The sequence below is a fragment of the Neotabrizicola sp. VNH66 genome, assembly GCF_049445895.1.
In the GTDB taxonomy this organism is placed as follows: domain Bacteria; phylum Pseudomonadota; class Alphaproteobacteria; order Rhodobacterales; family Rhodobacteraceae; genus Pseudogemmobacter.
In genome coordinates this window covers 1-54130 of sequence record NZ_JBMSDW010000016.1, presented here as the reverse complement: position 1 = coordinate 54130, position 54130 = coordinate 1, and the positions used below count along the sequence as shown (strand labels likewise).

Genomic DNA, 54130 nt, shown 5'->3' with positions numbered 1-54130 from the left:
GAACCGCAATGGCAACACCTGCCAGCAGCGCCGCCTGACCAACAAAGGTCGGGTTGCGGCTGAAGCGATAGAGGCCGCCCGAGACCAGATCGCCGGTTTCGCCGTCCACCACGCCAACGCGCCAGGATGATCCCATCGACATCTGCGCGGCAAAAGCCACCATCGCGCCAAGCCCTGCGACAAACACTCCGATCAGGCCGAGGAATATGGCGCGCCCCTCAGTCCAAAGCGGATCGACCTTGTGTAGTGCGGGGACGGCAAGCCAGAGAAGCGGTCCGAAAAAGGCAAGCGCAAAGGCCGCCCGAAACCCCATCGCGGCCACCCGGTCGCGCCCCTTGGCGCGCGAAAACAGCCAGACGGATCGCCCCGCCGCTTGCGCCGCCAAGGCACTGCCCCAGAAGAACAGAGCCAAATAACCGAACAGAAGGGCCAGCGCGGCCCAGCCAAAACCCGAGATCATGGTGTCAGCTCTCACGCTCGGGATTGAACCGCAGGAGGCGCAGGGCGTTCAGGGTTACCAGCACCGTTGCCCCGGTATCGGCCAGGATCGCGATCCACAGGCCGGTCAGACCGAAAACCGAGGTCACCAGAAACACGGCTTTCAGCCCCAACGCGATGGTCACGTTCTGGCGGATGTTGGCCATTGCGGCTCGCGACAGACGGATTGTCGCCGGGATGTCGGTGACCCGGTCGCGCAGGATTGCCGCATCGGCGGTTTCCAGCGCCACATCTGTGCCCGAGCCCATCGCCACGCCAACGCTTGCCTGCTTCAGCGCCGGCGCGTCGTTGATGCCGTCGCCGATCATCATCACGCCGCCCTTGGAGCCGATCTCGCGGATATAGGCAAGCTTGTCTTCGGGCATCATGTCAGCCTCGAACTTCAGCCCGAGACTTCCGGCAATGGCGGAGGCCGTTCGCGGGTTGTCCCCGGTCAGGATCACCGAGGTCACCCCCATGGCCGTGAGCTGGCCCACAGCGTCCTTGGCGTCCGCCCGTGGCTCGTCTCGCATGGCAAGCAACCCAAGTGGGGTCTTTTCGCGGAACACCGCAACAGCGGTCTTGCCATCCTCCTCAAAGATCGTGGCCTGTCGCAAGCCAAGGCCTTCAAGCCCACCATGTTCCATCGCGTAACGCGGAGAGGCAACCCATGCGGGCTCACCATCCACTGTCGCGACAACACCCTTTCCCATCAGCGCCTTGGCATCCTGCGATGGCAGCGCAGTCACGCCTGCGTCCTTGGCCTTGTTCAGGATGGCGATGGCCAGCGGGTGGCTCGACCCTGTCTCGACTCCGGCCGCAACGGCCAGAAGCTCGGCTTCGGTGGTGGCCCGAAACGGCACCACATCCGTCACCTGCGGGCGGCCATGCGTCAGCGTCCCGGTCTTGTCGAAGGTCACGACATCGACCTTGGCCGCCGCTTCGATCACGGCGCCGCCCTTCATCAAGAGTCCGCGCCGCGCCCCGGTGGACATGGCCGAGGCGATGGAGGCGGGAACCGAGATGACCAGTGCGCAGGGGCAGCCGATCAGCAGAAGCGCAAGGCCCCGATAGACCCAGGTATCCCACGGCTGACCGAAGGCCAGGGGCGGCACCAGCACGACAAGGGCCGCGACGGCAACGATGGCAGGCATGTACCAGCGGCTGAAGCGGTCGATGAAGCGTTCCGTCGGCGCGCGCGCCTCCTCGGCCTCTTCGACCAGGCGGATGATCCGGGCGATGGTGTTGTCCTCCGGCCCCTTGGTGACCTTCACGCGCAGGGCGGCCTCGGTGTTGATCGCCCCGGCAAAGACCGCATCGCCCGGCCCGCGCGTCTTGGGCACGCTTTCACCCGTGACCGGGCTTTCGTCCACACCCGAGGTCCCGTCGGTAATTTCGCCATCGGCCGGAATGCGGTCGCCGGGGCGGACAAGGACGGTCTGACCAACGGACAGGCTTGCTGCTGGCACCTCGCGCGTGGTGTCACCTGTGACCAGTTGTGCCGTCTTGGGCACTAGATTGGCCAGCGCCCGGATGCCGTCCCGTGCCTTGCCTGCGGCCACGCCTTCCAGCACTTCGCCCACCGCGAACAGGAACACCACCAGCGCCGCCTCTTCGGCTGCGTCAATGAACAGTGCGCCGACGGCTGCAATCGTCATCAGGCTTTCGATGGTGAAGGGCTGACCCATCCGCAATGCCGCAAAGGCGCGCTGCGCTACCGGTGCCACCCCGATCAGACAAGCGGCGACGAAGGCCCAATTGCCGATCTCGGGTGCCAGATACTCAATGATCCAGGCAGCCCCCAGCAGAAGGGCAGTGAAGACCACCAGCCTACCCTTGGCAGTCTGAAACCACCGCTTGCCGCGATCCGCAGGGTCGTCATGGATATGGCCGGGGCTGCCGTGGCTGGACTCGTCCTGCTTAGTGCCGGATGATTTCGGGCCGTGATCGTGACCGGCGTGATCGTGGCCCTCATGATCGCGGTTGGCGTGATCGAGATCCGGATGCGCGTCGGTCATATCGGCCACAGCCTGTGCGCCGGGCAGCACGAATTCTTTCTTCGCCGATGCTGTGCGTGGCGCAATCTCGTAGCCAAGTGCGCGGACAGTCTTCTCGATCCTGTCCTTCGCGGTCTGCCCTTCATCCAGCGTCAGTCTCAGGCGCTCCGACATGATCCCGACCTCGACGCCGCTTACTCCCGGCAGACGCGCGACCGCATCCTTGATTTTGGTCGCGCAGGACCCGCAGTCCATGCCAGTCACTGTCCAGTCGCAGGACGTTTCGCGTGCAGCTTCCGACATCGTCATTCCTCCTGCCGCAGAGCGGGCAGTTGATTTCATCGAATCAGCAACCTAATGTCTCTAGCAACTATAGCTTCAAGGGGAATCTGATGCTGACCATCGGAAAATTGGGCGACGCGGCCGGGGTGAAGGTTCCAACGATCCGCTACTACGAACAGATTGGCCTGCTTCCCGAAGCCGAACGCAGCTCGGGAAACCAGCGGCTCTATGGTCGCAAGGCGATGGAACGGCTCGCCTTCATCCGTCATGCCCGCGATCTGGGATTCACGCTGGAAGCGATCAGAGATCTTCTGAGCTTGTCAGACAGGCCGGACCAGTCCTGCGCCGCCGCAGATGCCATCGCAAGGTCCCAACTGGTCGAAGTCGAAAGCCGCCTTGCGCGCCTGACGGCGCTGAAAGCCGAACTCGAACGCATGGTCATGCAATGCGCTGGCGGGAAGATCGCGGACTGTCGGGTCATCGAAGTGCTGGGCGACCATTCCCTTTGTGCGACCGATCATCGACACCCGGAGGCAGAGGCGACGGAATGACTGCACCCGCAACGCTCACCATCTACGCCGGCGCCGCTCTTGCCGAAATCGCCGGTTGCTTCGCGGTGTGGGCCTGGATGCGACAAGGGGCGAGCGCGCTCTGGCTGGTTCCCGGCATCCTCAGCCTTGCGGTCTTTGCCTGGCTCCTTACCCTCGCGCCATCGGATTTCGCGGGGCGCGCCTATGCCGCTTACGGTGGCGTCTACATCGCTGCATCGCTCGTCTGGCTCTGGGCCGTAGAGAAACAGCGCCCTGACACCTGGGACCTGAGCGGAGCGGTACTCTGTCTTCTCGGTGCAGCGCTCATCTTGGTCGCTCCCAGAGGGGCCTGATGTTTGTGCTCAGAATGCGCGGCCGGTCAAACAGTACGAACCGATGGCCGATATCTCGCTCAGGTTGCTCCCGATGGGCAGAGCGAAGCATTGCCCGATCTAACGACGCTAAAGCGCGCACCATTCCCTTTACCGCGGAATTTCCCCTGCCAGTACCGCCCGCCCATGTACCGCGAGGATTGCAGCGAACCTAGGACATCCGAACTGATAAACGATGGCGCGGACGCGGGCTTCGTAGGCAGGCTGACCGATCAGCCTACAGAGATCCGACGCATGAAACTGCCGATTGGAGCTCGGTGCGGCGCGGATATGATCGTGAAGCTCTTGCGCCTTCGGGTCAGCCGTGTGCTGCGGCACCGGAGCTGCTGAGGGCGACGGAGCTGTGATTGGCGAACTGGTTCGCCAGCGGCGCATGAAGCCAAGCAAGAAGCCAGCCGGAACGCGGGCATTTCCACGTACCCGGTTGAAAGCTAGGAACCGGTCCCAGATCACCTGCGTGTCGACGTTCCAGCAGGCGAGCGACGCCTTCGAGGCTTTGATCAGCTCCGCCCACGGCGTCCGGTAGACGTTGGTTCCGTCCGCAATCTCGATCCTTCCTGCAAAGATAGTTTTGTTCTTATTTTCTCTAGATAGTGATGTGTCGCCTGAGGCTGACACGACATATGGCGGTGTGTCGGCATTACTGTTGCCCCCAAACCGGAAGAGCCAAGGCGCGAACTTGCCGTTCGGCTTCCACCGGACCAGAGCTAGCCTGGACGACGCGATCTCGGCCAGGAGCGCCGTTAGATGCTGCCGCGAAACCCCCATCTTCTCAGCGAGATGCGCCAGCGTGAACGCGGCCGTTCCGCGCTCGAGCCCGTTGTAGCCATCCTTCCAGGCGATCCCGTCGAGGATGATCGTCGCGAGCTTGTGCGCCGCCGTGGAGAGTGGCGTTTCGGTGATGCGGCGCAGGATGGCACCGGTCGTGAGTTCCATGTCGTGTCGTTCCTTCAAGGGGCGACACCAAACCGCGAGGCGTGCAAAATTTCGTTCCGGCAAAGGTATTTGCCGGTTGAACGGGTCCAAAGCTCGCGCTAAATTCCCACTACCACGAGGAAATCAGTGCGGCGTCGGGCCTATGGTCTGGCGTCGTTTCTGTTTCTGGGTGTTTCAGTCTTTCGATCGTGTCGGAGAGGCTGGAAGGTCAGGTCATCAGTAGCGCACCTCCTCGAAGCCGTAGGTGCCCTCGTAGTCGGTCCAGTCGACGAAGACGCCGCGGAACCAATAGTCAGAACAGCTAGTCCCCGGGCGGAACGCTGAAGCGGACGGAACCCGGGCCGGCGTGGACCGCGCCCAGGCGAAGTCACCCTGTTCGCCGTAGGTCCCCACGCGGATTGTCGACCAGGTGTTGCAATCGCCGTCCCTGTTGCGGTGCCGCCGGTATTCAATCTGAAACACATGGATCGAGCGTACGAAGTCGTAATCCGGATCGGAAATGTCGACGTCCGCCCGGTCCTGAGCCAGGTAAAGCTCGGCAGGGCTCTCGCCCCGTGACCGTGGGAGCGGTTCGCCATCTTCACGCAGCGCGATCTCGAACAGCCGCTCCATCGGGGCAATTTCGCGGTTCAAAGACGCCCGCATCGGGCAGTTCCATATCTGCAGCGGCGGCTCGACCGGCCAAGGCGTGATCCGAGCGATGAAGACTGCACGGGCGTGGGCACATTCCGCTGAAGCCGGCCAGCCGCCTGCAAGGCAGAGAAGGATTGCACAATCGACGGGATAGGCGGCAACCGGCGCCGCAAGCGATAGGGAGACTGCGGTCGCTGCGACGGCGGCCGCGGCTCGTAGAGAGTTCATTACTGGTTTCCTTGTGAAAGAGCCTGAAGGGAAGGAGCAGGGAGGCTTGATTTGGCGAGGTCAACCGTCGGGCTCGGGGCCGAGCGCCTGATAGTCGCGGATCGCGCGGTTGATCTCTTCGGACACTTCTGCTCGCGCAGCATCCAGACAGCGCAGATAGGCCTGCGCCTCATCGAAGTAGGCTGTGAACTCCTGCCCTATCTCCGTGCGATACTCGGCACGCGTGGCGGCATCCGTGACCGGCGCGGGCGGGCTCGGCGGCAGGCAGTCCAGTGCCGTGGCACCTTGAGCGACCCCGCAAACAAGCTTTGTGAGCAGCGTGGCGACGACGAGGCGAGCGCTTCTGGAGAGGAGGGTGGACATGCACGATCCGGAGATTTCAAAACATGTTCATGAATTGCAAAACACCGCTATTGACGCAATAGGATTCTACCGCTAGGTGAGCGCCATGTTGTGCGACGACATGTTTCTCATCAGCGCAACATGCACTATGTTCTGCCGTGAGCGTGTTGCTTTCGGAAGGTGCCAACCCATGAGGAACTTGACCCCGGTGATCTTGCAGGCCGGACTGAAGGAGGCCCTGACCGAAGGCGGCATCGTCGAAGCCCTCTGTGTCGAGGACGCAAAGAAGGTTCTCAATGTCTGGCAAGGCACCTGGCGCATTCAGTTGCGCCTTGGCGACCAGACAGCCCTTCTGGTGATCTCGCGCGGGCTCGAACCCCGGGAATTCAAGACCGTCACCGGTCTGATCTCCTTCGCGGTCGAGTTGGGTCTGACCACGGTCCCCGTTCCTTTGAAGAAGGGCGAAAAGGCAACCTGGACCCATGACGCAGCGGTGGAGCCCATTCCCTGATCTGACCCTCTGTGGCGGGCTGGCGCTTTGGCTCATTGCCGCACAAGGTGCCGTAGCCGAGGTCATCGACCTCGGGGCAGGGGCTGAGGACCTGAGGGTTCGAGCCAGCGTCCTCGACTTTGGCAAAGAGCTTCCCAGACGCGGCGATTTGAACGGCGCCAAGTTCGAAGATGAAGCTGAGGCCGATGCAGATGACGAAGGTCTCGTTGTGCTCGCGTCCTACGGCACGCCCCCGAAGGGCAGGGGCCCGCGCGGCACGGCCGAGATCGAGGACCTCGTTCTCGATGTCGGCGACGACTATCTTCGCCACCCTGCGCTGAAGGCGGCCGGGCTTTCCGGGACGGAATGGCTGGCGCTCTTCCGGGCCAACATCGCCGTGGAATCCGCCTTCAATCCGGATGCGCGCTCCTCCGTCGGTGCCATCGGTCTTGGGCAGTTGATGCCAGGAACCGCTGATCTCCTCGGTGTCGATCCCCATGATCCGGAAGAGAACCTCCACGGCTCTGCCCGCTATCTTCTCGCCCAGCTTGAGGACTTCGGCGCTGCCGATCTTGCACTCGCCGCCTACAACGCCGGACCCGAAGCGGTCCGCGATTACGGCGGCATTCCTCCTTATGCCGAAACCGAGGGCCATGTGGCCAAGGTTCTGCGGCTGACCAACGCAACCCTCAGTTCGGAGTAATCCAGATGTTCCGCAATCTTTTCGGTGCGCGTTTGCCGCGCCTGGCTTTGCACACCCTTTTGCTGGCCATGCCCTTTGCGGCGATCCTCGCGGAGCCCGCTCTCGCGCAGAACCTCGATCCCCTCGAGAACATGCTTCAGACCGTGGTTGATGCACTGACCGGCCCGATTGGACGGCTGATCGCCATCCTTGCGGTCGTGGCGGCGGGCTACATGATGTTCACCGGCCGCCTGAACTGGCCCCTCTTCCTTGCCATCTTCTTCGGCGTGGTCCTCGTCTTCTCTGCCGCGACCATCATCGACGGCTTTGCGGCCCCCTGAGGTGGGCAAGGCAACAGGCCGGGTGTGTACGCACACCCGGCTTGGCCGATCCTCCGGATTTCTCCCATGCATGACGCGCCCCTGTTTCTCGGCCTCACCCGGCCGCCGAAGATTTTCGGCCTGCCCATCGGCTATTTCGTGAGCCTGATGCTGGGCTCGGTTATTCCCTTCGTGGGCGCGAACGACTGGCGGTTTCTGCTGATCGGGGTCGTCGGCTATCCGGTCCTGTGGTTCGTGGCAGACCGCAATCCGAACCTCTTCGAGACGGTCGCAGTTGTCTTTTCCCGGACGCCGCGCACACGGGGCAAGTCGGCCTTTGGCGGAGATCGCCATGTCAGCTGACTTCAAGTCTCTCTTCCCGGCCACCCCGGCGCTGCGATCTGCTTTGCGGCCAGAGGATCTCTCAGCCGAGACTTTCACCCGGCACTTGCCCTGGCTGTCCGCACCCGCGGACAACCTGATTCTGACCCGGCAAGGTGATCTGATCGCCTCTGCCGTAGTCGAGGGGCAGGACAGTTTCACGACGGAAGAGGGGGAGCTCTCGCTCGCCACCACCTCGCTCGCGCGGTTGATTGGCCAGCTGGGCGAAGGGTTCGGGTTCCATATTTCCAAGCTGACCCTGCCGGATGCTCCGCAGTTGAAGCCCTTCGATGGTGAGGGCACCGGGGCCGAATTCGCGGCCATGGTCGATGCCCGGTGGCAGGGACATCTTCGCGCCCGCAGCCTAAAGCGGCGAGTGCTGATGGTGTCGCTCATCCTGCGCCCGACTGCGCTGAAACGTGCCCCTCTGATCGGCGCGCTCTTCAAGGCAGCCTTCACGGGCGATCTTGGCCAGCGGATCGAACGGTTGAATGAAGCGATGGGGCTCCTTGCTGGCGCCTGCCAGGGTCTGGGCTTCCGGCGGCTCACCGTTTCTTCCGGGGAATGGCTCGGTCTCTTGGGTGTCCTTCTCGGGCAGCCCATGGCCAAAGTCCTTCCGATGCGCGGCCAGTTTCTAGCCGAGGCCGTCGCGTCATCGCAGATGACCTTTGCCGGGAAGCGGGTGGAGATCGAGTCCGGCGCCGGGCAGCGCTTCGGGACGATCTTCGGCGTGAAATCCTATCCGGCCCGAACCTGGGCGCGGATGCTGGATGCTCTGGAACTGCCCTACGACATCGTCATCACCAACAGCTTCACGCCGACCCGCAACAACGAGATCGAAGAGCGCATTAAGCGCACGGCACGGCAGATGCGCGCCTCTGAAGATGCCGCCGAAACCTTGCGGCAGGAGCTTTATGAGGCCGCAGACAATGTCGCCTCTGGCCGACAGGTCTTTGGAAAGCATCACCTGACTGTTATGGTCACGGCCAAGACCCCGGAACAACTGGAGGAAGCGGCATCTGAGGTTTGGCGGGCGGGGCAGGACTGTGGGGCGACCCTCGTGCGCGAGAGTTTCGCCGCCCGCGCGGCCTGGCTTGCCCAAGCTCCGGGCAACTGGGCCTACCGCCCGCGCACAGCCCTGCTGTCAGCCCAGAACTTCGCGCATCTCGCGGCGCTACACCGGGTCACGGAAGGTCGCTCCAAGGCACAGTCACCGTGGGGCGAGACGATCACAGCGCTGCCGACGGTGACCTCGAGCCTTTACCGCTTCAATTTCCACGACAAAGGCGAGCGGGGGGCTGAACCGAGTGCTGGTCACACTTTGGTGCTCGGCCGCACGGGGTCGGGCAAGACCCTCGGCACCGCTTTCCTCATGGCACAGGCGCGGCGAGTCCATGCCCGCATCCTTGTGATCGACAAGGACCGGGGCCTCGAGATGGCCGTGCGGGCCCTGGGCGGAAGCTATTCTGCAATCAGGATCGGTGAGGCGACAGGCCTCAATCCGTTCCAGACCGAGACCGATGAGCGCGGGGCGGCCTGGCTCACCGACTGGCTCGGTGACATCCTTGCTGGGTCACGTGTCTTCGAGACCGCACAAACCGTCAGCCTGAACGCCGCTGTCCGTCAGATCGTTTCAGCTGATCCGCGGCTACGGACGTTCGATGGTCTCGCAACCCTCGTCGCCTCGACTGACGATGAGGGCGACCTGGTGGGCAGAGTCCGGGAATGGGGGCAGGGTGGGCGGCATGGCTGGCTCTTTGGGCCCGGGGCCACATCCCAGATCAGCCTGTCAGAAGACGTGGCCGGCATCGACATGTCGGAGATCCTCGATCTCGGGACCGAACGCTCGGCGCTTCTCGCCTACCTCTTCCGCCGCATCGAACGGGTGATCGAGGATCGCCGTCCGACCCTCATCGTCATCGATGAGGCCTGGAAGATGCTCGACGATCCGATCTTCGAGAAGCGCCTGCATGACTGGCTCGTCACCATGCGGAAGAAGAATGCCGTGGTGATGATGCTGACCCAGACGCCGACCCATCTGACCCGGGTCAAGGTCGGTCAGATCATCGCGGAAAGCGTGGTGACCCAGCTTCTCTACCCGAACCCGCGCGCCAACCCCGAGGATTACCGGATCCTGCGGCTGAACGAGAAGGAGGCAGAGTTTCTCTGCACGCCGACGGGTGGCTTGCGCCTCGCCCTCCTGCGCTCAGCCGGGGACTCGGTCTTCGTCAACATGGGTCTTGCGGCTCTTGGGCCCGCGCTGGCCGTTCTTGGCGGCGGCCGATCCGGCGAGGACCGCGCGCCCTACGGCTGGCGCGACACCCCAGACTTCTGGAAGGACATGATGTGATCCGACGCAACCGCCTGACCCCCGCTTCCCTTCTCGGGCTCACCCTCCTCTCCGCCTGCGCGGGTGTAGAGACGGGCGCGGTCTCCCCCTGCCACGGCCAGTTCCGGGCCGAAGGCAAGTATTTCGCGGCGCGGGAACAAACCGACGGCAGCACCGTCGTCGTCTCGACAATGAACGCCCCCGACGCGCGTTGCGGGAACTGAGCCACCGCATGCGCCGCGCTCCCATTCTTCTCGGGCTACTCCTCGGCAGCTCTTTGCCCATGGGCCTCCTGGCCCAAGGCGTGCCGATCATCGACGGCTCGCGGCTGTCGAACTTCATCTCGCGCCTCGTTGAACAGGCCGAGGATGCCGTGAAGCAGGGGGAGAAACTCACCACCCGCACCGAACTCAGCGAGATCGAAGACGATCAGCTGGCCGCCTATGAGCGTTTCCTCGCGGATACGACCGGTGTGACTGACCTCAGCAGCTTCGAGATGGGGGCGGGAACCTTTCCCTCTGCCGAGGAAGTTTATCCCCTTGGGGAGACGAGTCCGGAAAGCCAGCGACTTTTCGGTGAAGGCGAGACAGTCGAGGCGATGATCATCGCGACGGCCGCACGGTACGAGACGCACCCCGGCGTCGTGAAGGTCGGTCTCACGCCCACGACCTGGCGCATTCTTTTCCAGTCGCTGGTGAAGCAGGAAAGCGGGTTTTCCAACGCGGCGATCAGCCCGGTCGGGGCCATGGGTTTCTGCCAATTGATGCCCGGCACCGCCGCCGATCTCGGTGTCGATCCGAGCGATCCGCTGCAGAACCTCGATGGTGGCGCACGCTATCTCGCGACCCAGCTCAACAGCTTCGGCCGGATCGACTTCGCGCTCGCTGCCTACAATGCGGGGCCGGGCAACGTCCAGAAATACGGCGGCATCCCACCTTTCGAGGAAACCCGGAACTACGTCCGCCGGATCTCTGGCTATTACGATGCCTATCTCTCGGTGATCACCGGCGCGGACGTGACGGGCACGCTGGCCGGGGTGGAGGGCGCCAGTGCCGAATGGGGCAACATGTCCTCGGCCTTCATCGGCTATTCCGGCCAGCAGTCGGGGCAGATCGAGGCGGCCATGGCACGGATCAAGGGATTCCTTGAGACGGCCAAGCCCCAGACCCCGAAAGAAGCGGTTGACCAGAACACCTACATGCTCGCGGAACGCGCGCGCCTCATGGCCCTGACGCTGCGGTTGCGCGCCGGTGCCGTCAAGGTCGAGGCGGCCCGCGGGCTCTCGGATGCCGCGCAATCCCTGCAATACACCACCTTCTGGGAGTACACTCCGTGAGACCTGCCGTCCTTCGAACAAGGGCGCGTCTCGCGCTCGCCGTCTGCGCAACGCTTCTGGCAGCGCCCGTTCTGGGGCAGGGCGTTCCCGTCATCGACGGTACCAACCTTGCCAAGAACATCGAGCAGCTGCAGGCGGCACTCCGCGATGCCGAAAACCAGATCGCGCAGATCGAAGAGCTGAAGAAACAGGTCGAGACCGGTCTCGAGCAGCTGACCAACCTCGAAGGCATCCTCGGGTCGATCTCGGGCCTGAACGAGATCGCGAGCCTTTACAATTCGGTGGAGGACCTGCGTTCCCGGGCGGCGAAGATTACCGACCTTTCCGGCTTCCAGGACGCGCTGACCATCGGGGATTTCGATGGGCTTCTGGACAGCCTTCTCGATGGCGACGTGACCATGGGCGACAAGATGGCCGCCGAATACATGCGCGACACGCTGGAAGGGGCCGGGCTGACCTCGGAAACCCTGGCCGGGCTTTCGTCATCCGAGAACCCGCAGGACAAGCTCATCGCGACGACCGCTGCCACGAGTGCAACGGTTATGGGCGTGGCGCAGCTCTCTTACGAGGAAGCCGCCCAAAGCCTCGCGCGGATCGACGGCCTCGTCGACGAGATCGCGAACCAGGACACGCTCAAGGAAAGCATTGACCTCAACACCCGGATGGCGGCCGAGACCAACTACATGCTCGGCCAGATGTGGCGGTTGAACGCAGCTGCGGGGCTGGCCGCCGGGCAGACAGGCGTGAACTGGGCCGCAGAGCAGGCCAAGGAAAAGAGCTTCTTCGATTACTCGGGGGCCGAATGATGCGGCGGGCTTCTCACCACGTCGCGGCGGTTGTTGTCATGGTCTGCTTTGCCAGCTTCGCTGCTGCGCAAGACATCGCCACTTTCAGCGACGTTCAGCTAATCGAAGAGACCCGGGAAGCGGTAGGCGCGCAAAATGCGGAGGCCGCGCTGGATCTCCTGACCGAAATGCAGCGACGCGGGACCGGTATCTTTGCCGGGGCGGAGAGGAGTTCTTGCGGCGAGGTGATCGACCTCCCCGAGGGGATCACCCACTGGCGCTTCAAAGGTGCCGCGCGGCAGGCCTACATTACAGCAGCGAAGACGAAGGCCCTAGAGGCGGGGACATGCGGTTGCCTCTTCGACGGGTTCAGCTTCGACAACTTCACGTCTGAACTGTTGGGGAAGTCGGCTGCCGACCTCATCAATGATGATCGGAGAGACCTCGAGGCCTACCTCACTCAGCACCAACGCGAGACCGAGGCGCACTATCGCGACCTCGAGACCGTCTGTCGGTCCATGTGATTCATGGCCATCATCGCCGACATCCTGACCCAGGTCGACGCCGCCGCAACCGCCGTTGGCGCCACGGCATTCGACGCCGTGGCCGCCGAGATCGTTCCGGTCTTCCGGGTCGGCTCTGTTCTGGTGGTGGCCCTGGTCGGCATCAACCTGATGGCACAGGCCGTGCCAATGACGCTGCGCAATGGTCTCGGCCTGATGGTTCGGATCGCAGTTGCTTCGGCATTCCTGTCATCCTGGACGAACTTCAATGCGGTCTATGGCGTCCTGACCAATGCCCCGAGCGAGATCGGGGCGGTCGTCATCGAAGCCTTCGGCGGAGGATCGGGCAACCTCTATGAGGGGCTCGATTCGCTCTACTTGCAGGCCCTCGATGTCGGGCAGGCAATCAGCCAGAACGGCAGCTACATCACTGGAGCCCTCGCGGGCCTCCTGATGTTTCTCGTCGCAGCCCTGATGGCGACCGTGTCGATCATCGTGATCTCGGCCGCGAAGATCATGATCGGCGTCCTCGTCATTTTCGCGCCGATCGCGATAGCCTGCACGCTCTTCAAGGTGACCGCCCCGCTCTTCGATCGATGGGTGAACCTCGCCCTCGGCTTTGCTTTCTACCCGATGCTGACCTCGGGCATGGCGGCCTTCACAATCGCGATCGCCCGCGACCTGACGCCAGCCTCTCTCGCCTCGGTCGAAACCATCGGCGATGTCCTGAGTTTCGTCGTCGTCATGATGCTCGGCACCGGCCTCATGGCCATGGTGCCGACGATCGCGCAGTCGCTCGCGTCGACCGCGACCGGCCTCGGGAGCGTCGCAGCCTCGACCTTCCGCTCCGCCGACAGCGTCAAGGGTTACGGCCGCACCGGCATCGCGTCCGGGATCGGTGCGGGCCGAGGAGCGGCTGGTCTTGATGCAGGCGGTCGCCGTCCATCGGATGCGCGCCTGAACGGCAATACCGCCGGACAGATCGGGCGGTCCGCCGTGCAGACAGCGTTGCGGCTCGCGAGCCGGACACCGGACAAGAGCTGATGCCCCAGAATTCGAGAAGTGGAGGACCGCCCATGGAGGCGCATGGATTTGATGTCGATCTCGTTCTGGAGCCCCGTCTCTCGGCCCGGCGTGCCTGGATCGTCGCGAGTGCCGCAAGCGGGCTGAGCCTGATCCTTGCCACCGCGTTGGTTCTCGTTCTGCCCTTGCGGGAAACTCAAGTTTTCACCGTCCTCGTTGATCGCCAGACCGGTGACGCCGAGAACATCCTGCAAGTCGCCCCGACCGGGATCGAGGATCAGGAAGCGCTGAAGCAAAGCCTCCTTGTGGGTTACGTCTCCGACCGCGAGGGCTATTTCCTTGCTGGCATTCAGGCCCGGCTTGAAAGCGTCCAGCGCCGCTCGACGGGGAGCGCCGAGGAAAGCCTGCGGCTTCTCTGGTCGAAGGGCGGGGGCAACACGGCCTATCCGCCCGATGTCTACGGCCCCGGTGCGGAAGTCACGGTGACCGTGCGCCGGATCACCTTCCTTTCGCCGAACGTTGCCCAGATCCGTTTCCTGAAAACCCTGCGCAAGACGAAGCAGGAGCCGGTGACCCAGCCCTTCGTCGCGACGGTCGAGTTCGCCTTCGAGCCGAAGACCGAGCGCTCCCTCGCCCATGTCTGGGCAAACCCGCTCGGCTTTACCGTCTCGGCCTACCGCGTCGATGCCGAAACCCTGGAGACCAATCCATGACCCGTTCTATTCTCCTCCCGGGACTTGCCCTTGCCTGCGCACTCGGCTGCGCGAGCGTCGCCTTCGCCGAAGTTGCGCCTGCGTCGATGGGCGCCGATGCCCGCGTCCGGTCGGTCCTCTACAACCCAGTCGATGTCATCCGGCTCGACACGCATCTGCGTGTGAACACCGCCATCGAACTGGGCGCGGGCGAGCGGATCGACTCGGTCCTTCTTGGCGACAGCGAAGCCTTCGAGGTCGAGGTGCTCTCGAACCGGACCACGGTTTCCGTGAAACCCCTTATTGCCGGGGCCGAGACCAACATGACGATCTATACTGGGCGGCGCACGATCTCGCTGTCGATCAGCGAGGGCCGGTCCCGCAACCCGACCTATCGGCTCGTCCTGCGCTATCCCGAGACGGGCACAAGCCGGGCGACCCGTAGCACCGTGGCTGCAGGGTCTCGCGACATCGGCTATGCCTGGTCGGGCGACGAGACCCTGAAGCCCGTGCATATCTGGAACGATGGGCAAGCGACCTACTTCGCCTTCGCCCCAGGCCTCCGGCCGTCGATCTTCGGTGTGGATGCAACGGGCCGCGAAGTGACGCTGAACTCCGGCACGCGGGGCAGCATCGTCCGCGTCTCGGGCCTGCGCTCCGCCTATTCGATCCGGATCGGCGGCCAGGTTCTGTGCATCGAGCGGGTGGATGGGGGCATGACCACCGACCCAGTCCTGCTCGCCAAGCTTCAGGGATGGGAGTTCTGACATGGCTGATCCCGAGATGACCGATCCGCAGAAGGGCCGAGAGCCGGAGTACAAGGTCGAGCGACCGAAGCCGAAGATGACCCGACAGCAAAAGCTTGGCATGGGTGCGCTGCTCGCAGGGGCGAGCCTTGCCGCGCTCTGGACGGTCTGGCCTTCCAGCCGCGCCATTCCCGATGTGGAAACCTCCGCCGTCGAGGAATTCCAGGATCAGGCTGGAGGCTCGCCTTTCGGGGCGATTGAGCCAGGACCGGAAGCGAAGCCCACCGGGGATGGGTTCTCCGACATCGAAGGGGAACTGGCTTCTCAGCGCGAAGACCTCGAAGCGCGGAACGCCACACTCCAGTCCGAGGTCGAACGGCTACAACGCGAACTGGGTGATCTTGCCGACAGGGCCGATGCCGAGAAGGACCAGACCGCCAAGGAACTGGCGCTCGCGCTGGAAGAGGCACAGTCAGCGCTTGTAACCAGAGCGAACTCACCACCCGACCGGAAAGTCGCAACCATCTTCGCCCAGTCCTCGGCGTCGACCGACGTCTGAGAGGCGATGCCGTTGTTGACCGGCAGGCGTGCCTGTTCGCCCGACTTCGCCAGCACAACAACCATGTCTGGATCGGCCTGCTTGCTGAAGTGGACCACGAGAGCGCCGTTGGGCGTTGGCCCGAAAACGCGGTCCGGATCGCAGACAAGTCGCACCTCACCCGCCGCGCTGGTGAGCACGTAGGTCGGCAGGCCGCGCTCGACACCGACCGTCCAGGCGTCAAGCGCGTGGACAGGAACAGACATCGCCGCAAACGCGGAAACAGCCAGAACGGGGGACAGAACATGCATCGACAGAAACACCTTTCGTGGTTCGCGCGGCGACAGCAAAGCACCGCTTCTGCAATCGGTAGATATGTTCTGATGACGCTCCTGTCCATGAGGGCAAATCGCCAGCGACTGATCGGAGGCCGGAATGGAAGACGTCGTTAGGCCCAAGTCCAAGAAGTCGACCATCGATCGGCGCCTGTGGCGGATCGACCGCGGAAACCGGGAGCTTGTCGCAGAACGACATCGCACAATGGGCGGCCGGTTCAGGACCGTGTGGTTGGTCCCGGAGGAAACCCTGCGTGGCGTCCTCTGGGTGGAGGTTGTCGAGGGCGCACCGGGCGATCCGTCACCATGACCCATCAGCTTTCTGAGTCGGACCGCCCGGATCGATTCAGAAAAGCAATTGGACTTGGAGAGTAACAAGGCAGAGTCTGTGCGGGGGAGGACCGCCATGGCTCTGGCACATCTGCACCGCATCGACCCGAAGGCCAACATGGCGCGGTTCTACTGCATCGATGTTGCGGCGACGCTGTTTGAGGACGTCTCCGTCTTTCGGACCTGGGGCCGGATCGGAAGTAAGCGTCCGGTCTGACTGCCCTGCCGCGCGTTGAGAGTGACGTATAGTGTCCGCTATCGATAGTGGACACTCCGGGGCAGGTTTTGGTTCGCAGGACGAAGCGGCTTTGGACGGATGAAGAGAAGCGGTCGATCTGCTTCCAGACGGCTGCGCCAGGTGTTTCGGTCGCCCAGGTTGCGCGGCGCTACGCGGTGAACGCGAACATGGTATTCAAGTGGCTGCGCGACCCGCGCTATGCGCCGACGGTGACGGCATCGGCGGATGCCCCGAGCTTTCTGCCCGTCGAGATCGTGAGCCATGTCCGCAGCGACGAGGTGGCCATGGCCGCCGATCCGGTGTTGGCCCTTGGCATGATCGAGATCGACGTCATGGGCGGGCACCGGATGCGGATCAGCGGCAGCTACGATCCCGAGGCGCTGGCGCGGCTGATCCGGGGGTTGACGGTTTGATCCCGGTTCCGGCGAATACGCGGGTCTGGCTGGCGGCTGGCGTCACCGACATGCGCAAGGGCTTTGCGGCCCTGGCTGCGCAGGCCGAGGCGGTGCTCAAGCAGGACCCGTTTGCCGGACATCTCTTTGTCTTCCGCGGCCGTCGCGGCGATCTGGTGAAGGTCATCTGGTGGGACGGCCAAGGGGCCTGCATGTTCATGAAGCGGCTGGAGCGGGGCCGGTTCGTCTGGCCCTCGGCGAAGGAGGGCAAGGTCGCGCTGACGCCTGCGCAGCTGTCGATGCTCCTGGAAGGCATTGACTGGCGGGGACCGCAGCGGACATGGCAACCCTTGGCGGCGGGGTAATCTGCCGATCTGCAACGGAAAGGATTCCCACAACGAATACAGTGGGATAAACTTCTCACATGCTGGATAAGACCCTGACCTTGCCAGAAGACCCCGAGGAACTGCGCAGCTTCTGGCCGAGGTCAAGGCGCAGGCGATCCTGATCGAGAAGCTCCGCCACCAGTTGGCCGGACACCGGGCGCACCGGTTCGGGGCCTCGTCCGAGACGGCCGAGCAACTTCAGCTGGCGCTCGAGACCAGCGAGATCGCCGCCGCCGCGATGACCGCGCGTATGAAGCTGCCGGACATCGAGGAGAAGGACAAACCCAAGCGCCGTCCGATCCCGGACCACATTCCGCGGATGGAGGTGGAACTGACGCCCGGCGCCGATACCTGTGCCGATTGCGGTGGCCGCCTGCGCCGGATCGGGGAGGATGTGACGGAAGAGCTGGAATACGTGCCCGGGCGCTTCATCGTGAACCGGATTGTCCGCCCGCGCTTGACCTGTTCCTGCTGTGACCGCTTCGTCCAGGCCCCGCTGCCGTCGCGCCCCATCGAACGTGGTCGTCCCGGGCCGGGTCTCCTGGCCCATGTGCTGGTCAGCAAATACGCCGACCATCTGCCGCTTTACCGCCAGAGCCAGATCTTCGACCGTGAAGGTCTCGACCTCGACCGCTCGACCTTGGCTGATTGGGTCGGCAAGACCACTGCCCTGCTGGAACCGCTGGCCGATGCCCTCGGTCGTCATGTCCTGTCGGCAGAGGCGATCTTCGCGGATGACACACCGGTCAGCATGCTCGCACCCGGCACAGGCAAGACGCAAACCGCGCGGCTCTGGACCTACGCCCGCGACGAGCGGCCTTGGGGTGGCGCGACCCCACCCGCAGCCTGGTATCGGTTCTCGGGAGATCGCAAGGGCCAGCACCCGAAGGAACATCTCGCCCGCTTCCGCGGCTGGATGCATGCCGATGGCTATGCGGGCTTCGAGGACCTCTACCGCTCGGGCGCCATCCGCGAGGTCGCCTGCATGGCCCATGTCCGGCGCAAGTTCGTCGACATCCACCGCTCGCAAGCCTCGCCCATCGCCGAGGAAGCCATCGGCCGCATCGCGCAACTCTACGCCGTCGAGAAGGAGGCCAGAGGTTCGCCACCGGATGTCCGGGTCGAACTTCGCAAGGCACATGCGGCCCCGGTCTTCGACGATCTGGAACGATGGCTGGCCATGCAACTCACCACGATCTCGGGAAAATCCCCGCTCGCGGCCGCCATCCGCTACGCCCTGACCCGCATGGAACGCATGCGCACCTACCTCGACCACGGCATCCTCGAACTGGATAACAACGCGGCCGAACGAGGCATGCGTGCTGTCGCCCTGGGACGGAAGAACTACCTCTTCGTGGGTTCCGAGGCTGGCGGCAAGTCCGCAGCCATCGCCTATACCCTGATCGAGACAGCCAAGCTCAACTGCGTCGATCCAAACGCCTGGCTCGCCGACACCCTGGCCCGAATCCCAGACTACAAGATCAACAAGGTCGACGACCTGCTGCCTTGGCGCTGGAACGGGTAGCGGTCAGGCCGGACGCTTACGATCGGAACGCACGGGCGGACGAGTATCGAAACTTGCGCCTCCGCCGAAGTCGCCGAGAAGGCAGCATCCCAGACCCTTCGTCAGAAGATGCGCCGGGGGTATGTGCCGGTCCACCAACAGCAGCCAGATGACCTTGTGGACTGAGGTCCGTCAGGCCTTGCGCTGAAGCCTGCCTTCCAGCTCGGCACCGGCATCAATGGCGATGCGCTCATGGATGACGTCGGCTTGTACAACGGCACTTGGCACGAGTTGGACATTCCGCGCCGAGATCGTGCCGGAAACCGCCCCAAGCACGGAGAGGTCGTGAGAGACAATAGTCCCTTCAACGCGACCCGAGCCCACAACAGTGACGTCCGGTGCCCTCAGCGAGCCAAGGATTTTGCCTTGGCCGTCGACTGGCCCTTTGGAGGTGACATCGCCCTCGACGACAAGGTCCTGGGCGAAAACGCTGCGGCGAGCGTTCGAACTTGCCGGATCCGGCCACCGGTCAAGATCGGCTGTTGGGGTCATCATCCTAGAGCCGCCTCCGTTCAACTTCGTGCGGTCAGACTGGACCAGAAGCGAAACGAAAGGGCAACATGCGGCATAATGATCGGCGAAAAACTGCAGCCGGACAACCACCTAACACTTAACGCATAATCCATATTATGTAACTCTTATCAAGACTACGGGCGGGAAGCCTGCGACTCCGGATCGTCGTTGGACAGGTCGAGCTTGGCCTTCAATACTGGCCCGATCATCCACGACTTCGACTTCGAACCCATCTTGATAACACGTCGCGATCCTGTGCTGAACATGGCGCGCACCTATGCGATCGCACTCCAGCCGACGCTGTTCCGAGAAGTCTCGGTCATCCGCAGCTGGGGGCGGATCGGGACCGGGGGAAGAATGAAGCTGGAGACATTTCCGTCGCTCCCAGCCGCTGGGGCAGAAATGGCGGCGCGGCTATGGTTAAGCTGCAGTTTCGACTGGTGCGCGAAGGCTTGGCCACGCTGCATACTTGACGTTTCGTTTGAGTTGCGCATACTAAGTTTACGCAACGCATTCGTACCGAAGGAGACGCGGCCAGATGAGCGCGAAGATCCTCGAGTTTCCCGGCGGCACCCAGGCCCAGCCGCCGATCGCCCAGTTCATTCGCATCGGCGAGTCGCATACCAAGATCGCCGAACTGGTCAGCATGGGTCGTTTTCCGGCGCGCCGCGCAGTGCTCAAGGCATCACGGCTCAAATACCAACGGCGCCTGATCGATCTGTTTCAACATCACGGCATCGAGACTGTTCTGGACCCTCAGGTGGCAGAGCTGGCATCCCTTCGAAAGTGCTTGGGTCAGGAACGCAACGCCCCGTGGGCACGTCATGCGAATGGTCATCCGCTCGGCCCCGCGCATTTCCGGCGGGGCGCACCCACCGATGTCATTGGCGAGATCGCTCGTACCGCAGTCGCGTTCGGGTTCGACGCAGTGCTTAGTCCTACTCACTTTCTGGGCTCGGACATGGCTGCAGACTGGTTCGATGTCGACCGGGAAGCCTGCGTAGCCCTGCGTGAGGCACTGGACTGTGAAGGCGGAAAGTCGATCGCGATCGATTACCCAGTCATACAGACGCTGAAGCACCTGCAACGAAGCGAGGTGCGGAGCGACGTGCTTTCTGCCTTCGGCTCACTGCCGGTTGAAAACGCGTGGCTTCGAATCTCCGGCGCAGACGGAACGTTGGGCCCGCAGACGACGCGCGGCCTTCTGACCCTGTTGGGTGGGCTGCACAATATCGGCCGACCTCTTGTTCTGGACTACTTCGGCGGACCCGCTTCTGTAGCTGCGCTCGCCTTCGGTGTCGCGTCTGGGCGTGCGATCGGAATTGGCGAGATGGAACGTTTCGACGCGTCCGACTGGGACAAGCCTCCGGAACCAAAGGCGGAGGACGCGCAAGGCTTCGGACGCACCCCTCGCTATGCCATCGAAGGTCTCGGACGAACCCTCAGCGGACGAGAACTCCAGCTGCTGGCCGAGGCCCGCGGAGGCAAGAAACTACTTGTCGGTGGACTGCGCGACGTGGCCGACCTCCTCGAGAACGGACGCGAGATTCACCTTGATCAGGTCAGCCGGGAGACTGGCGATCTTGAGAATGTGCCGCTTTTGCGTCGTGATGACTGGTTCCTGACGAAGCCGATGACCCAGATCGTCAGAACATCTCGCCAGGTGGCCGAACTGAAACCTTCACTAGGCCTCGCAGAAACACTGAAAGTCGATGCCGACCGGCTAATGAAGCGCCTCGGCGACCACGCGCGCGCGATGTCCAAGACGCAGATTGCACTTGAAGCCTTCAGGGACTCGCGGTCAGAAGACGCGCCACGCGCGCGGCCCGCAGGAGCCGTGCGACTGAAGCAAGACGAAAGGAAGCGGGAGCAAAGATGACGGGTACAACTCAGGGGGCCGTCGCAAGGGTTCTGTCCGATATCGCGAATGATGGCGGTCTTAGTGGCGTCGATATCGCGAATGTCGTCGACGTGTCCAAGACGACCGTATCGCGGTGGAAGAGCGGGCACATGCGACCGCAGCCGCGCCATGAACTCATCCTGTCCGACCTTCGATATGTCGTGGGGCGCCTGCAGGAGTTCTATACGTCGGAAGAAATCCGGACCTGGCTCTATGCGCGGCACCCGCAACTCGAAGGACAGCGCGCCATAGATCTCATCCACGACGACCGGACGAGCGAGGTTCTGGCCGTGCTTGAACGTCTCGAGAGCGGGGCCTATCTCTGACGATGGCGCGCCCTACCAAACGCCGCGACAATCGACTGATCGATGCGATCGAGGCCATCCCGCCTACGCCGTTTTCGGGGAACGTCTGGCGGGTCGTCCGCGAGGGTCGCGACCCCCTCGACTGCAGCCGGTCCGGCGGCCGCTGGGACGACGGCAGCTTCGACGTGCTCTACACCTCACTTGAGCGCGAAGGTGCACTCGCCGAGATGTACTTCCATCTCAAGCGCGGCCAGCCCATCTTTCCGACCCGCGTGCGCTACGAACTCTACGAGCTCGCTCTAGCTATGGACGCTACCCTGAAACTCCTGAACCTCGAGGATCTCGCCCGCCTTGGGGTAGCGTCTGAAGGCTATGGGCGGCTTTCCTACCAGGAAAAAGCGGCTGAGTATCCCCGGACGCAGGACATCGCGGAGGTCGCGCATTTCCTCGAGTTCGACGGCCTGCTCGTCCCATCTGCCCGATGGAATTGTATCAACGCCGTGGTGTTCTGCGAACGCAGCCCGTCGGATCAACGCGAGGTCATGGCTTCCCATGGCCTGATTGACTGGACCGGGTGGGAGAAGACGGCGTCGGGTAGCCTGTCGTGACCTTTCGACACTTCGGCCAGACGTCATGACCCTAGATGTTTGATCCCAGAGTTTGATGGTGCATTGTTTTCCCCAGCATGGAGGGATGCGCTATGGGACAGGTTTTGCACGGGAGCGCCACCACGACAGAGGCAGTCCGTCGAGCGATACAGCATAGTCAAGAGAGCCTGAGGGCACTGGCGAAGCGGTATGGGGTGAACCAGAAGACGGTCGCCAAGTGGAAGGGCCGCACCTCGGTAGCCGATGTTCGCACGGGGCCGACAGAGCCGAGATCGACGGTCCTGACTCCGGAGGAGGAGGCTGTCGTGGTGGCCTTCCGCCGTCACACGCTTCTGCCGCTGGATGACTGTCTCTACGCCCTGCAGCCGACGATCCCGCATCTGTCGCGGTCGTCGTTGCATCGCTGCCTGCAGCGCCATGGCATCAGTCGGCTTCCCGAGGTCGAGGGTGACCTCCCCGAGAAGAGGAAGTTCAAGGCCTACCCCATCGGGTTCTTCCACATCGACATTGCGGAAGTGCACACGGCGGAAGGAAAGCTCCATCTGTTCGTAGCCATTGACCGCACGAGCAAATTCGCCTTCGTCGAGTTGCACGAGCGGGCCACCACCGCCGTCTCAGGTGACTTTCTCCGCCATCTGATCGCCGCCGTCCCTTACCGGGTCCACACGGTGCTGACAGACAACGGTATTCAGTTCACAACGCCCGGCGCAGGCGGATCGGCCGTCCCGCTGATCAAAGCCGCCATCGCCGCAGGAGAACGCTTCCGCGCCCACGCCTTCGAATATGCCTGCGCACTCGCCGACATCGACCACCGGACCACAAAGCCCAAGCACCCCTGGACCAACGGCCAGGTCGAGCGGATGAACCGCACGATCAAGGACGCGACCGTCAAGCGCTATCATTATGACGACCATGCCCAGCTCCGGCGGCACCTTCAGGACTTTGTCCAAGCCTACAACTTCGGGCGGCGTTTGAAGACCCTCAAGGGCCTGACGCCCTACGAATTCATCTGCAAAGGCTGGACTTCAGAGCCGGATCGATTCATCCTCAACCCACTCCACCAAATGCCGGGACTAAACATCTAAATCGAGGACATGCTTTGTTCGATAGTAACCGTCCGGTCTGACCGCTACCCGTTCCAGCGCCAGGGCAGTAGGTCATCGACCTTGGTGATCTTGTAGTCTGGGATGCGGGCGAGGGTGTCGGCGAGCCAGGCATGGGGATCGACGGCGTTGAGCTTGGCCGTTTCGATCAGGGTGTAGGCGATGGAGGCGGCCTTGCCGCCAGCCTCGGAACCCACGAAGAGGTAGTTCTTCCGTCCCAGGGCGACAGCACGCATGCCTCGTTCGGCCGCGTTGTTATCCAGTTCGAGGATGCCGTGGTCGAGGTAGGTGCGCATGCGTTCCATGCGGGTCAGGGCGTAGCGGATGGCGGCCGCGAGCGGGGATTTTCCCGAGATCGTGGTGAGTTGCATGGCCAGCCATCGTTCCAGATCGTCGAAGACCGGGGCCGCATGTGCCTTGCGAAGTTCGACCCGGACATCCGGTGGCGAACCTCTGGCCTCTTTCTCCACAGCATAGAGTTGGGCGATGCGGCCGATGGCTTCTTCGGCGATGGGGGAGCTTTGGGATCGATGGATGTCGACGAACTTGCGCCGGACATGTGCCATGCAGGCGACCTCGCGGATGGTGCCAGAGCGGTAGAGATCCTCGAACCCGGCATAGCCGTCGGCATGCATCCAACCGCGGTAGCGGGCGAGATGGTCCTTTGGGTGCTGGCCTTTGCGGTCGCCGGAGAAGCGATACCAGGCTGCGGGTGGGGTCGCGCCACCCCAAGGCCGCTCGTCGCGGGCGTAGGTCCAGAGCCGGGCGGTTTGCGTCTTGCCTGTGCCGGGTGCGAGCATGCTGACCGGTGTGTCATCCGCGAAGATCGCCTCTGCCGACAGGACATGACGACCGAGGGCATCGGCCAGCGGTTCCAGCAGGGCAGTGGTCTTGCCGACCCAATCAGCCAAGGTCGAGCGGTCGAGGTCGAGACCTTCACGGTCGAAGATCTGGCTCTGGCGGTAAAGCGGCAGATGGTCGGCGTATTTGCTGACCAGCACATGGGCCAGGAGACCCGGCCCGGGACGACCACGTTCGATGGGGCGCGACGGCAGCGGGGCCTGGACGAAGCGGTCACAGCAGGAACAGGTCAAGCGCGGGCGGACAATCCGGTTCACGATGAAGCGCCCGGGCACGTATTCCAGCTCTTCCGTCACATCCTCCCCGATCCGGCGCAGGCGGCCACCGCAATCGGCACAGGTATCGGCGCCGGGCGTCAGTTCCACCTCCATCCGCGGAATGTGGTCCGGGATCGGACGGCGCTTGGGTTTGTCCTTCTCCTCGATGTCCGGCAGCTTCATACGCGCGGTCATCGCGGCGGCGGCGATCTCGCTGGTCTCGAGCGCCAGCTGAAGTTGCTCGGCCGTCTCGGACGAGGCCCCGAACCGGTGCGCCCGGTGGCCTGCCAGCTGATGGCGCAGCTTCTCGATCAGGATGGCCTGCGCCTTCACCTCTTCCAGAAGCCGCGCGGTGAAGCTGCGCAACTCCTCGGGGTCTTCCGGCAAGGTCAGGGTCTGATCGAGCATAAAAGGAGTTTATCCAACTGTATTCCTTGTGGGAATCATTGATTGCGAACCCAGCAGGTTATCCAGCCGCCAGCGGTCGCCACGTCCGTTCCGGGGCCCACCAGTCGATCCCTTCCAGCAGCATCGACAACTGAGCAGGTGTCAGTGCAACCTTGCCCTCCTTGGCCGAGGGCCAGACAAATCGACCCTTCTCCAGCCGCTTCAGGAACATGCAGGCCCCTTGGCCATCCCACCAGATCACCTTCACCAGATCGCCGCGGCGTCCCCTGAACACAAAGAGATGCCCGGCGAACGGGTCCTGCTTCAGCACCGCCTCGGCCTGCGCCGCCAAGGCCGTGAACCCCTTGCGCATGTCGGTGATGAACCGCCCCGGGTTTGCCGGAGGCTGATTTCGGTTAGTTACGCGGCCATGGCTTCAGTTTCCAGAGCTGCGTAGAAGTTTGCTTCGGCTTCTGCTGGGGGGATGTTCCCGATGGGCTCGAGCAGGCGGCGGTTGTTGAATCAGTCGACCCCTTCGAGAGTTGCGTATTCGACGGCGTCGGAGCTGCGCCAAGGTCCGCGTCGGTGGATGACTTCGGCCTTGAACAGGCCGTTGATCGTCTCGGCCAGCGCGTTGTCATAGCTGTCGCCGACGCTGCCCACGGAAGGTTCTATGCCCGCATCTGCCAGCCGTTCGGTGTATTTGATCGACAGATACTGGCTGCCCCTGTCGCTGTGGTGTACCAACCCCATGTCCTTGGCTGGACGACGGTCATGCACCGCCTGTTCCAAGGCATCGAGGACGAACCCCGCATGCGCCGAGTTGCTGACGCGCCAGCCAACGATCTTGCGGGCATAGGCGTCGATGACGAAGGCGACATAGACGAAGCCCTTCCACGTGGCGACGTAGGTGAAGTCTGATACCCACAACATGTTCGGTGCAGGCACCCGGAATTGGCGGTTCACCTTGTCCAGCGGGCACGACTGCTTCTTGTCCGGGATCGTGGTCCTGTGCGGCTTGCCTCGGATAACACCCTGAATCCCCAAGTCCTTCATCAGCCGCGCGACCGTGCATCGGGCCAGGTCAAAGCCCTCGCGGCGAAGCTGCCGCCAGATCTTCCGGACGCCGTAGACCCGCCAGTTCTGGTCGAAGACGCGTTTGATCTCGGGCTGCAGTTCTTTATCCCGACGCGCACAATCCGACCGCCGCGACGGATCGGCCCGCTTCGCCAGATGGTCGTAGTAGGTGGATGGGGCGATCGGCAGCACGTCGCAGATCGGCTCGACCCCGTGTTCCCCCCGATGGTCATCGATGAACTCGACCATCACTTCGACCGGCGGTCGAGCTCCGCCATCGCAAAATATGCGCTCGCCTTCCTGAGTATCTCGTTCGCCTGGCGCAACTCTCGGTTCTCGCGCTCCAGGGCCTTCATCTTCTCGGCCATATTGGTCGGGATGCCCGCGCGCTGGCCGCTGTCGACCTCGGCCTTCTTGACCCAGTCGTTCAGGGTCTGCGGCGTGCAGCCGATCTTCGCCGCGATCGACATCACAGCCTGCCAACGCGACGAATGTTGGGCCTCGTTGTCGAGAACGAGTCGCACTGCCCGCTCGCGCACTTCTGGGGAAAACTTGTTCGTGGTCTTGCTCATGATGCTCCATCCTACTCAAGAGTTGGAGCCTCCGGCAAACCCGGCGCGGTTCATAGGGCCATACCCTGCCTCGCAACACCGAGGCAGGGTCGAGGGAAGTCAGGCCAGGCCTTCTTCCTTCAGCGCTTGCTGTACCGCTGGGCGGCCACCGATGCGCTGCACGTACTCGCCAAGTTTTGGCCAGGGCGACAGGTCCAACTTGAGGAAGTTGCACCAGCCCAGGAGCGTGAAGAAGTAGGCGTCGGCGACCGTGAATTCCTTGCCCACCAGGTAACCGGATTCTCCAATCCGATTTTGCGCCGCCGTCAGGCGGCTGGCGATCAGGTTGTCGAAGAATGGCCTTGCTTCGGCTGGCAGGCTCGGGCGGAAGAGCGGCGCGAGCGATTTGTGAACTTCGGTTGCAAGGAAGTTCAGTGTCTCGATGAGTTTCCAGCGACCCGGACCGGTCACGTCACCAAGTTTTCCGTCGGCTTTGTCTGCGATATACTGCAGTACGACTGCGGCTTCCGAGATCTTGGTGTCGCCATCCACGATGGTGGGCACCAGCCCCAGCGGATTGATCGTGGTGTAATCCAGTCCGTCAACCGTGTTGCCGTTGGGGCTCATGTCAACCTTCTTGCAGGTGACAGGCAACCCGGCTTCGATGCCGGCGATGTGGGCAGCCAGTGAACAGGCTGCGGGCATGTAGTAGAGGTCCATTTCTCAACTTCTCTTTCGTGATGTGTTGAAGTAGCGATTTCAGGTTCGGATGGCCTCGGTCAGAAGCGCCAGACCACGCCAACGCCGACCAGCAGGGGATCAAGCGTAGCTTTGGCGGCAGCAGGTGGTCCGCCGACGCCTAGCGTTCCGCTGACGTCGGTATCCAGCCAGATCTTTTTGACGTCGAAGTAGACGCCCATCCGGTCATTGATCATACTTTCAAAGCCCGCCTGAAGCACCACCCCCCAGCCGTTGTTCACCTTGAACCCGGCAACGTCCTTGCCCTCGTCGTCGAGGATGATGGTGTAGTTTACGCCCGCACCAATGTAGGGCTCGAACTTCCGGTTGCCGGTCGGAAACCGGTACTGAAGCGCCACAATCGCCGGGGCATAGGTCACGTCACCGAGATAGGCGCCGGCAAGGCTGCCCGCGCCACGGATCTCTGCCGTCGGCGGAATCCCGAAGGTGAAGCTGCCGGAAACCCGATCGCTGAAGCGGTAGCCGATGTCGAAGCTCAGCGAGTAGTTGTCGTCCACAGACACGTCGGCACCCGGAATCGGGGCTCCCGCAATCGACAGCTCCGCCCCGGGGCTGAAATACACCCCGACGGGCCCGCCGCGAAAATACCAGCCGCTATGGCCCGCATCCTGCGCAAGGGCGGGCATGCCGACCACCACTGAAAGACAAAGCCCCGTGATCGTTCCGAGTTGGCGCATGTGTTTCCTCCATGGTGTGTCAAGTTCCTGTTCGCTCCCGTCGTCAGATGGTCTTGCGCGCTAAAGAAGTTTCCGAAGTTCGGGCGCCGTCGCCAGAGCATCGTCCGTCACGAGATAGCCTTTCGACATCAGGCGACGGATGATCGCCATGTCGCGCGGTGCACCGAAGCAGATGGCACCGACCAGACGGCCATCGGCCACGGAAAAGCGCGTGAAGGCTTTCCCCTCGCCATTCCGCACGAGAACGCTGCCGCCCTCGGGCTGGATGTTACCGATCATCTGGATGTTCAGGTCGTACTGGTCGGACCAGAACCAGGTGTTGACGGCATAGGGCATTTCCTTGCCCAGGATGTTCCGCGCCGCCGCAGCGGCCTGGTCCTGTGCATTGGCCCAGGATTCCATGCGCGCGGGACGACCCTCGCCGATGCGCATCGCCGCCACATCGCCGGCAGCGAAGATGTTCGGGTCGGAGGTGCGCAGGAATTCGTCGACGACAATGCCGTTGGCAGTTTCAAGCCCGGCGTCGCGTCCTAGCGCGTCATTGGCGATCGCGCCGATCCCGACAACGATCACGTCCACCTGCAGCGTCTGGCCATTCGACAAGGTAACGGTCTCGATCCGGTCGCGACCGCCGACGCTTTCGATCTCCGTGTTCAGATGGACGACCGTGCCCTGCTCGCTGTGCACCTCGGCCAGCAGGGCGCCGACATCTGCCGGCAGGCTGCGGCCACAGAGACGGTCGGCGAGTTCGACGACGGTGGCCTGCATCCCCATCTTGCGCGCGGTGGCGGCAACTTCCAGGCCGATCCAGCCCGCGCCAATCGACAGGAGATGCTTGCCAGGCACCATCGCCGCCTTCAGGGCGGCCGCATCGTCTAGGCTGCGGAGGCAAAAGACGTTGCTCTTGCCGGCGAATGCTCCATCAAGCGTGCGGGCCCGGCTGCCGGTGGTGATCAGCAGCCGGTCATATGGCAGGCTCTCGCCGGAGGCGAGCTTCACCACCTTCCGGTCGCGGTCGATGGCTTCGGCGCGCTGCCCAAGCCGGACATTGATGTTCTGGCTGCGTGCGGCCTCCTCACCGAGAAGGCAGGTGCTGTTTGCGTCTGCGGCCCCCTGAAGCACGGCCTTCGACAGCGGCGGTCTCTCGTAGGGGTAATACGCTTCTTCCGACAGGATCGTGACCCCGCCTTCAAATCCCTCTTCCCGCAGCGTCCTGGCCGCCGATGCGGCAGCCTGGCCACCGCCGATGATTACCACCTGCTCCACGTCGATCCTCCCCATCGCACGATAATCAGTCGGCGCGGACCCCATCCGCGCCGACGTCCCTGTCCCCCCGGATCAGGAACCGACCTTGAAGCTTTCCGGGAACGGTGCACCCCAGGAACTGAAGATGCCGGGCTGATCTGCGCGCCACATGTAGGGCGGCGCCTTGCGGTCGACGCAGCGCGGCATCTCGCCGGACAACTCGTAGCGGTTGCCGTCGGGCGTGAAGAAGTAGGAATAGAGGTTCGAGCCGACGCCATGGCGCCCCGGTCCCGCCTCGGTCATCACACCGCCCCGTGCCACCTGATCGAGCATGAGCTTCATGAACTCGATGTTCGGGATCATCCAGGCGAGGTGGTCCAGCGTTTCGTGCGGCGCGCCGGCGAACATTGCCACGTCGTGGTGGAAGTCACCGACATGCATCCAGCAGGCAAGACGCCCCTGGCCGCCGGGAAACTCGACGATGTCGGAGGCGTGGAAATCGACGTGCTTCGTGAGGAACTCGATCGTCTGCGTCGCATCGGGTCCGACCCGCAGCGTGATATGGTCAAGATCGACCGGTGCCAGCGCGCCCAGCCGGTTGGCGACACGCGCGGCGGGGTTGTAGTAGTGCTTGCGCGCCTTGGAATCCAGCAGGGCGATCTGCATCTTCTGCTTCTGCGGCGGCAGGTCGAATTCGATGATCTTCTCGACGCCCGGATCGGGTGCGGTCATCTCGCGCACCTGCACGCCGGCATCGGTGACGCGCTTCTTGTAGTGCTTGAGATCGTCTTCGTCATCCGCCGCGATGGCAAAGCTGATGACGCCGGTCCCGCCCTCGGTCACGGCAACATCGAAGGTGCCGTCGGTTCCACAGGTCAGGTACACGACGCCGTCCTGCCGGGCGATTTCTTCCAGCCCGAGAACTTCGGTGTGAAAGCGCACCGATTCATCGAGGTTCTTGACGCGCAGCCGCGCGTGGGAAAGTTTCTGAAGAGCCATGCTGTTCCTCCCTCCGGACAGATCTGGTTAAGTTCAAAGCCCCGCCTGAAGCGATTTTTCCATGAAGGTAAGGCGATCGTTGCCCCACCACATTTCATCCCCCACGATCATCGTGGGCATCCCGAAGACGCCGGCTTCATGCGCGGCCTGCGTTCCGGCCTCGTAGCGGTCTGCCGCTTCGGGCGAGGCCACCCAGGCCGTCACGGTCTCGGGGTTCCAGCCGAACTGCCGGGCAAGCCCGGCCAGAAGCGCCGGATCGGCGGGATCGGCGCCCTCGCCCCAGACCCGCGCCCATGCGACCCTGATGAAGGCCTCGCCCTCGCCGTGATCTGCGGCAAAGAGGAACGCCTTGTTCAGCGGCTCGGACGCCAGCGACTTCGGAAAGACCAGAGGCACATCATAAATGGCCGCCCAGCGATCCAGATCCTTGCGCAGGTAGCTCAGTTTCAACGGAATGGTGACATTGGCCGGCCCGGTATTGCCGGCCAGAAGCTTCAGCCGGGGAAGGTTCGCCACATGCGGACGAAACTCCAGCCCGTATTTCCGGCAGAGTCCCGGCACCTGCTGGAAGGCCAGATAGGCGAAGGGGCTCATGAAGTCGAAGTAGAAGTCCAGCGCGCGCGCGGTCATTTCGCTCCCTCGGAGGCAAGCTCGGCGGCCAGTTTCGCCCATTGCCGACCCGATTCGCGCGCGCCTTCCAAATAGGCCTCGGGGACCAGGGAATAGGGCGCGCGGCAGGGCCCGGCCTTCATCCAGCCGGCCGCATCCATCCGCGCTTTTTCGATGCCGATGTTGTAAACTGAGAAGTCCTTGAACGAGCCGTTCGGGAACAGCGTGCGATAGGTCATGCCGATCCGGTCGGTCAGCGCCTTCGCGCTAGTCCAGTCGCCGGTTTTCCGGGCCTTGGCCACTAGGTCGCGCAGTTGAATCGCAGGGGCCGGACCGCAGACCGCACCACTGGTCCAGAATGCCGTGCACGCCTCGGGGTCGAGTCGTGCGGCGGCATAGTAATCAACGTCAAGCGGCATCAGCCGTATCCTGCGCTTGGTCAGGTTCAGGTCGGCATAAAGCGCGGCCGTATTGATGTACTTGGCCGAGACGACCTGCGGGATCTCGGAGATCTGCGCCCAGAAAGCACGGGGAAACTCGAACTTGAATGCCTCCGGGTTGGCATAGGCGCAGATCGCCACATCCGGGCAGGCCGCCGCCACATCGCGGAAGAACTGCACCGCGGTCGACACATCGGGCTGGACCCACATGGGCAGGCCCAGCATGACGCCATCGACACCGATCTCGCGTGCTGCGCGGGTCATGCGGATCGTGTCCCGCGTGTTAAGGGCGGTCGTGCCACCGAAGACCGGAATACGGCCGCGCACCGTCTCGACCAGAGTGCGCATGAATGCTTCTTTCTCTTCCCAAGTCGTGGTTGCGGCCTCGCCCAGTGTGCCAAGCGACAGGATGCCGTCGACGCCCGCCGCGACCAATGCCTCCGCAGCGCGCGCGGCTTCGTCTAGGTCGACGGTATCGACGGCGTTCGGATCGGAGGCACCTGGCTTCGACGGTGTGGGCATGATCGCCCAACAACCGGTAACGTCATCCACAGTAAGCAATTCGCGTTTCATCAAGGGTCTTCCTTTGCAAGGGCGCATAGGTTGCACCGACTGCGGTCGCAGTCAGCGACAGGCTTGCTTCTCAGAGCGGTATCGCGTTGCCGCGGTCTTCCCGCCAGAGTCCAAGCTTTTCCTGGCAAACGCGATCAGAGTATGAGAACAGCACCGCGTCGCCGTCGGCCTCATGCGTAACGGTCTTCCAGCTTGGCACCACAAACACGTCCTTCGGCCCCCATTCATAGGTCTTGCCGGCAATGATGCTGCGCCCCGTGCCTTCGGTTACGACGAACACGGTGGCATCGGTCGAACGGTACCGCTGAGTCTTGAACCCCTTCGGCAGAAGCTGAAGACAGGGCGAGATCGTCGGCATCGCCCAGCCGCCATCCACGGGATTGATGTAGCGCATCTTGATGCCGTGGCAGGGATCGATCTCTCCCTGCTTTTCCAGATGAGCCAGCGCCTCGCGCGAACGCTCATACGGATAATTGAAGATCGGCGAGGCAAGCCGCGTCCGTTCATAATCGACCGGCAGCATGTTTGCGCCGAAACGCCAGGTGCTGTCCTCGGTCTGGCGGGTTATCGGCTGCTGGTCCTCGTGATGCTCCTCGGCGAACGATGCGTCGAAGACGGAAACGATCGGGATGTCGAGGCCGTCCAGCCAGATCATCGGCGCGCCGGATTCGTTGCCGTGGTCATGCCATGCGCCGGGGGGAGTGATCACGAAATCACCGAACTGCATGACCGTGCGCTCGCCATCGACCGAGGTCTGGGCACCCGAGCCCTCCATCACGAAGCGCAGTGCCGACTGGCTGTGTCGGTGCGCCGGGGCGACCTCGCCCGGCATGACGATCTGGAGGCCCGCATAGAGAGAGGTGGTGATGCGGGATTGACCCCGCAGGCCGGGGTTTTCCAGCACGAGAACGCGCCGTTCCGCTTCCTTGGCGGTGATGAGGCCGCCGGCTTCCAGCAGGTAGGACTTCGCCTCGTCGAAATGCCACAGGTGGGACACACATGCGCTGTGCGGTTCCGGGGTGATTATGTCCGACAGAACCGTCCAGAGTGCGGTGTAAGAAGAATTGTCGATCTTGTCGTAGAATTTCCGCCGTTCTGGCGATTCTGCCGGTTTCTCGGTTAGCGTCATTGGGTTCCTCCACTATGGACCCGCCCCGAGGCGGGCATGCATTCCGTTTTTCCTAGAACTGGAATTCCGGAGTGGTCACGGTCAGACCATCCAGTTCCGGCGTCAGCTTGATCTGACATGCCAGGCGGCTGTTCTCCTGACGGTTGGCGGCAAATTCCAGCATGTTCGCCTCCGAATCGCCCATGGGCGGAATACGGGGCAGCCAGGCGGCATCCACATAGACCTGGCAAGTGGCGCAGGCACATGCCCCGCCACAATCAGCGTCGATGCCCGGAACGCCGGACAGGGACGCCGCCTCCATCAGGGACCGCCCCTCAGGCGCCGCAACCGCGCGCCGCTCGCCGGACGCGTCCACAAAGACCAGATTGATAGCCATCAGGAAGTCCCCCCCAAACCGAAGCCGCTTCGCGTGAAGCAACTCAAGACCAGTAGACCTGGCGCTGAGGCTCCCCCCCCGTCCAGGCCACGTCTGCTTTGCGGTTCTCCGCCCTGTAGATGGGACGGACAACTTATCAAGCATGCATACTATCTCCTAGCGCGCTTCTCGGGGCGCGTCAAGCCGATTGCGGCCTGGCTTTCCCGGCCCATTCCGGAACCAGTCTGCGGCAAGATCGCATGCTATCGGTGATTGCGCTTGCGGTCGCTCGCAAGCATACTTACATTCGGTATGACCATCATCGTCGGCGCCGGGCTGTGCCAGTGATTGACCCACCGACGTGACAAAGGGCCCTGCGGGATGAACGATCTTACTGTGCTGAACCCACTCGGAATCCTGGATTCAGGCGAGCGCCAGAAGGTCTTGACCCAACATCCCGCACACCTGATTCGGCGAACCTACCAGATATTCCTGTATTGCTTCGACGAGGCCATGGCCGGCCTCAACCTTTCGCCGATGATGTGGATCATGATCGCGACGGCCCGGAACTATCCCGGCCTGTCGGTCACGGAACTTGCCCGGAGCGCGGTGGTGGACAAGGCAAGCTGCGGCAGGACAGCCACGATGCTTGAAAAGCGCGGGCTGCTGCTGATCCGGAAAAGTGACACCGATGGCCGCCAGAAGGTTCTGGAACTGACCCCGGCCGGTGTGGCACTGGCCATCAAGGGGGAAGGCCGGGTCGAGCGCTTGCGGTCGCTGCTGCTGGATCAACTGGATAAGGATGAGAAGGACCGGTTCGTCGGGCAGTTGGCCAGCTACGTCCAGAAATCCGGGAAATTCACGCGATCGTCGATTCCCGAATTTCCGGGCCCTGACAGCGATTGATTGGCGTCAGGGGCTGACCGGAGGTTTCCCGGTCAGCCGGTCTGGAGATCAGTTGATCTGAATGTCCATGGCGCCGATCCGGTCGATCCAGGCGTGCATCCGGTTTCCAGGCAGAACCTGACCCACGCCCTCGGGTGTTCCGGTGAAAATCACATCGCCGACTTCGAGCGTGTAGAAGCGACTGGCCATCTCGATCAGTTCCGGCACGCCAAGCACCAGATCGCGGGTATTGGCTTTCTGCCGGGTCGCCCCATCAACCTTAAGCTCGAAGTCCAACTGGGACGGATCGGGGATCTCGTCGGCCGTGACCAGCCAGGGGCCGAGCACCGAGTAGGTATCCACCGATTTGCGCATGCTGCGCTCCTCGGCACCGCGCACCGTCATGTCCAGCCCGATCGCGTAGCCCGCGACGTGTTCAAGCGCGTCCTTTGCCGCCACGCGATCAGCCCGGCGGCCGATGATCACCGCGAGTTCGATCTCGTGGTCAGAGCGACGGTCGGGGAAGCGCAGCGTAACAGGGTCGCACGGCCCGATCAGACTGCTCGTGGCCTTGAGGAAAAGGCCCGTCTCTTGGATGACGCGGATCTGCGCGGCATTGTTCTGGTGCAGTTCCTTCTGCTCGCGCGCTTCCTCGAGGTGCTTGACGTAATTGACCGGCGCCGCCACCAGCTTGCCGGGGTTCGCCACGGGAGACTCGAGGGAGACCTCGGCGATCTTCCTGCGCTTGCCGCTGCGCGACGCCTCCGCGAAGGCAGGCAGCAGCCGGTCGAGATGCGCAATCATCGGGTCGTGCCGCGGCAGCGGGTAGCGCACTTCCGGCAGCAGATCCAGCGCGGCGGTCACATCAACGACCTCGTCGCCTTCGACAAGCCCGACGCGAGTCTTGTTGAAACGGCAAATCTTCATCCTGGTTTCCCCAATCCGTGATCCCGTCACCACTTGCCATGGCTTCGAATGCTCCGGCCGCCCCATGGGCAGGGCCGGAGCCTTTATCCTTGTTCCGTCTCTTTGCCCGCAGGCTCAGGCGAGCCTTACAGGGAACAGTTCCAGACCCCGGAACCGCGTGTTGTGCTGGAAGCGCACCTTGCCGTTGCGCGTCAGCGTCGGCAGCTCCCGCAGCACGGTGGGAACCGCGATCGAGGCTTCGAGCCGCGCCAGCGGCCGCCCCAGACAGACGTGGATCCCGGCACCGAAGCCGACATGGTTGTTCGGCCGGCGCGAAAGGTTCAGCCTGTCGGGGTTGTCGAAGATCCGTTCGTCGCGGTTTGCCGAAGCCTGGCACAGGACGACTTCGGTGCCGGCGGGTAGCGTCCCGTTGCCGCTTTCAAGAACCACCTCCTGAGTCGTGCGGCGACCCTGAAGCTGCAAGGGCGTGATGAACCGGATCAATTCCTCCAGCGCGGGCGCGATCGGCGCCGCGCCGTCGCGCAGTTGCGCCAGGCTTTCGGGATCGTCCATCAGGAAGTGGATCGACTGCGAGATGAGGTTCGTCGTGGTCTCGTGGCCGCCGTTCAGCGTCACGATGCACATGTGCAGGATCTCGTCGTCGCTGACTTCGACACCCTCGCGCTGGGCTGCGGCCATCGCGCAGAGGATGCTTTCGGTCGGGTCGATCGCCGGCCGCGACTTGATCTCGTCCAGGAACGGGCGCAGGTAGTTCTTGAATTCGGTGACGGCGTCGTGCCCTTCGGCGATCGCGGTTTGCGGCACCTTCGGGTTCAGCGGGAACAAGACCTTGCGGCCGACGGCCTGGATATAATCCGCGTCCTCGACCGGCACGCCGATGATCTTGCAGATCAGCGCCACCGGAATCCGGAAGGCGAAGTCGCGGACGAAGTCGAACTCGCCCATCTTCTTCACCTTCTCGATCTCGCGATCCACAACTTCCTGGGTGAACCTGGAAAGCATCTGGATCGAGCTCTGCGCGAAGAACGGGTTGACGATGTTGCGCAGACGGTCGTGATCCGGATTGTCGCGGAACAGCATCGTCGAGGTGTGGTGCTCAAGAAGCGGACCTTCGCCGAAACGCTTGCGGAACTGGTCGCCCTTGTAGACGAGGCCGCTCAGGTCACGCCAGATCTGGCGCACGTCGTCATAGCGGGTCAGCAGCACGCTGCCGTCTTCCTGGGTGTGGACCGGATCGCCGTCGCGAAGCAGGCGGAAATAGCGGCTCGGATTGTCGAAATAGTCTTCAGGAGGGTTGAAGAGGTTGAAGGCGCGGGCCTTGTCGGACAGGGCTTCGTCAACTGCGGTGTTCACGGTCATCTGTTCATCCTGATGTTGCGCTTGGACAACGGTTGAGATTGTGGGCTCGACATCATTTCCGCCACTGTCGCATTCGGGCTGATGATGTCCTAGCATACATGGCGCGTTCAAGCAGTGCCCGCTTCTTCTGTGGTCCGGCCCATGGCTGAAGCCACGGGCCGGACCTGATCATTCCCTCTGGCCGCCGGTTACAGAGGATACTGCTGGGTCGGCTGCTCGATCGTGAGCCACTTCAGCTCGGTGAATTCCTCGATTACCGCCTGGCTGTCGAAACGACCCCATCCGCTTGCCTTGGTCCCGCCATAGGGGGCTTGCGCCTCGTTGGCGACGGTCGCGCCGTTGATGTGCACCGAACCGGTCTGGATGCGCATCGCCACGTCCATTGCTCGGGTAATGTCGTTGCCGAACACGGCGGCCGAGAGACCGTATTCCGTGTCGTTGGCAACGTGCACCGCCTCGTCTGCGTCCTTGACCCGGATCACCTGCAGGATGGGGCCGAAGGCTTCCTCGGAGTAGATGCGCATCTTCGAGGTGACGCCATCCAGCACAGTCGCCGACATCAGCGTGCGGTCTGCGTGACCGCCGGACCTGAGCTTCGCCCCCTTCGCCACCGCGTCGTCAAGCAGCGCGTTCAACCGGTCGGCGGCACCCTGGCTCACCACGGGGCCAAGCGCGCAGGCGGCCTGGGTGCGCGGGTCGCCGGCCTGAAGCTGGGCAGCGCGTGCCGCAAGCTTCTCGACGAAGGCGTCGGCGATCGGATCTTCGACGATGACCCGCTCGGTCGACATGCAGATCTGGCCCTGGTAGAGGAAGGCCCCGAAGATCGTCGCGTTCACTGCGCCGTCGATGTCGGCATCGCGCAGCACGACCATCGGCGACTTGTCGCCAAGCTCCAGGATGCACCGCTTGAGATGGCGACCGCATTTCTCGCCGATGATCCGGCCGACGTTGGTCGAGCCGGTGAAGTTGACGCGGCGCACCGCCGGGTGGGCGATCATGCTCTCGATGACTTCGGGGGCGTCCTTCGGATCGTTGGTCACGAAGTTCAGCGTTCCGGCCGGAAAGCCTGCGGCATAGACTGCCTCTGCCACCAGGGCATGCGTCTTGGGCGAGGTTTCCGAGGCGCGGAACACGACCGTGTTGCCGCACATCAGCGGATAGGCGATGGCGCGCGCCGCCAGCACGATCGGCCCGTTCCACGGCACGATCGACAGGATGACGCCGACCGGCTGGCGCACGGTCATCGACAGCGTGCCCGGCTTGTCCGAGGGAATGGTGCGCCCCTGGATCTGCGTGGTCATCGCTGCGGCTTCGCGGAACACATTCGCCGCAAGCATCACGTTGAAGCGCGCCCAGAGTTCGCCGGCGCCAACCTCGCCCTTCATCGCGACGACGAAGTCTTCGGTGCGCTTCTCGATTTCATCGGCGGCGCGCATCAGCAGCACGCGACGCTGGCCCGGACCGGTCTGGGACCAGGTCGCAAAGGCGCGTTGCGCCGAATCGATCGCCGCCAGTGCATCCTCCGGCTTCGCCGCGGCGCCCTGGGTCACGACCTCACCGGTCACCGGCGAGCGGCGGGCGAAGGTGGCGTTGTCGGTCGCGCCGCGCGCCTCGTTGTCGATATAGAGCAGGGTATCCATTGCGTTTCCTCCTGTTGGTTTCCTGGTGCCTGGGCCTGGCAGTCAAGCCGGGCGCAACAGCCATCGTCCGGCGCGGGCCGGTCTAGGAAAGTCGATCATCTCTGTTCCGGGGCAGGTTCGATCCGATAACCGGGCTCGAACCTGCCCCGACCGATTCAGGCGTTACCGAAGGCTTCGACCAGTTCGGCGCCCATGTTTGCGGACGCAAAGCCCCGCATGCCGATACCGCCATCGAAGTTCAGCACGCCACCGGTTCCGGGCTGGTTGTCCTTGCGGTTTGCGAAGAAAACATAGGCGCCGGCATATTCCCGGGCGTGAAACGCCCGCTCGAGCGGCAGCATCTGTTTCATCAGGTCGTTCAGCGGCAGTTCCGAGAACTTGTGCCCCGCCTGGCCAAGGGCGCCGATGCCGGCCAGGTTGCTGCCCCCGATGCCGCCGGGGGCGACGCCGTTCACCCGCACATGCGGTGCGAATTCGTGCGCCATCTGCTTGATCATGCCGACCACCGCATGTTTCGTCGCGGTATAGAGAACACCGCCGCCGCCAGGGTAGAACGATGCGTTCGAGGCGGTGAAGATCATCTGCCCCTTGGATTTGTACAGTTCGGGCAGCGCCGCCTTCGCTGCAAGGACGTAACCCTTGACGTTGATAGCGAACATCTCGTCGAAAGCGGTGACAAGCGCGTCATCTTCGGTCGAGACCAGCGATTTCGACCAGTCCCAGACACCGGCATTGCCGACCAGGGTATCCAGCTTGCCAAATGCCTTGACACATTCGGCGACGGCCCGCTTGTTGTCAGCGATTTCGCGCACATCACCGGCAATGCCGATGACCGCACCGCCGAGTGCCTTGGTCACTTCCTCGATGCGTTCCTGCGAGCGGTCGAAGATCGCGACACGCGCGCCCTCCTCGACATAACGCTCGACGATTGCCCGACCGAGACCCGATCCGCCTCCGGTCACGAGCGCGACCTGATCCTTGAGCTGCATTGCGTTCCCTCCTTTGGCTTCCGCCGTGTGTCAGCAGTCTATGTAGATCATGTCGTTCTCGATCTTCGCCGGGAAGACCTTGAGAGCCTCACAGGCGGGAAGAGCCTTGACCTGACCCGTCCTTACACAGAACTTCGCGAAGTGCAGGCTGCACTCGACGATCCCGTCCTCGAGAAAGCCGTCCGCCAGCGACCAGGTGTCGTGGGTGCAGGTGTCCTGGACGGCGTGCACCTTGCCATCCACCTTGCAGACCAGGATCGGTTCGCTAGCCCCAGAAAACTGCTTCATTTCTCCCTCCGGCAAATCTGCCGAAGGGAAAGCCTTTGTCCACGCCATTTGCGCCCCTATCAGAAGAAGAAGCTGAGGTTGTTCGAGAGGATCGTGCTCTGATCCACCAGGATCTTGCGGCTCGCGATCTCGAAACCGGCTTCGCTGTCAACGCGTCGCAGAACATCCTGACGCTCGCAGGCAAACACGTCTTCCTGGCGTTCTTGCCGCGTGCGGTAGACAATCATCGCCGACACGACATTCAGGGTGTTTTCGCTCTCGGGGACGATCATCACGTTGCCGACCAGGTAGCGGAGCCGCGATGCCGGGTTCTCGGACCAGCCCACATCCGACATGATCTTCTTGATCCGGCCCTTCATCGTGAACCAGTTGTCGTCAAAATGCGCGAAGCCGTTTTCGTTGGTGTATTCAAAGGCGACTTCCCGCATGATCTTGGTCGAGCGGATCGGCATCCAGTAGCGCAGATCCGAGGCGAGAAGGCCGAACCATTCCTGGTAACGGCGATCCGTCAGCAGCTTGGTCTCCCAGTACAGGAACTGTTCGACCTCGTGCTGAAGTTCAAGGGAAACGGGCTTCGGCTTGCGCTCGAAGGCGGTCTTGAAGGTAGTATCGAGCATGGTTTCCTCCCACTGCATTAGGGTGTCTGCCGGTCTTGCCGGCAGACGATCTGACTAGTCAGCGGACTGTCGCCGCCAGTGGAGCGTTATTCCGCCGCAACCGCCAGCGGCTTGATCTTGTTGATCGCGGGCCAGTCCGGGGCGGTCATGATCTGGGTCCAGTAGCGATACAGGCCGCGCGCCGATTCCTCGCCATAGGTGTAGGCGAAGCTGACCCCCGGGAAGCCCTCGGGGTTCTCGGTCGTGATCGTGTGGGTGGCCATCTCGATGTTGAACTTCTGCTGCTGGGCGACATGGCCCCTAAGAACCTGCTGGATGTCGCACCAGTTCTCGCCATCGTCCTGCTCGAAGACGCCGCCCGCCGTGAAGGTGCGCGAAATGTTGCGGCTCCATTCCTCCTTGATCTCGTCCGGGGCGGTCTTGTCCACCAGGGCAAACGTCCAGACCTCGATCTCGTTCGGGCCGCGCGGCTGCCACATGCGGACCGTGTTGATCCCCGTCAGGAACGACAGGTTCGGGAAGATGTTGGTGTGACAGAGATGCACATCCGTCCGCGACTTGCCCAGGCGGCGCGTCGCTTCCTCGTAAGCCGGTCCCGAGGTCAGGTATTCTGTCACTTTCGGCCCGAGGATCGTCATGAAGAACATCGGGTTGCGCAGGAACAGGCCGCAGCCGTGGCCGTTCGACATGTGCACGTTCAGGCCCTCGGTCGGCGGCGCGACCTGCGACAGATCCACGTCGTCCGGAACGCCGGCCATGATGCCGGACAGGTGCGAGGTCGTGCCGGCGTGATAGGCGTCAGAAGCGAACTGCTCGGCCGCGAACTTCCAGTTGCAGGGAATGACCCATTTCTGGATACCCGGCACCGCCTCGGTGCCGCCTTCGCAGCGGTCCAGCATGATGTCCATGTAGAACTTGGCTTCGCCGAGATACTCGTCAAGCGACGGGGCTTCGGCATCCCAGTTCGCGAAGATCAGACCCTTGTAGGTCTCGACCCGCGCCTGCTTCGGACCCCATTCCTTCTTGTTCAGGCAGCCACCGAAGGCCTCCTGCTCCATCGGGACGCTGACCAGATCGCCGCCCTGGTTGTAGGCCCAGCCATGGTAGGTGCAGGTGAACGCCTTCGCATTGCCCGAGTCGGCGCGGCAGATGCGCATGCCGCGATGCCGGCACTGGTTCAGGAAGACGCGGATGCTTCCATCCTTCTGCCGCGACACGACGACAGGATCCTCGCCAATGTAGGACGTGATGAAGTCACCCGGCTTGGCAATCTGCGACTCGTGGCCCATGCAGATCCAGGTGCGGGCGAAGATGCGTTCCAGCTCAAGCTTGTAAAGCGATTCGTCCGTGTAGATCTTCGGATTGTAGACCCCGGATTTCTCGTCGATCATCCCGAGAATTTCCGCGTCGGAATACGCGCCTGAGGCGCTGTGCACGCTGGCATTCATTTGGACTTCCTCCCGTTGAAACAAAGATTGGCTGTGGCCCCCCGAGCGACCCCTCCGCGAGCCGCAAGCCTTGAGGGTGTCATTAGCGCAATCCGGAAATTCCGACAAGAAAAAAAGCATGCTTCCAATTTTTCGGGGGTTGGCTATGATCCAGGGGCCGGCTCTGCGGGAGGCAAGTGCCGGGTTGACGCAGGAATCGAAGGGGGAGGACGAGCATGGGAAGACTGTTTTCGGCGCGATTCGCGGCCGCCGCGCTGGCGGGCTGTCTGGCATCGGGCAATGCTTCGGCGCAGGTCGAGGCGATTGCGACCCCGCCTGCGGGATCCGTTTGGAACACGATGGCCTCAGTCATCGCCGCCGAGGCCCGCAAGGCGGACGGCGGGCGGCTGGTCGTTCAGCCCTATGGCGGCAACGGCCAGATGATGCAGGCCGTCAACGACGCGCTGGCCGAATATTCTCTGAACGATATCAACGATGTGATTACCGCCGTCAGTGGAACCGGCGAATATTCGGCACCGATGCCGAACCTGCGGGTCGTGGCCAGGATCAATCCCTTCCCGGTCGGGCTTTTCGTGCGTGCCGATTCGGGAATGACCCGCGTGTCCGATCTCAAGGGCATGCGCGTTCCTTCCGGCTGGGAGGCGTTTCCCCTGAACCGCCCACTGGTCGGCGCGCTGCTTGAGGCCGACGGTATCAGCTATGACGAGGTGATCGGCGTGCCGATGCCCGAACTGATCCGCGGCGCGGACGCGCTGGTGTCCGGCCAGACGGATGCGGCCTTCTTCGCGGTGGGCGGGCCGAAGGTGGCCGAAGTCAGCGCCTCGGTTGGCGGGGTCCGCTTCCTGGAGGTCGCCTCGGACGAGGCGGCGCTGGCGGCTGTGCGCAGGCATCGGCCAACCTACTACTTCTCGGAAGTCACGCCGGCACCGGTTCGGGTAGGCATCGAGAAGCCGATCATGATGCTGACCTGGGACAACGTGCTGGTGGTCGGCGCGCATGTTCCCGACGAGCAGGTCAAGGCGCTGCTGGCAGCGATCTTCGACAACCGTGACGCGATCATGGCGGCCTATCCGCCCCTCGCCGCGCTGAACGTCGAGACCGCCTATGTGGATTACCCCGGTGTGGAATACCATCCGGGGGCCGAGGCATTCTTCGCCGAGCGTGGCGTGGCAAGGACGCCCACAAACTGACGGGACTGTTGCGGCCGGGCGGGCCAGACAGAGGCCAGTGCCCCGCCGCGCTTCTGCATCACGACAACTCGTCCAGTGGGGACTTCGAGGTGACACAGACAAACAGCGTCCGGCCGATGGCTGTCCGCCCTGTCATCGTACAGGGGCTGGCGGTCGCCCTGACCCTTATCGCCATCGCCTTCGCGCTGGACATGCCCAGTCGCCTTGGCCTCTACATCTACACCGAGCAGGTGCTCGCCGCGGCTCTAGGCGTCGGCCTGGGCCTGGTCTTCCTGATCGAACGCCGCGGCAGCGACGGGACCGAGCGCGCGGTTCAGGGACAACTGGCCGACTGGGTGCTTGCCGCCCTCGGGCTGGGGATCTCGCTATACGTTTCGTTCCGCTACGTCGATCTGATCGGCCGCGCGATGTCGGCCTCGGCGGATGTGGTGGCCATTGCCGCCATCCTGTTCCTTCTGGTGCTCGAGGGCCTGCGGCGGGTCGTGGGCTGGGCGCTGGTGCTGGTGGTGATGGGCATTGCCGGCTACGGGCTGGTCGGCCATCTGGTGCCGGGTTCGCTGCAAACTCGGCATGTTGCGCCCGAGCAGCTGCTGACCTACGTCGCCTTCGATGCCAATGGCATGCTGGGCCTCACGCTCAACGTGGCCGTGACCGTCGTGGTCGCCTTCGTGCTGTTCGGGCAGATCCTCATGCGCGCGGGCGGCGCCGAGTTCTTCAACGACATCTCCCTCGCCGCGCTGGGGCGTCGCCGGGGCGGGGCGGCCAAGATCTCGATTCTCGCCTCGGCCCTGTTCGGAACGATTTCCGGTGTGGTGGTTTCCAACATCGTGGCGACCGGCGTCGTCACCATCCGGCTCATGACCCGGTCGGGGTATCGGCCGGCCATGGCCGCGGCGGTGGAAGCCGTTGCCTCGACCGGAGGCCAGATCGCGCCGCCGGTCATGGGCGCCGTTGCCTTCCTGATGGCCGATTTCCTTCAGGTGCCCTATGCGGAGATCGCGCTTGCCGCCGTCATCCCGGCCGCGCTTTACTATCTGGCGCTCTACTTCCAGGTCGATCTCGAGGCCGCCGCATCCGGTATCGCCCCCCTGCCCGATGACGAGATTCCCTCTGCCGGCCGAACGCTGCGCCGCGGCGGCATCTTCATCCTGCCCTTCGTGGTCATGGTCGGCGCATTGTTCTGGCTCGGCCAGCGGCCGGAAACGGCCGCGCTCTGGGCAACCGGCGCGGCCCTGATCTGCGGCGTCGTCTTCGGCTATGGTGGCCAGCGGATCGCCCTTCGCGCGATCTGGCAATCGCTGGTGGAAACGGGATTCGCGATGACCGACATCCTGATGATTTCGGCGGCCGCCGGGTTCATCATCGGCGTTCTCAACGTCACTGGCCTGGGCTTTGCCGGCACTTTCGCGCTGGCAGAGATCGGCCAGGGCAACCTGCTGCTGCTTCTGGTCCTGACCGCGGTCGCCAGCCTGGTGCTGGGCATGGGCATGCCGACGGTCGCGGTCTACCTGCTGCTGGCGGTTCTTCTCGCCCCGCCGCTTGTCGAGGCCGGCGTCTCGCCGATCGCCGCCCATTTCTTCATCTTCTACCTCGGCATGATGTCGATGGTCACGCCCCCGATCGCCATCGGCGCCTTCTTCGCGGCCGCCCTTGCCAAGGCGCCGCCGATGCAGACCTCGCTCGTCGCGATGCGGCTGGGCTGGACGGCCTATATCGTGCCGTTCCTTTTCGTGGTCTCGCCGCCGCTGCTGATGCAAGGCAACGCGACAGAGATCCTCATGGCCGCAGGTGCGGCGACCGGCGGGGTCTACGCGGTATCGGCGGCCCTGGCGGGCTGGTTCGGCGGTCGCATCGACGGCATCCGGCGCGTGCTTCTTGCCGTGAGCGGTGCGCTGCTTCTGCCGCTGCCCCTGGGCGGACTTCCCCTTGCCGCGGCCCACGGGCTGGGACTGGGGATGCTGGCACTGCTCTGGTTCCTGCGCAGGATGCCGCCCGCAATGCCGCAGCCCGTCCAGCCCGTCCAGCCCGAGCAAGAACCCTGATATGATACCCTGTGAAAAGGTCAGCCAACCGATGGACTACTGCTTTCCGCCGCCGCCCGTTCCCAGCCTGCCGGTCGCCGGCACCGAAGCGCGCTTTCCCGTGCGGCGCATCTTCTGCGTCGGACGCAACTATGCCGAACACGCGCGCGAGATGGGCAAGGACCCGGATCGCGACCCGCCGTTCTTCTTCACCAAACCCGCCGATGCCGTGGTCGAGGACGGTCAGACGGTTGCCTATCCCCCCGAGACGCGGAACTTCCACTATGAGGCGGAACTGGTGGTCGCCATCGACAAGGCCGGCACGGAGATCCCGGAGGATCGGGCGCAGGAGCACATCTTCGGTTATGCGGTCGGCAACGACCTGACGCGGCGCGACCTGCAACTTGCCGCGCGCGAGGCAGGCCGTCCCTGGGACTGGGGCAAGGCCTTCGACCGTTCTGCCGTGATCGGCCCGATCCACCCGGTCGCGGAGGTCGGCCATCCCGGCCACGGCGCGATCAGCCTTAGCGTCAACGGCACCGTCCGGCAGCGCGCCGACCTTGCCGACCTGATCTGGTCGGTGCCGGAGATCGTCTCGATCCTGTCGCGCTCGATGGAAATCCGCCCAGGCGACCTGGTGATGACCGGCACGCCCGCGGGCGTGGGGGCAATGCAGGTCGGCGATGTCTGCGTGGTCTCGATCGACGGTCTCGGCCAGATTGTCACGACGATCGGGCCACGGGCATGAGGAGCAACTGAGATGACCATGCGCCTGCACAACTTCTTCCGGTCCTCAACCTCGACGCGCCTCAGGGCCGCGCTGAACCTCAAGGGGCTTGCGACCGACTATGTCTCCTATGCGCTCCGCAAGGGCGAGACCCGGGCACCCGGCTTTCTGGCGATGAACCCGGCCGGGCTTGTGCCGGTGCTGGAACTCGATGACGGAACGGCGCTCGTGCAATCCCTGGCGATCATGGAATGGCTCGACGAAACCCAGGCCGGGCCGCCGCTGCTGCCGAAGGATGCCGAGGGTCGCGCCCGAGTGCGGGCGCTTTCCTGCATGATCGCCTGCGAAATCCATCCGCTGAACAACCTGCGAGTGCTCAATCGCCTGACAGAGCAGTTCGGCGCCGACGAGGACGCGCAGAAGCTCTGGTTCGTCCACTGGGTCGAGACCACGTTCGATCCGCTTGAAATCATGCTGGCCGAGGACAGTCGCACCGGCGCATATTGCCACGGCGACACCCCCGGCCTTGCCGACTGCTGCCTCTACGCCCAGGTCTGGAACAACCGCCGTTTTGCGATCGACACCAGCCGCTGGCCCACGATCGCGCGAATCTTCGACGCGCTCGATGCGCTGCCCGCCTTCCGCGATGCCGCGCCGATGAACCAGCCCGATGCAGTGTGACCCCATGTCCGTAGCACCCGAAGCGATCTCGCCCTCTCCTGCCGTCGGCCTGTTGCAGCGCGCCGGGGATCTTTCGCATCTGGAGACATTGCACCGGCGGCTCCTGTGGCTGTCCTGCTGGACGATCCACAACGCCAATCACCTGCGCGACAAGGACGAGCGCGACGTGAAGGTCGGGGGGCACCAGGCGTCCTCGGCCTCGATGGCCGCGATCCTCACCGCGCTCTATTTCCATGCCCTGCGCCCCGAGGACCGCGTGGCGGTAAAGCCGCATGCCGGCCCGGTCTTCCATGCAATCCAGTATCTGATGGGCAACCAGACCCGAGACCGGCTGGAGAATTTCCGCGGCTATGGCGGGGTGCAAAGCTATCCCTCGCGCACCAAGGACGTGGACGACGTGGATTTCTCGACCGGCTCGGTCGGGCTTGGCGCGGCGATCCCGATCTTCTCCAGCCTGGTGCAGGACTATCTTCAGGGCCATGGCCGGACTGCACAACTGGGCCGCATGGTGGCGCTGATCGGTGATGCGGAACTGGACGAGGGCAACATCTACGAGGCCCTTCAGGAGGGCTGGAAGCACGATCTGCGCAACGTCTGGTGGGTGATCGACTACAACCGGCAGAGCCTTGACGGCGTGGTGCGCGAGGGGCTTTTCGGACGCATCGAGGCAAGTTTCGCGGCCTTCGGCTGGCGGGTGGTGCGGCTGAAATACGGGGCGCTGCAACGGGCTGCCTTCGCCGAACCCGGCGGCGCGAAGCTTCGCGACTGGATCGACGCCTGCCCGAACGCGCTTTATTCGGCGCTGACCTTCCAGGGCGGGGCGGCATGGCGCCGACGGCTGATGGAGGATCTGGGCGATCAGGGCGCGGCCTCTGCGCTGATCGAGGCGCGCAGTGACGCAGATCTTGCGGCGCTGATGGAGAACCTCGGCGGCCACTGCCTTGCCAGCCTTTGCGAGGCCTTCGATGCCGCGACCGGCGAACAGCCGACTGTCTTCCTGGCCTATACCGTCAAGGGCTGGGGCACGCCGCTTGCTGGCCACAAGGACAATCACGCCGGGCTGATGACGGTCGGCCAGATGGCCCAGTTCCAGCAGGCGATGACGATACCCGAAGGTTCCGAGTGGGAGCCCTTTGCGGCCGTCCCAGATACGGCCGGATTGCGTGCCTTCCTGTCGCGCGTGCCCTTCTTCAGCCAGGGGCGACGCCGCCTGACCGCGCCGGCCCTGCCGGTTCCGGCAATGGCCGCGCCCGCAGACCGGGTCCTGTCGACCCAGGCCGGCTTCGGCAAGATCCTGGATGAGATCGCACGCCTGGGCGGGCCGCTGGCGGACAGGATCGTCACCACATCGCCCGATGTGACGGTCTCGACCAATCTCGGCGGCTGGGTCAACCGGCGCGGACTTTTCGCGCGGGCGGCCGAGGCCGACACCTTCCGCGACGAGCGCATACCCTCGACACAGAAATGGGACTTCAAGCCCGAGGGTCAGCACATCGAGCTTGGCATCGCCGAGATGAACCTGATGCTCATGCTTGGCGCCGCAGGCCTGTCGCACAGCCTTTTCGGCGAACGGCTGATCCCGATCGGCACGGTCTATGACCCGTTCGTCGCGCGCGGCCTCGATGCGCTGAACTACGCCTGCTACCAGGATTCGCGCTTCCTGCTGGTCGGAACCCCTTCGGGCATCACGCTTGCCCCCGAGGGCGGCGCGCATCAGTCCATCGGCACGCCGCTGATCGGCATGTCGCAGGACGGTCTTGCCGCCTTCGAGCCGGCCTTCCTGGACGAGCTTGCCATCATCACGGGCTGGTCCTTCGACTATCTCCAGCGTGACGGCGGGCAGGATCCCGATCCGCAGACCGGGCTAGCCGATGCAGCTGGCGGGTCGGTCTATCTTCGGCTCTCGACCCGGCCGGTCGAGCAGTCCCTGCGCCGCCCCGATCCGGGGTTCGCGCGGGGCGTGATCGACGGGGCCTACTGGCTTCGCGAGCCTGGCCCGAATGCCGAGGTGGTGATCGCCTATCAGGGTGTGGTCGCGCCCGAGGCGATCGAGGCGGCGGGGCGCATCGCCGGCGCGCGGCGCGACGTGGGCGTGCTGGCGGTCACTTCCGCCGACCGGCTTCATGCCGGCTGGACGGCCGCGCGGCATGCCCCGGATGGCGTGTCGCACGCCGATCGACTGCTGGCCGGTCTGCCGCCGCACTGCCTGATCGTCACGGTGATCGACGCCCATCCGATGACCCTGGGCTGGCTTGGCGCCGTCCGCGGGCACCGGACCGTTCCCCTCGGGGTCGAGCATTTCGGCCAGACGGGCCGGATCGCCGATCTCTACCGGCACTTCGGCATCGACGCGGACGGCATCGTTGCGGCGGCGGGGCGCCACAGCGCCGGACGCCCGCTCGGCTGACCTGAGGTCGGCCTGCGTCGGCTTCGCCATGCAAGACAGGAACCCTTTTTCCGGCGGCAGCCATGCCACCGGAAAATCTCGAGGAAGACAGATGTCCACAAGACCCGAAGCCCAACCGCCACTTTCCGGCATCCGCATTGTCGAGATCGGCCATTTCATCGCCGCCCCGTTTGCCAGCCGGATTCTCGGCGATCTCGGCGCCGAGATCATCAAGATCGAGCCGCCAGGGGGTGATCCCGTCCGCGGCTGGGGCGCGCAATCGGGCGGTGCCTCGCTGTGGTGGAGCGTCCATGGCCGCAACAAGCGGTCGGTGGTGGTGGACCTGAAGCAACCCGAAGGGATCGAGGCCGTGGCGCGCATCATCGCCCGGTCCGACGCGCTGATCGAGAACCAGCGTCCCGGCGGTCTGGCGCGGCTCGGTTTCGACCGCGACCGGTTGCACGACCTGCGGCCGGGACTGGTCGTCGCCCATGTCTCGGGTTACGGACAGACCGGACCGGCCCGTGACCGCGCGGCCTTCGGCGTCATCGGCGAGGCCATCGGCGGGCTGCGCCACCTTACCGACCATCCTCCGGGCACCACCGACCTGCCGCCGCCGCGTGTCGGCATCAGCATCGGCGATTCCGTTGCCGGTCTCTATGCGGTGATCGGTGTTCTTGCCGGGCTAGTGCGCCGCGGTTCTCTTGCGTCGCAGGGCCAGCCGGATGACCCGATCTGCACCGTCGACATCGCCCTGACCGAAGCCGTGCTGTCGCTCATGGAAGGGGTGGTCACGGAATACGCCGCGCTCGGTCTGGTCCGCCAGCCCGTCGGCGCCCGCATCGCTTCGGCGGCGCCGACCAATGCCTATCCGTCGAAGGATGGCCGCTGGGTCATCATTGCCGCGAACTCCGATCTCCTGTTCCAGCGATTGATGGTGCTGATCGGACGCGGCGACCTGGGTGCAGATCCCGCGCTGAAAAGCAATGCCGGCCGCTTGCAGAATGTCGAAGCGATCGACGCGGCGATTTCTGCCTGGTCCCGCACCTTCGACGCCAAGCGTCTGGCAGAGGTCCTGGCCGGGGCCGACATCCCCTCGACCCTGATCTACTCGGCCGCCGACATCGCCGGGGATGCACAGTTCCGTGCGCGCGGCATGGTCCGCGAAGTCAGCGATCCGCGCCATGGCACACTGCTTCACCCCGGCATCGTGCCGCATTTTCCCGACTCTCCCGGCACGATCCGCAGCACCGGCCCGGAGGTCGGACAGGATACCGAAGCGGTTCTCGCCGACATCGTCGGCTATACCGAGGCCGAGATCGAGCAGCTTCGGAAGAAGGGAGTGATTGCATGACTTCTGTCCAGATCGTCGAGGTCGGTCCGCGCGACGGGTTCCAGAACATTGGTCCATTCATACCGACCGAAACCAAGATCGCCATGATCCGCGGCCTTGCGGCCGCAGGGGTGCGGCGAATGGAGATCACCTCGTTCGTCAGTCCGCGCGCCATTCCGCAGCTCGCCGATGCGGCCGAGGTGCTGGCCAATGTTCTGGCGCAGGGCGCCGTTCTGCCGCAGGTCCTGGTCCCCAATGCCCGCTACGGCCACAAGGCGATCGAGGCCGGGGCGCGTTTCCTGTCCTATGTCATCTCGGTTTCGGAAAGCCACAGCCGGTCGAACGTGCGCGTCGGACCGAACGAGGCCTTGGCCGACTACGCCCGGCTTGTGGCCGAGGCGCCGGCGGGGATCCGCATGCGGCTCAACCTTGCCACCGCTTTCCATTGCCCGTTCGAGGGCATGACCCCTGCCACGGCGGTGCTCGATCTTCTGGGCCGCGCGCTCGAGGTGCGCCCAGATGCCGAGGTTTGCCTCTGCGACACCACCGGCCGCGGCACGCCGGATCAGGTTGCGGCGCTGTTCGATTCTGTAATGACAGCCTTTCCCGAGGTCTCGACCTGGGCGATGCATGCACATGACACCTACGGCCACGGCCGGGTGAATGTGCGGGCGGCCTACGAACGCGGCGTGCGCATCTTCGACTCGGCGATCGGAGGACTCGGCGGCTGTCCCTATGCGCCGGGCGCCAGCGGCAACGTTGCCACCGAGGATATCGTGCGTCTGTTCCAGAACTGTGGCGTGGAAACCGGCATGGACCTCGCAGCCCTACTGCCGCTTGGGGCTGCCGCTGCCGCGCTGCCGGGCGCGAATTGTAGCCACATTCCCGCTAACACAGAGACAAACACCGCACAAAACGCGTGCAAATAGAAGGATTGATGTAGCAACGTCTAGGTGTTCAGTCCCGGCATCTGGTGGATCGGGTCGAGGATGAATCGATCCGGTTCTGAGGTCCAGACCTTGCAGATGTATTCGTAGGGCGTGAGCCCGCTGAGCGTCTTCAGTCGGCGGGCGAAGTTGTAGGCGGCGAGGTGGCTGCGAAGCTGATTGTGGCTGTCGTAATGGAAGCGCTTCACAGTGGCGTCCTTGATCGTGCGGTTCCTCCGCTCGACCTGGCCGTTGGTCCAGGGATGGTTGGGCTTGGTCAGGCGGTGCTCGATCCCGTTCGCCTCGCAGATCATGTCGAAGCGCATTGGCCGGGAGTAGATGGTGTTCCGGTTACGTGGCTGCTCCGCGAACTGGATGCCGTTGTCGGTGAGAACCGTGTGGACCTGGTAGGGCACCGCCTCCAGCAGGTGCTCCAGAAACTCCCAGGCTGTGCGTCTGTCGGCCGTCTCAACAAGCTGGGCGACAGCGAACTTGCTGGTGCGGTCGATGGCCACGAACAGGAAGAGCTTGCCCTCGGCGGTCTGCACCTCGGCAATGTCGATGTGGAAGAAGCCAATAGGGTAGCGTTTGAACTTCTGCCGCTGGGGCTTCTCGCCCTCGACATCCGGCAGGCGCGAGATGCCATGACGCTGAAGGCACCGATGCAGCGCTGATCGTGTAAGGTGGGGGATCGACGGCTGAAGGGCATAGAGGCAATCGTCGAGCGGCAGAAGCGTGTGCCGCCGGAAGGCGACGACCGCCGCTTCCTCTTCCTCGGTCAGGACGGTGGATCGCGGTTCCGACGGCCCGGTCTTCATGTCCTCGACCGTCGCCCGCTTCCGCCACTTCGCCAAGGTCTTCGGGTTGATGCCGAACTCCCGGCTCAGCTGCGCGAGCGAAGCTTGCGATCGCTGTATTGCTGCTCTGACGGCGAACGTGGTCGTGGCGCTGCCGTGACGAACCTGTCCCATAGTGCTTCCTTCCAATCCCGCGAAAGGATCGCACCATCAAACCGTGGGATCAAACACCGAGGTGGCGGCAAACCACTATGGTGACAATCCGGCGTCGCGACCGATCCACGAGGCCACCATCGCCGAGGCGATGATGGATGCTGTCGAAGATGCGTTGCGGCCCACCGTGTTGACGCCGGAAGTCGAAGCGGATGCCTTGGCCTCTCCACCTGAAACACATTCTTCGCCAGATCGAGCCCGACCGTGGTAATCTCCGACATGACCGTTCCCCTCTTGTGGATCGTCGCAGACCCACCTTGGCACATTGATGCCGTCGGGGGGCGGTCACATCATCAGAGCCGGTAAATCGGGTTCCGCGAACGACCCTCGCTGATCGCCAGCGTGATCGTCCGCCGCCCGGTGTATATCGTCATATTGGTCTCGGCCCCGGCAATCACGGGCTTCACCGAGACGGTGGTGCGGTTCGACAGGACCTCGACCTCGAAGGCTTCGCTGTCGCCCAGAAGCACGGAGTCGATCCTCTCCCCAAGCTCGATGGCCGTATTGACGCGGAGCTGCGTGTCGAGACGGGTCACATCGACCGGGTTGTAGAGGACCGAACGCACGCGTGCATCGGCACCCTCATGATAGAAGAACTGCGTCTGACCCACGAGTACCGCGAACAACTCAAGCGCGAGAAGGAAGAGCGCGCGGAAATGGCCCGCGCCGAGAAGGAAGAGAAGAAGCTGCTGGCGGAGGCCGAGGCCGCCGAGCGGGAGGAGGCCAAGTATCAGGCCCTTCTGGAGAAGGCGCGGAAAGAGGCGAACGGCGACGGCAACGCGCAACGGATTGCCGAGTTGGAGGCGGCCTTGGCCGCGGCGCATCTCGCCAGCGAACGTGCCCGCGCCATGGCCGAAATGACCAAGTCTGGCTATGTCTACATCATCTCGAACGTGGGCTCGTTTGGCGATGACGTCGTGAAAATCGGGCTGACCCGTCGGCTTGATCCCGATGACCGGGTCCGCGAACTTGGAGACGCGAGCGTTCCTTTCAGCTTCGACACCCACGCCATGATCTACAGCGACGCAGCACCGGCACTGGAACTAGCTCTTCACAGGGAGTTCGCTGAGAAGCGGATCAACACATCGAACTTCCGCAAGGAATTCTTCCGGGTTTCCCTGGACGAAGTCGAAGCGGCGGTCGGGCGCCTGGCGCCTACGGCCGGCTTCTTCAAGGATCGGGAGGCACAGGAATGGCACGAAACCTTGGCCCGCCGAAATGCCAGCTTGGCTGACATGCAGTCGGCGGCCGCGCGAGAACTGCCAGCTTCGATCTGAGTGGCCTATCGCCCCGAGTAAGTTAGAGAGGGGCTCACGCCCCCCTCTCGAACTTCACGACTGGGATGCCGAGCTTTCTGGCCTTGTCGGCGAGGTTTTCCTGGATGCCGTTGCCCGGGAAGACGAGGACGCCCACGGGCAGTACATCCAGCATGGCGTCGTTGCGCTTGAAGGGCGCGGCCTTGGCGTGCTTGGTCCAGTCGGGTTTGAAGGCAACCTGCGTCACGCCGCGGGCCTCGGCCCATTTGGCGGCGATGAGCTCGGCGCCCTTGGGGCTCCCCCCATGCAGGAGCACCATGTCGGGATACTTGGTCCGGACCTGGTCGAGCTTGCCCCAGATCAGGCGGTGATCGTTGAAGTCGGTCCCGCCGGTGAGGGCCACTTTGGGGCCTGCGGGCAGCATCACCTCGGTCTCGGCGCGGCGCTTGGCGGCGAGGTAATCGCGGCTGTCGATCAGCGCGGCGGTCAGATGCTGATGGTTCACCATCGAGCCGGTGCGGGGCCGCCAGGTCGAGCCCGTGTGATGCCAGAACTCGGTCGCGGCATGGTCGCGCATCATGTCCATGCAGTTCCGCCGTTCGGTCAGGGTCAGGCCCTCGGCCACCAGGCGCTCAAGCTCGGTGGATTTCACCTCGGAGCCGTCCTGCTCGCGCTGGAGGCGGCGCTGGCCCTGCTCGTTGTCATCGAGGTTGCGCTCGATCCGGGCGGTCGCGCGGTGGAAGAGGTTGACCTGGCCCCAGAGCACTTCTTCGAGATCGGGTTCCATGCGGGTGTCGGCGAGGCTCGCGACGAGGGCGTCGAAGATATCCGCGACGGCACCCCGGAGGCGGTCGGCATCCGGCATTGGGCGCGGATCGGGCTCGTCGAAGGGGCGGTAGCCATAGAGCTGCAGCTCGTCGAGCGCGTGGGCGGTCTGGGATGCGGTATGGGCGGGTTCATAGGCGTCGTCGTGGGTGTGGATCGTCATTGGTTTCTTGCCTCCGGGCATCAACTCGTCCGCGCGTCATCCCGCGCGGCCTTCATGGGCTGCGAAAGCCGTGGGAGGTGACGCCCCTTCACCCCCTTTCGGGGCCGGAACGCATGTGGAGGAGGACGGGGGGCGGCTGATTTGATGATGTGGACACCCCCACCCCAACCGTCGAGTCTGGCTTCAACGGTTCCCCGGGAAGAAGGAGTGGTTGGATATGTCCG

At 63.8% G+C, this 54130-nt stretch carries 60 protein-coding genes, 2 pseudogenes and 1 other annotated feature (1 of these 63 cut by a window edge); of the genes and pseudogenes, 35 read left to right on the top strand and 27 right to left on the bottom strand.

Going from position 1 to position 54130, the window contains the following annotated elements; all coding sequences use genetic code 11:
- On the bottom strand, window positions 1-460 hold the 5' portion of the coding sequence (locus ACO2Q5_RS18780; RefSeq protein WP_028031010.1) for a methyltransferase family protein. Its footprint begins 164 nt before the window's first position; the window shows 460 of its 624 coding nt (coding positions 1-460); its start codon is at window positions 458-460; the stop codon falls past the left edge of the window.
- Window positions 461-464: 4 nt separating this feature from the next.
- Window positions 465-2783: a heavy metal translocating P-type ATPase gene (locus tag ACO2Q5_RS18775; RefSeq protein WP_423293872.1), complete on the bottom strand. Its 2319-nt coding sequence runs from the start codon at window positions 2781-2783 to the stop codon at window positions 465-467.
- An 83-nt stretch (window positions 2784-2866) separates the two neighbouring features.
- Between ACO2Q5_RS18775 and ACO2Q5_RS18770 the strand changes: the two genes are divergently transcribed.
- The gene (locus ACO2Q5_RS18770; protein WP_423293870.1) at window positions 2867-3307 is read left to right on the top strand and encodes a MerR family transcriptional regulator; all 441 of its coding nucleotides are present in this window, start codon (window positions 2867-2869) and stop codon (window positions 3305-3307) included.
- The gene (locus ACO2Q5_RS18765; RefSeq protein WP_374436024.1) at window positions 3304-3639 is read left to right on the top strand and encodes a YnfA family protein; all 336 of its coding nucleotides are present in this window, start codon (window positions 3304-3306) and stop codon (window positions 3637-3639) included. Before ACO2Q5_RS18770 ends, ACO2Q5_RS18765 begins: the two co-directional genes overlap by 4 nt.
- A gap of 129 nt (window positions 3640-3768) precedes the next feature.
- Here the strand turns inward: ACO2Q5_RS18765 and ACO2Q5_RS18760 are convergent, their stop codons facing one another.
- The 3 genes from ACO2Q5_RS18760 to ACO2Q5_RS18750 all read right to left on the bottom strand — a co-directional run bounded on the left by ACO2Q5_RS18760 (window position 3769) and on the right by ACO2Q5_RS18750 (window position 5838).
- Entirely contained in the window at window positions 3769-4614 is an 846-nt protein-coding gene (locus ACO2Q5_RS18760) for a hypothetical protein (RefSeq protein WP_423293868.1), read from the bottom strand.
- Window positions 4615-4830: 216 nt separating this feature from the next.
- Window positions 4831-5475: a hypothetical protein gene (locus ACO2Q5_RS18755; protein ID WP_423293866.1), complete on the bottom strand. Its 645-nt coding sequence runs from the start codon at window positions 5473-5475 to the stop codon at window positions 4831-4833.
- Window positions 5476-5535: 60 nt separating this feature from the next.
- The gene (locus ACO2Q5_RS18750) at window positions 5536-5838 is read right to left on the bottom strand and encodes a hypothetical protein (protein WP_423293864.1); all 303 of its coding nucleotides are present in this window, start codon (window positions 5836-5838) and stop codon (window positions 5536-5538) included.
- A 178-nt stretch (window positions 5839-6016) separates the two neighbouring features.
- Between ACO2Q5_RS18750 and ACO2Q5_RS18745 the strand changes: the two genes are divergently transcribed.
- The 19 genes from ACO2Q5_RS18745 (at window position 6017) to ACO2Q5_RS18655 (ending at window position 19013) form a co-directional block, all read left to right on the top strand.
- Window positions 6017-6328 (top strand): hypothetical protein, encoded by a 312-nt coding sequence (locus ACO2Q5_RS18745; protein ID WP_126976265.1) that lies wholly within the window; start codon window positions 6017-6019, stop codon window positions 6326-6328.
- A complete protein-coding gene (locus ACO2Q5_RS18740) occupies window positions 6300-7010 on the top strand; it encodes a lytic transglycosylase domain-containing protein (protein WP_423293861.1) in 711 nt (236 codons plus the stop codon). The genes ACO2Q5_RS18745 and ACO2Q5_RS18740 overlap by 29 nt, the downstream gene beginning before the upstream one ends.
- Window positions 7011-7015: 5 nt before the next feature.
- The gene (locus tag ACO2Q5_RS18735) at window positions 7016-7330 is read left to right on the top strand and encodes a TrbC/VirB2 family protein (protein WP_084451041.1); all 315 of its coding nucleotides are present in this window, start codon (window positions 7016-7018) and stop codon (window positions 7328-7330) included.
- A 66-nt stretch (window positions 7331-7396) separates the two neighbouring features.
- Window positions 7397-7672 carry a type IV secretion system protein VirB3 gene (locus ACO2Q5_RS18730; RefSeq protein ID WP_028030999.1) on the top strand — a complete coding sequence of 92 codons (276 nt, stop codon included), beginning with the start codon at window positions 7397-7399 and terminating at the stop codon, window positions 7670-7672.
- Window positions 7662-10040, top strand: a complete 2379-nt coding sequence (locus ACO2Q5_RS18725; protein ID WP_423293859.1) for a VirB4 family type IV secretion system protein — start codon at window positions 7662-7664, stop codon at window positions 10038-10040. The genes ACO2Q5_RS18730 and ACO2Q5_RS18725 overlap by 11 nt, the downstream gene beginning before the upstream one ends.
- Window positions 10037-10243: a hypothetical protein gene (locus ACO2Q5_RS18720; RefSeq protein WP_423293857.1), complete on the top strand. Its 207-nt coding sequence runs from the start codon at window positions 10037-10039 to the stop codon at window positions 10241-10243. Before ACO2Q5_RS18725 ends, ACO2Q5_RS18720 begins: the two co-directional genes overlap by 4 nt.
- Window positions 10244-10251: 8 nt before the next feature.
- The gene (locus ACO2Q5_RS18715; protein WP_423293855.1) at window positions 10252-11355 is read left to right on the top strand and encodes a lytic transglycosylase domain-containing protein; all 1104 of its coding nucleotides are present in this window, start codon (window positions 10252-10254) and stop codon (window positions 11353-11355) included.
- Window positions 11352-12161, top strand: coding sequence for a type IV secretion system protein (locus ACO2Q5_RS18710; RefSeq protein ID WP_423293853.1), 810 nt, complete (start codon window positions 11352-11354; stop codon window positions 12159-12161). Before ACO2Q5_RS18715 ends, ACO2Q5_RS18710 begins: the two co-directional genes overlap by 4 nt.
- The gene (locus ACO2Q5_RS18705; RefSeq protein WP_423293851.1) at window positions 12158-12664 is read left to right on the top strand and encodes a hypothetical protein; all 507 of its coding nucleotides are present in this window, start codon (window positions 12158-12160) and stop codon (window positions 12662-12664) included. Before ACO2Q5_RS18710 ends, ACO2Q5_RS18705 begins: the two co-directional genes overlap by 4 nt.
- A gap of 3 nt (window positions 12665-12667) precedes the next feature.
- A complete protein-coding gene (locus ACO2Q5_RS18700) occupies window positions 12668-13687 on the top strand; it encodes a type IV secretion system protein (RefSeq protein WP_423293849.1) in 1020 nt (339 codons plus the stop codon).
- A 32-nt stretch (window positions 13688-13719) separates the two neighbouring features.
- The gene (locus tag ACO2Q5_RS18695) at window positions 13720-14379 is read left to right on the top strand and encodes a virB8 family protein (protein ID WP_423293847.1); all 660 of its coding nucleotides are present in this window, start codon (window positions 13720-13722) and stop codon (window positions 14377-14379) included.
- Window positions 14376-15125: a TrbG/VirB9 family P-type conjugative transfer protein gene (locus tag ACO2Q5_RS18690; RefSeq protein ID WP_423293845.1), complete on the top strand. Its 750-nt coding sequence runs from the start codon at window positions 14376-14378 to the stop codon at window positions 15123-15125. Before ACO2Q5_RS18695 ends, ACO2Q5_RS18690 begins: the two co-directional genes overlap by 4 nt.
- Window position 15126: 1 nt before the next feature.
- Complete coding sequence (locus tag ACO2Q5_RS18685) at window positions 15127-15663, top strand: hypothetical protein (protein WP_423293843.1); 537 nt, start codon at window positions 15127-15129, stop codon at window positions 15661-15663.
- A gap of 414 nt (window positions 15664-16077) precedes the next feature.
- Entirely contained in the window at window positions 16078-16287 is a 210-nt protein-coding gene (locus ACO2Q5_RS18680; protein WP_423293841.1) for a hypothetical protein, read from the top strand.
- A gap of 96 nt (window positions 16288-16383) precedes the next feature.
- The gene (locus tag ACO2Q5_RS18675; RefSeq protein ID WP_423293839.1) at window positions 16384-16524 is read left to right on the top strand and encodes a WGR domain-containing protein; all 141 of its coding nucleotides are present in this window, start codon (window positions 16384-16386) and stop codon (window positions 16522-16524) included.
- Window positions 16525-16571: 47 nt separating this feature from the next.
- Window positions 16572-16958 carry an IS66-like element accessory protein TnpA gene (tnpA, locus tag ACO2Q5_RS18670; protein WP_423293837.1) on the top strand — a complete coding sequence of 129 codons (387 nt, stop codon included), beginning with the start codon at window positions 16572-16574 and terminating at the stop codon, window positions 16956-16958.
- Complete coding sequence (tnpB, locus tag ACO2Q5_RS18665; protein ID WP_423293835.1) at window positions 16955-17302, top strand: IS66 family insertion sequence element accessory protein TnpB; 348 nt, start codon at window positions 16955-16957, stop codon at window positions 17300-17302. Before tnpA ends, tnpB (ACO2Q5_RS18665) begins: the two co-directional genes overlap by 4 nt.
- Window positions 17303-17414: 112 nt before the next feature.
- Window positions 17415-18848 carry an IS66 family transposase gene (gene tnpC / locus ACO2Q5_RS18660; RefSeq protein ID WP_423293948.1) on the top strand — a complete coding sequence of 478 codons (1434 nt, stop codon included), beginning with the start codon at window positions 17415-17417 and terminating at the stop codon, window positions 18846-18848.
- Between the two features lie 21 nt (window positions 18849-18869).
- Entirely contained in the window at window positions 18870-19013 is a 144-nt protein-coding gene (locus ACO2Q5_RS18655) for a WGR domain-containing protein (RefSeq protein WP_423293946.1), read from the top strand.
- 6 nt (window positions 19014-19019) lie between these two features.
- On the opposite strand, the gene ACO2Q5_RS18650 is transcribed toward ACO2Q5_RS18655, so the two are convergent.
- Window positions 19020-19382, bottom strand: coding sequence for a bactofilin family protein (locus tag ACO2Q5_RS18650; protein ID WP_423293833.1), 363 nt, complete (start codon window positions 19380-19382; stop codon window positions 19020-19022).
- A gap of 186 nt (window positions 19383-19568) precedes the next feature.
- Here ACO2Q5_RS18650 and ACO2Q5_RS18645 point away from each other — a divergent pair.
- The 5 genes and pseudogenes from ACO2Q5_RS18645 to ACO2Q5_RS18625 all read left to right on the top strand — a co-directional run.
- Window positions 19569-19793, top strand: a pseudogene (locus tag ACO2Q5_RS18645) (WGR domain-containing protein); the annotation flags it as partial.
- Between the two features lie 145 nt (window positions 19794-19938).
- Window positions 19939-21279 (top strand): hypothetical protein, encoded by a 1341-nt coding sequence (locus ACO2Q5_RS18640; RefSeq protein WP_423293952.1) that lies wholly within the window; start codon window positions 19939-19941, stop codon window positions 21277-21279.
- Complete coding sequence (locus tag ACO2Q5_RS18635; protein ID WP_423293831.1) at window positions 21276-21626, top strand: hypothetical protein; 351 nt, start codon at window positions 21276-21278, stop codon at window positions 21624-21626. The genes ACO2Q5_RS18640 and ACO2Q5_RS18635 overlap by 4 nt, the downstream gene beginning before the upstream one ends.
- A 2-nt stretch (window positions 21627-21628) precedes the next feature.
- Window positions 21629-22213 carry an RES family NAD+ phosphorylase gene (locus tag ACO2Q5_RS18630; RefSeq protein ID WP_423293829.1) on the top strand — a complete coding sequence of 195 codons (585 nt, stop codon included), beginning with the start codon at window positions 21629-21631 and terminating at the stop codon, window positions 22211-22213.
- A gap of 92 nt (window positions 22214-22305) precedes the next feature.
- Window positions 22306-23298, top strand: a complete 993-nt coding sequence (locus ACO2Q5_RS18625) for an IS481 family transposase (protein ID WP_423293827.1) — start codon at window positions 22306-22308, stop codon at window positions 23296-23298.
- A 44-nt stretch (window positions 23299-23342) separates the two neighbouring features.
- On the opposite strand, the gene tnpC (ACO2Q5_RS18620) is transcribed toward ACO2Q5_RS18625, so the two are convergent.
- The 11 genes and pseudogenes from tnpC (ACO2Q5_RS18620) to ACO2Q5_RS18570 all read right to left on the bottom strand — a co-directional run bounded on the left by tnpC (ACO2Q5_RS18620) (window position 23343) and on the right by ACO2Q5_RS18570 (window position 33256).
- A complete protein-coding gene (tnpC, locus tag ACO2Q5_RS18620; protein ID WP_423293825.1) occupies window positions 23343-24842 on the bottom strand; it encodes an IS66 family transposase in 1500 nt (499 codons plus the stop codon).
- Window positions 24843-24900: 58 nt separating this feature from the next.
- Window positions 24901-25194 carry an IS66 family insertion sequence element accessory protein TnpB gene (tnpB, locus tag ACO2Q5_RS18615; RefSeq protein WP_423293823.1) on the bottom strand — a complete coding sequence of 98 codons (294 nt, stop codon included), beginning with the start codon at window positions 25192-25194 and terminating at the stop codon, window positions 24901-24903.
- 47 nt (window positions 25195-25241) lie between these two features.
- Window positions 25242-26470 (bottom strand): annotated as a pseudogene (locus tag ACO2Q5_RS18610) (IS3 family transposase).
- Window positions 26073-26189 (bottom strand) — a sequence feature (AL1L pseudoknot). It overlaps the preceding pseudogene by 117 nt.
- A 99-nt stretch (window positions 26471-26569) precedes the next feature.
- Window positions 26570-27169 (bottom strand): glutathione binding-like protein, encoded by a 600-nt coding sequence (locus ACO2Q5_RS18605; protein ID WP_423293821.1) that lies wholly within the window; start codon window positions 27167-27169, stop codon window positions 26570-26572.
- A gap of 59 nt (window positions 27170-27228) precedes the next feature.
- Entirely contained in the window at window positions 27229-27885 is a 657-nt protein-coding gene (locus tag ACO2Q5_RS18600) for an OmpW/AlkL family protein (protein ID WP_423293819.1), read from the bottom strand.
- Between the two features lie 60 nt (window positions 27886-27945).
- Window positions 27946-29151, bottom strand: coding sequence for an NAD(P)/FAD-dependent oxidoreductase (locus ACO2Q5_RS18595; RefSeq protein WP_423293817.1), 1206 nt, complete (start codon window positions 29149-29151; stop codon window positions 27946-27948).
- A 72-nt stretch (window positions 29152-29223) separates the two neighbouring features.
- On the bottom strand, window positions 29224-30129 hold the full coding sequence (locus ACO2Q5_RS18590; protein WP_423293815.1) for a VOC family protein: 906 nt from the start codon (window positions 30127-30129) through the stop codon (window positions 29224-29226).
- 33 nt (window positions 30130-30162) lie between these two features.
- A complete protein-coding gene (locus tag ACO2Q5_RS18585) occupies window positions 30163-30759 on the bottom strand; it encodes a 2-hydroxychromene-2-carboxylate isomerase (RefSeq protein WP_423293813.1) in 597 nt (198 codons plus the stop codon).
- Window positions 30756-31751, bottom strand: coding sequence for a dihydrodipicolinate synthase family protein (locus tag ACO2Q5_RS18580; protein WP_423293811.1), 996 nt, complete (start codon window positions 31749-31751; stop codon window positions 30756-30758). Before ACO2Q5_RS18580 ends, ACO2Q5_RS18585 begins: the two co-directional genes overlap by 4 nt.
- Before the next feature lie 70 nt (window positions 31752-31821).
- The gene (gtdA, locus tag ACO2Q5_RS18575) at window positions 31822-32880 is read right to left on the bottom strand and encodes a gentisate 1,2-dioxygenase (protein WP_423293809.1); all 1059 of its coding nucleotides are present in this window, start codon (window positions 32878-32880) and stop codon (window positions 31822-31824) included.
- A gap of 52 nt (window positions 32881-32932) precedes the next feature.
- Window positions 32933-33256, bottom strand: a complete 324-nt coding sequence (locus tag ACO2Q5_RS18570) for a 2Fe-2S iron-sulfur cluster-binding protein (protein WP_423293807.1) — start codon at window positions 33254-33256, stop codon at window positions 32933-32935.
- Between the two features lie 360 nt (window positions 33257-33616).
- Between ACO2Q5_RS18570 and ACO2Q5_RS18565 the strand changes: the two genes are divergently transcribed.
- Window positions 33617-34141: a MarR family winged helix-turn-helix transcriptional regulator gene (locus ACO2Q5_RS18565; protein WP_423293805.1), complete on the top strand. Its 525-nt coding sequence runs from the start codon at window positions 33617-33619 to the stop codon at window positions 34139-34141.
- A 48-nt stretch (window positions 34142-34189) separates the two neighbouring features.
- On the opposite strand, the gene ACO2Q5_RS18560 is transcribed toward ACO2Q5_RS18565, so the two are convergent.
- The 7 genes from ACO2Q5_RS18560 to ACO2Q5_RS18530 all read right to left on the bottom strand — a co-directional run bounded on the left by ACO2Q5_RS18560 (window position 34190) and on the right by ACO2Q5_RS18530 (window position 41388).
- Window positions 34190-35047: a fumarylacetoacetate hydrolase family protein gene (locus ACO2Q5_RS18560; RefSeq protein ID WP_423293803.1), complete on the bottom strand. Its 858-nt coding sequence runs from the start codon at window positions 35045-35047 to the stop codon at window positions 34190-34192.
- 114 nt (window positions 35048-35161) lie between these two features.
- Window positions 35162-36406, bottom strand: coding sequence for a cytochrome P450 (locus ACO2Q5_RS18555; RefSeq protein WP_423293801.1), 1245 nt, complete (start codon window positions 36404-36406; stop codon window positions 35162-35164).
- A gap of 188 nt (window positions 36407-36594) precedes the next feature.
- Window positions 36595-38046, bottom strand: a complete 1452-nt coding sequence (locus ACO2Q5_RS18550; protein WP_423293799.1) for an aldehyde dehydrogenase — start codon at window positions 38044-38046, stop codon at window positions 36595-36597.
- 155 nt (window positions 38047-38201) lie between these two features.
- The gene (gene hcaB / locus ACO2Q5_RS18545; protein ID WP_423293797.1) at window positions 38202-39035 is read right to left on the bottom strand and encodes a 3-(cis-5,6-dihydroxycyclohexa-1,3-dien-1-yl)propanoate dehydrogenase; all 834 of its coding nucleotides are present in this window, start codon (window positions 39033-39035) and stop codon (window positions 38202-38204) included.
- Window positions 39036-39065: 30 nt separating this feature from the next.
- On the bottom strand, window positions 39066-39371 hold the full coding sequence (locus tag ACO2Q5_RS18540) for a non-heme iron oxygenase ferredoxin subunit (RefSeq protein WP_423293796.1): 306 nt from the start codon (window positions 39369-39371) through the stop codon (window positions 39066-39068).
- Between the two features lie 11 nt (window positions 39372-39382).
- The gene (locus ACO2Q5_RS18535; protein ID WP_423293794.1) at window positions 39383-39940 is read right to left on the bottom strand and encodes an aromatic-ring-hydroxylating dioxygenase subunit beta; all 558 of its coding nucleotides are present in this window, start codon (window positions 39938-39940) and stop codon (window positions 39383-39385) included.
- 86 nt (window positions 39941-40026) lie between these two features.
- Window positions 40027-41388, bottom strand: coding sequence for an aromatic ring-hydroxylating dioxygenase subunit alpha (locus ACO2Q5_RS18530; RefSeq protein ID WP_423293792.1), 1362 nt, complete (start codon window positions 41386-41388; stop codon window positions 40027-40029).
- A gap of 215 nt (window positions 41389-41603) precedes the next feature.
- Here ACO2Q5_RS18530 and ACO2Q5_RS18525 point away from each other — a divergent pair, with 215 nt between their 5' ends.
- The 7 genes from ACO2Q5_RS18525 (at window position 41604) to ACO2Q5_RS18495 (ending at window position 50655) form a co-directional block, all read left to right on the top strand.
- Window positions 41604-42578: a TAXI family TRAP transporter solute-binding subunit gene (locus ACO2Q5_RS18525; protein ID WP_423293790.1), complete on the top strand. Its 975-nt coding sequence runs from the start codon at window positions 41604-41606 to the stop codon at window positions 42576-42578.
- Between the two features lie 116 nt (window positions 42579-42694).
- A complete protein-coding gene (locus ACO2Q5_RS18520) occupies window positions 42695-44620 on the top strand; it encodes a TRAP transporter permease (RefSeq protein WP_423293788.1) in 1926 nt (641 codons plus the stop codon).
- 31 nt (window positions 44621-44651) lie between these two features.
- Window positions 44652-45347, top strand: coding sequence for a fumarylacetoacetate hydrolase family protein (locus ACO2Q5_RS18515; RefSeq protein WP_423293944.1), 696 nt, complete (start codon window positions 44652-44654; stop codon window positions 45345-45347).
- A gap of 12 nt (window positions 45348-45359) precedes the next feature.
- Window positions 45360-46007 carry a maleylacetoacetate isomerase gene (gene maiA / locus ACO2Q5_RS18510; protein WP_423293786.1) on the top strand — a complete coding sequence of 216 codons (648 nt, stop codon included), beginning with the start codon at window positions 45360-45362 and terminating at the stop codon, window positions 46005-46007.
- A gap of 4 nt (window positions 46008-46011) precedes the next feature.
- A complete protein-coding gene (locus ACO2Q5_RS18505) occupies window positions 46012-48414 on the top strand; it encodes a 1-deoxy-D-xylulose-5-phosphate synthase N-terminal domain-containing protein (RefSeq protein WP_423293784.1) in 2403 nt (800 codons plus the stop codon).
- A gap of 91 nt (window positions 48415-48505) precedes the next feature.
- A complete protein-coding gene (locus ACO2Q5_RS18500) occupies window positions 48506-49747 on the top strand; it encodes a CaiB/BaiF CoA transferase family protein (protein ID WP_423293782.1) in 1242 nt (413 codons plus the stop codon).
- The gene (locus ACO2Q5_RS18495) at window positions 49744-50655 is read left to right on the top strand and encodes a hydroxymethylglutaryl-CoA lyase (protein ID WP_423293780.1); all 912 of its coding nucleotides are present in this window, start codon (window positions 49744-49746) and stop codon (window positions 50653-50655) included. Before ACO2Q5_RS18500 ends, ACO2Q5_RS18495 begins: the two co-directional genes overlap by 4 nt.
- A 20-nt stretch (window positions 50656-50675) precedes the next feature.
- Here the strand turns inward: ACO2Q5_RS18495 and ACO2Q5_RS18490 are convergent, their stop codons facing one another.
- Together ACO2Q5_RS18490 and ACO2Q5_RS18485 are read right to left on the bottom strand one after the other, a co-directional pair.
- Window positions 50676-51623 carry an IS481 family transposase gene (locus ACO2Q5_RS18490; protein WP_423293778.1) on the bottom strand — a complete coding sequence of 316 codons (948 nt, stop codon included), beginning with the start codon at window positions 51621-51623 and terminating at the stop codon, window positions 50676-50678.
- 332 nt (window positions 51624-51955) lie between these two features.
- The gene (locus ACO2Q5_RS18485) at window positions 51956-52228 is read right to left on the bottom strand and encodes a TrbG/VirB9 family P-type conjugative transfer protein (protein WP_423293777.1); all 273 of its coding nucleotides are present in this window, start codon (window positions 52226-52228) and stop codon (window positions 51956-51958) included.
- A gap of 18 nt (window positions 52229-52246) precedes the next feature.
- On the opposite strand from ACO2Q5_RS18485, the gene ACO2Q5_RS18480 reads away from it, so the two are divergent.
- Window positions 52247-52939, top strand: coding sequence for a GIY-YIG nuclease family protein (locus tag ACO2Q5_RS18480; protein ID WP_423293775.1), 693 nt, complete (start codon window positions 52247-52249; stop codon window positions 52937-52939).
- Between the two features lie 34 nt (window positions 52940-52973).
- Here ACO2Q5_RS18480 and ACO2Q5_RS18475 read toward each other — a convergent pair whose 3' ends face one another.
- The gene (locus ACO2Q5_RS18475; protein WP_423293773.1) at window positions 52974-53906 is read right to left on the bottom strand and encodes a DUF2493 domain-containing protein; all 933 of its coding nucleotides are present in this window, start codon (window positions 53904-53906) and stop codon (window positions 52974-52976) included.
- Window positions 53907-54130: the final 224 nt, after the last annotated feature.

Bases quoted from the DNA above. Each gene is read 5' to 3' on its own strand.
- ACO2Q5_RS18500 (WP_423293782.1), top strand. From the start codon at position 48,506: ATGTCCACAAGACCCGAAGCCCAACCGCCACTTTCCGGCATCCGCATT.
- ACO2Q5_RS18685 (WP_423293843.1), top strand. From the start codon at position 15,127: ATGGCTGATCCCGAGATGACCGATCCGCAGAAGGGCCGAGAGCCGGAG.
- tnpC (WP_423293825.1), bottom strand. From the start codon at position 24,842: ATGCTCGATCAGACCCTGACCTTGCCGGAAGACCCCGAGGAGTTGCGC.
- ACO2Q5_RS18625 (WP_423293827.1), top strand. From the start codon at position 22,306: ATGGGACAGGTTTTGCACGGGAGCGCCACCACGACAGAGGCAGTCCGT.
- ACO2Q5_RS18530 (WP_423293792.1), bottom strand. From the start codon at position 41,388: ATGAATGCCAGCGTGCACAGCGCCTCAGGCGCGTATTCCGACGCGGAA.
- ACO2Q5_RS18590 (WP_423293815.1), bottom strand. From the start codon at position 30,129: ATGGCTCTTCAGAAACTTTCCCACGCGCGGCTGCGCGTCAAGAACCTC.
- ACO2Q5_RS18760 (WP_423293868.1), bottom strand. From the start codon at position 4,614: ATGGAACTCACGACCGGTGCCATCCTGCGCCGCATCACCGAAACGCCA.
- ACO2Q5_RS18695 (WP_423293847.1), top strand. From the start codon at position 13,720: ATGGAGGCGCATGGATTTGATGTCGATCTCGTTCTGGAGCCCCGTCTC.
- ACO2Q5_RS18630 (WP_423293829.1), top strand. From the start codon at position 21,629: ATGGCGCGCCCTACCAAACGCCGCGACAATCGACTGATCGATGCGATC.
- ACO2Q5_RS18765 (WP_374436024.1), top strand. From the start codon at position 3,304: ATGACTGCACCCGCAACGCTCACCATCTACGCCGGCGCCGCTCTTGCC.
- ACO2Q5_RS18535 (WP_423293794.1), bottom strand. From the start codon at position 39,940: ATGCTCGATACTACCTTCAAGACCGCCTTCGAGCGCAAGCCGAAGCCC.
- ACO2Q5_RS18480 (WP_423293775.1), top strand. From the start codon at position 52,247: ATGATAGAAGAACTGCGTCTGACCCACGAGTACCGCGAACAACTCAAG.
- ACO2Q5_RS18775 (WP_423293872.1), bottom strand. From the start codon at position 2,783: ATGACGATGTCGGAAGCTGCACGCGAAACGTCCTGCGACTGGACAGTG.
- ACO2Q5_RS18635 (WP_423293831.1), top strand. From the start codon at position 21,276: ATGACGGGTACAACTCAGGGGGCCGTCGCAAGGGTTCTGTCCGATATC.
- ACO2Q5_RS18600 (WP_423293819.1), bottom strand. From the start codon at position 27,885: ATGCGCCAACTCGGAACGATCACGGGGCTTTGTCTTTCAGTGGTGGTC.
- ACO2Q5_RS18555 (WP_423293801.1), bottom strand. From the start codon at position 36,406: ATGACCGTGAACACCGCAGTTGACGAAGCCCTGTCCGACAAGGCCCGC.
- ACO2Q5_RS18565 (WP_423293805.1), top strand. From the start codon at position 33,617: ATGAACGATCTTACTGTGCTGAACCCACTCGGAATCCTGGATTCAGGC.
- ACO2Q5_RS18735 (WP_084451041.1), top strand. From the start codon at position 7,016: ATGTTCCGCAATCTTTTCGGTGCGCGTTTGCCGCGCCTGGCTTTGCAC.
- ACO2Q5_RS18560 (WP_423293803.1), bottom strand. From the start codon at position 35,047: ATGAAGATTTGCCGTTTCAACAAGACTCGCGTCGGGCTTGTCGAAGGC.
- ACO2Q5_RS18675 (WP_423293839.1), top strand. From the start codon at position 16,384: ATGGCTCTGGCACATCTGCACCGCATCGACCCGAAGGCCAACATGGCG.
- ACO2Q5_RS18730 (WP_028030999.1), top strand. From the start codon at position 7,397: ATGCATGACGCGCCCCTGTTTCTCGGCCTCACCCGGCCGCCGAAGATT.
- ACO2Q5_RS18585 (WP_423293813.1), bottom strand. From the start codon at position 30,759: ATGACCGCGCGCGCGCTGGACTTCTACTTCGACTTCATGAGCCCCTTC.
- ACO2Q5_RS18540 (WP_423293796.1), bottom strand. From the start codon at position 39,371: ATGGCGTGGACAAAGGCTTTCCCTTCGGCAGATTTGCCGGAGGGAGAA.
- ACO2Q5_RS18690 (WP_423293845.1), top strand. From the start codon at position 14,376: ATGACCCGTTCTATTCTCCTCCCGGGACTTGCCCTTGCCTGCGCACTC.
- ACO2Q5_RS18705 (WP_423293851.1), top strand. From the start codon at position 12,158: ATGATGCGGCGGGCTTCTCACCACGTCGCGGCGGTTGTTGTCATGGTC.
- gtdA (WP_423293809.1), bottom strand. From the start codon at position 32,880: ATGACGCTAACCGAGAAACCGGCAGAATCGCCAGAACGGCGGAAATTC.
- ACO2Q5_RS18755 (WP_423293866.1), bottom strand. From the start codon at position 5,475: ATGAACTCTCTACGAGCCGCGGCCGCCGTCGCAGCGACCGCAGTCTCC.
- ACO2Q5_RS18680 (WP_423293841.1), top strand. From the start codon at position 16,078: ATGGAAGACGTCGTTAGGCCCAAGTCCAAGAAGTCGACCATCGATCGG.
- ACO2Q5_RS18580 (WP_423293811.1), bottom strand. From the start codon at position 31,751: ATGAAACGCGAATTGCTTACTGTGGATGACGTTACCGGTTGTTGGGCG.
- ACO2Q5_RS18770 (WP_423293870.1), top strand. From the start codon at position 2,867: ATGCTGACCATCGGAAAATTGGGCGACGCGGCCGGGGTGAAGGTTCCA.
- ACO2Q5_RS18490 (WP_423293778.1), bottom strand. From the start codon at position 51,623: ATGGGACAGGTTCGTCACGGCAGCGCCACGACCACGTTCGCCGTCAGA.
- ACO2Q5_RS18515 (WP_423293944.1), top strand. From the start codon at position 44,652: ATGGACTACTGCTTTCCGCCGCCGCCCGTTCCCAGCCTGCCGGTCGCC.
- ACO2Q5_RS18715 (WP_423293855.1), top strand. From the start codon at position 10,252: ATGCGCCGCGCTCCCATTCTTCTCGGGCTACTCCTCGGCAGCTCTTTG.
- ACO2Q5_RS18725 (WP_423293859.1), top strand. From the start codon at position 7,662: ATGTCAGCTGACTTCAAGTCTCTCTTCCCGGCCACCCCGGCGCTGCGA.
- ACO2Q5_RS18550 (WP_423293799.1), bottom strand. From the start codon at position 38,046: ATGGATACCCTGCTCTATATCGACAACGAGGCGCGCGGCGCGACCGAC.
- ACO2Q5_RS18740 (WP_423293861.1), top strand. From the start codon at position 6,300: ATGACGCAGCGGTGGAGCCCATTCCCTGATCTGACCCTCTGTGGCGGG.
- ACO2Q5_RS18495 (WP_423293780.1), top strand. From the start codon at position 49,744: ATGACTTCTGTCCAGATCGTCGAGGTCGGTCCGCGCGACGGGTTCCAG.
- ACO2Q5_RS18700 (WP_423293849.1), top strand. From the start codon at position 12,668: ATGGCCATCATCGCCGACATCCTGACCCAGGTCGACGCCGCCGCAACC.
- hcaB (WP_423293797.1), bottom strand. From the start codon at position 39,035: ATGCAGCTCAAGGATCAGGTCGCGCTCGTGACCGGAGGCGGATCGGGT.
- ACO2Q5_RS18475 (WP_423293773.1), bottom strand. From the start codon at position 53,906: ATGACGATCCACACCCACGACGACGCCTATGAACCCGCCCATACCGCA.
- maiA (WP_423293786.1), top strand. From the start codon at position 45,360: ATGACCATGCGCCTGCACAACTTCTTCCGGTCCTCAACCTCGACGCGC.
- tnpB (WP_423293823.1), bottom strand. From the start codon at position 25,194: ATGCGCAAGGGGTTCACGGCCTTGGCGGCGCAGGCCGAGGCGGTGCTG.
- ACO2Q5_RS18520 (WP_423293788.1), top strand. From the start codon at position 42,695: ATGGCTGTCCGCCCTGTCATCGTACAGGGGCTGGCGGTCGCCCTGACC.
- ACO2Q5_RS18640 (WP_423293952.1), top strand. From the start codon at position 19,939: ATGAGCGCGAAGATCCTCGAGTTTCCCGGCGGCACCCAGGCCCAGCCG.
- ACO2Q5_RS18570 (WP_423293807.1), bottom strand. From the start codon at position 33,256: ATGGCTATCAATCTGGTCTTTGTGGACGCGTCCGGCGAGCGGCGCGCG.
- ACO2Q5_RS18605 (WP_423293821.1), bottom strand. From the start codon at position 27,169: ATGGACCTCTACTACATGCCCGCAGCCTGTTCACTGGCTGCCCACATC.
- ACO2Q5_RS18650 (WP_423293833.1), bottom strand. From the start codon at position 19,382: ATGATGACCCCAACAGCCGATCTTGACCGGTGGCCGGATCCGGCAAGT.
- ACO2Q5_RS18750 (WP_423293864.1), bottom strand. From the start codon at position 5,838: ATGTCCACCCTCCTCTCCAGAAGCGCTCGCCTCGTCGTCGCCACGCTG.
- ACO2Q5_RS18525 (WP_423293790.1), top strand. From the start codon at position 41,604: ATGGGAAGACTGTTTTCGGCGCGATTCGCGGCCGCCGCGCTGGCGGGC.
- ACO2Q5_RS18505 (WP_423293784.1), top strand. From the start codon at position 46,012: ATGTCCGTAGCACCCGAAGCGATCTCGCCCTCTCCTGCCGTCGGCCTG.